This is a genomic window from Rhodococcus sp. IEGM1428, from assembly GCF_050321865.1.
Taxonomy (GTDB): Bacteria; Actinomycetota; Actinomycetes; order Mycobacteriales; family Mycobacteriaceae; genus Rhodococcoides.
The window spans coordinates 695,676-751,319 of record NZ_JBNQFW010000001.1 but is presented as its reverse complement, the minus strand read 5'-3'; the positions used below and the strand labels follow the sequence as shown (position 1 = coordinate 751,319).

General features: G+C 64.2%; 64 protein-coding genes (2 of these 64 running past the window's edge). 26 read left to right on the top strand and 38 right to left on the bottom strand.

What is annotated here, in order from left to right:
- The 7 genes from ACQR3T_RS03460 to ACQR3T_RS03430 form a co-directional block, all read left to right on the top strand.
- Positions 1–312 carry the final stretch of a dynamin family protein gene (locus tag ACQR3T_RS03460; RefSeq protein WP_428692536.1) on the top strand. It extends 1,134 nt beyond the left edge of the window, so 312 of the gene's 1,446 nt are visible here — the last part of the coding sequence; its start codon lies off the left edge, out of view; its stop codon occupies positions 310–312.
- Positions 309–2,003, top strand: coding sequence for an Hsp70 family protein (locus ACQR3T_RS03455; protein WP_052070113.1), 1,695 nt, complete (start codon positions 309–311; stop codon positions 2,001–2,003). Before ACQR3T_RS03460 ends, ACQR3T_RS03455 begins: the two co-directional genes overlap by 4 nt.
- Before the next feature lie 49 nt (positions 2,004–2,052).
- Complete coding sequence (locus tag ACQR3T_RS03450; protein WP_428692535.1) at positions 2,053–3,801, top strand: Hsp70 family protein; 1,749 nt, start codon at positions 2,053–2,055, stop codon at positions 3,799–3,801.
- Positions 3,802–3,907: 106 nt separating this feature from the next.
- Positions 3,908–4,594, top strand: a complete 687-nt coding sequence (locus ACQR3T_RS03445) for a hypothetical protein (RefSeq protein WP_052070111.1) — start codon at positions 3,908–3,910, stop codon at positions 4,592–4,594.
- A 40-nt stretch (positions 4,595–4,634) separates the two neighbouring features.
- A complete protein-coding gene (locus ACQR3T_RS03440) occupies positions 4,635–5,657 on the top strand; it encodes a C39 family peptidase (RefSeq protein ID WP_052070110.1) in 1,023 nt (340 codons plus the stop codon).
- 47 nt (positions 5,658–5,704) lie between these two features.
- A complete protein-coding gene (locus tag ACQR3T_RS03435) occupies positions 5,705–6,106 on the top strand; it encodes a hypothetical protein (RefSeq protein WP_052070108.1) in 402 nt (133 codons plus the stop codon).
- A 110-nt stretch (positions 6,107–6,216) separates the two neighbouring features.
- Positions 6,217–6,744 (top strand): RNA polymerase sigma factor, encoded by a 528-nt coding sequence (locus tag ACQR3T_RS03430; RefSeq protein WP_032376729.1) that lies wholly within the window; start codon positions 6,217–6,219, stop codon positions 6,742–6,744.
- On the opposite strand, the gene tsaE is transcribed toward ACQR3T_RS03430, so the two are convergent.
- The 4 genes from tsaE to ACQR3T_RS03410 all read right to left on the bottom strand — a co-directional run bounded on the left by tsaE (position 6,725) and on the right by ACQR3T_RS03410 (position 10,955).
- On the bottom strand, positions 6,725–7,234 hold the full coding sequence (tsaE, locus tag ACQR3T_RS03425; protein ID WP_032376728.1) for a tRNA (adenosine(37)-N6)-threonylcarbamoyltransferase complex ATPase subunit type 1 TsaE: 510 nt from the start codon (positions 7,232–7,234) through the stop codon (positions 6,725–6,727). The two genes, ACQR3T_RS03430 and tsaE, sit on opposite strands and share 20 nt — an antisense overlap.
- A complete protein-coding gene (locus ACQR3T_RS03420; protein WP_032376727.1) occupies positions 7,227–8,246 on the bottom strand; it encodes an alpha/beta fold hydrolase in 1,020 nt (339 codons plus the stop codon). Before ACQR3T_RS03420 ends, tsaE begins: the two co-directional genes overlap by 8 nt.
- A 3-nt stretch (positions 8,247–8,249) precedes the next feature.
- Positions 8,250–9,440 carry an alanine racemase gene (gene alr, locus ACQR3T_RS03415; protein ID WP_052070106.1) on the bottom strand — a complete coding sequence of 397 codons (1,191 nt, stop codon included), beginning with the start codon at positions 9,438–9,440 and terminating at the stop codon, positions 8,250–8,252.
- A gap of 72 nt (positions 9,441–9,512) precedes the next feature.
- On the bottom strand, positions 9,513–10,955 hold the full coding sequence (locus tag ACQR3T_RS03410; RefSeq protein WP_428692534.1) for an NAD(P)H-hydrate dehydratase: 1,443 nt from the start codon (positions 10,953–10,955) through the stop codon (positions 9,513–9,515).
- 89 nt (positions 10,956–11,044) lie between these two features.
- On the opposite strand from ACQR3T_RS03410, the gene ACQR3T_RS03405 reads away from it, so the two are divergent.
- The gene (locus ACQR3T_RS03405; RefSeq protein WP_052070105.1) at positions 11,045–11,419 is read left to right on the top strand and encodes a plastocyanin/azurin family copper-binding protein; all 375 of its coding nucleotides are present in this window, start codon (positions 11,045–11,047) and stop codon (positions 11,417–11,419) included.
- Between the two features lie 7 nt (positions 11,420–11,426).
- Here the strand turns inward: ACQR3T_RS03405 and glmS are convergent, their stop codons facing one another.
- Positions 11,427–13,289, bottom strand: a complete 1,863-nt coding sequence (glmS, locus tag ACQR3T_RS03400; RefSeq protein WP_032376725.1) for a glutamine--fructose-6-phosphate transaminase (isomerizing) — start codon at positions 13,287–13,289, stop codon at positions 11,427–11,429.
- A 98-nt stretch (positions 13,290–13,387) separates the two neighbouring features.
- Between glmS and ACQR3T_RS03395 the strand changes: the two genes are divergently transcribed.
- Positions 13,388–14,248, top strand: a complete 861-nt coding sequence (locus ACQR3T_RS03395) for a dienelactone hydrolase family protein (protein WP_094616500.1) — start codon at positions 13,388–13,390, stop codon at positions 14,246–14,248.
- A 288-nt stretch (positions 14,249–14,536) separates the two neighbouring features.
- Here ACQR3T_RS03395 and ACQR3T_RS03390 read toward each other — a convergent pair whose 3' ends face one another.
- Together ACQR3T_RS03390 and ACQR3T_RS03385 are read right to left on the bottom strand one after the other, a co-directional pair.
- Positions 14,537–16,441: a hypothetical protein gene (locus ACQR3T_RS03390; RefSeq protein WP_428692533.1), complete on the bottom strand. Its 1,905-nt coding sequence runs from the start codon at positions 16,439–16,441 to the stop codon at positions 14,537–14,539.
- Complete coding sequence (locus tag ACQR3T_RS03385; RefSeq protein WP_428692532.1) at positions 16,438–16,743, bottom strand: type VII secretion target; 306 nt, start codon at positions 16,741–16,743, stop codon at positions 16,438–16,440. The genes ACQR3T_RS03390 and ACQR3T_RS03385 overlap by 4 nt, the downstream gene beginning before the upstream one ends.
- Positions 16,744–16,895: 152 nt before the next feature.
- Between ACQR3T_RS03385 and ACQR3T_RS03380 the strand changes: the two genes are divergently transcribed.
- On the top strand, positions 16,896–17,936 hold the full coding sequence (locus tag ACQR3T_RS03380; RefSeq protein ID WP_032404679.1) for an LLM class F420-dependent oxidoreductase: 1,041 nt from the start codon (positions 16,896–16,898) through the stop codon (positions 17,934–17,936).
- A 4-nt stretch (positions 17,937–17,940) separates the two neighbouring features.
- On the opposite strand, the gene glmM is transcribed toward ACQR3T_RS03380, so the two are convergent.
- From glmM to eccCa, 8 genes are all read right to left on the bottom strand, one after another.
- A complete protein-coding gene (glmM, locus tag ACQR3T_RS03375; protein ID WP_428692531.1) occupies positions 17,941–19,296 on the bottom strand; it encodes a phosphoglucosamine mutase in 1,356 nt (451 codons plus the stop codon).
- 106 nt (positions 19,297–19,402) lie between these two features.
- Positions 19,403–19,930 (bottom strand): 30S ribosomal protein S9, encoded by a 528-nt coding sequence (gene rpsI, locus ACQR3T_RS03370; protein ID WP_032376665.1) that lies wholly within the window; start codon positions 19,928–19,930, stop codon positions 19,403–19,405.
- The gene (gene rplM, locus ACQR3T_RS03365) at positions 19,927–20,370 is read right to left on the bottom strand and encodes a 50S ribosomal protein L13 (protein ID WP_027496344.1); all 444 of its coding nucleotides are present in this window, start codon (positions 20,368–20,370) and stop codon (positions 19,927–19,929) included. Before rplM ends, rpsI begins: the two co-directional genes overlap by 4 nt.
- Before the next feature lie 167 nt (positions 20,371–20,537).
- Positions 20,538–20,879, bottom strand: a complete 342-nt coding sequence (locus tag ACQR3T_RS03360) for a TraR/DksA C4-type zinc finger protein (RefSeq protein ID WP_428692530.1) — start codon at positions 20,877–20,879, stop codon at positions 20,538–20,540.
- A gap of 117 nt (positions 20,880–20,996) precedes the next feature.
- Positions 20,997–21,278, bottom strand: a complete 282-nt coding sequence (locus ACQR3T_RS03355; RefSeq protein ID WP_428692529.1) for a WXG100 family type VII secretion target — start codon at positions 21,276–21,278, stop codon at positions 20,997–20,999.
- Between the two features lie 66 nt (positions 21,279–21,344).
- Positions 21,345–21,710: a WXG100 family type VII secretion target gene (locus tag ACQR3T_RS03350; RefSeq protein WP_428692528.1), complete on the bottom strand. Its 366-nt coding sequence runs from the start codon at positions 21,708–21,710 to the stop codon at positions 21,345–21,347.
- Positions 21,711–21,869: 159 nt separating this feature from the next.
- On the bottom strand, positions 21,870–23,327 hold the full coding sequence (locus ACQR3T_RS03345; RefSeq protein ID WP_428692527.1) for a type VII secretion-associated protein: 1,458 nt from the start codon (positions 23,325–23,327) through the stop codon (positions 21,870–21,872).
- Positions 23,324–27,322, bottom strand: coding sequence for a type VII secretion protein EccCa (gene eccCa, locus ACQR3T_RS03340; RefSeq protein WP_428692526.1), 3,999 nt, complete (start codon positions 27,320–27,322; stop codon positions 23,324–23,326). The genes ACQR3T_RS03345 and eccCa overlap by 4 nt, the downstream gene beginning before the upstream one ends.
- Positions 27,323–27,569: 247 nt before the next feature.
- Here eccCa and ACQR3T_RS03335 point away from each other — a divergent pair, with 247 nt between their 5' ends.
- The 3 genes from ACQR3T_RS03335 (at position 27,570) to mycP (ending at position 31,703) form a co-directional block, all read left to right on the top strand.
- Positions 27,570–28,559 (top strand): LLM class flavin-dependent oxidoreductase, encoded by a 990-nt coding sequence (locus ACQR3T_RS03335; RefSeq protein ID WP_037147832.1) that lies wholly within the window; start codon positions 27,570–27,572, stop codon positions 28,557–28,559.
- A gap of 124 nt (positions 28,560–28,683) precedes the next feature.
- Complete coding sequence (gene eccD / locus ACQR3T_RS03330) at positions 28,684–30,318, top strand: type VII secretion integral membrane protein EccD (RefSeq protein ID WP_428692525.1); 1,635 nt, start codon at positions 28,684–28,686, stop codon at positions 30,316–30,318.
- Positions 30,318–31,703, top strand: a complete 1,386-nt coding sequence (mycP, locus tag ACQR3T_RS03325; protein WP_428693042.1) for a type VII secretion-associated serine protease mycosin — start codon at positions 30,318–30,320, stop codon at positions 31,701–31,703. The genes eccD and mycP overlap by 1 nt, the downstream gene beginning before the upstream one ends.
- A 9-nt stretch (positions 31,704–31,712) precedes the next feature.
- On the opposite strand, the gene eccB is transcribed toward mycP, so the two are convergent.
- The gene (gene eccB / locus ACQR3T_RS03320) at positions 31,713–33,167 is read right to left on the bottom strand and encodes a type VII secretion protein EccB (RefSeq protein WP_428692524.1); all 1,455 of its coding nucleotides are present in this window, start codon (positions 33,165–33,167) and stop codon (positions 31,713–31,715) included.
- A 132-nt stretch (positions 33,168–33,299) separates the two neighbouring features.
- Here eccB and eccE point away from each other — a divergent pair, with 132 nt between their 5' ends.
- Positions 33,300–34,994: a type VII secretion protein EccE gene (eccE, locus tag ACQR3T_RS03315; RefSeq protein ID WP_428692523.1), complete on the top strand. Its 1,695-nt coding sequence runs from the start codon at positions 33,300–33,302 to the stop codon at positions 34,992–34,994.
- Between the two features lie 7 nt (positions 34,995–35,001).
- Here eccE and ACQR3T_RS03310 read toward each other — a convergent pair whose 3' ends face one another.
- The 9 genes from ACQR3T_RS03310 to infA all read right to left on the bottom strand — a co-directional run bounded on the left by ACQR3T_RS03310 (position 35,002) and on the right by infA (position 40,321).
- Positions 35,002–35,559: an NADPH-dependent FMN reductase gene (locus ACQR3T_RS03310; protein WP_428692522.1), complete on the bottom strand. Its 558-nt coding sequence runs from the start codon at positions 35,557–35,559 to the stop codon at positions 35,002–35,004.
- A gap of 30 nt (positions 35,560–35,589) precedes the next feature.
- Positions 35,590–36,486, bottom strand: coding sequence for a tRNA pseudouridine(38-40) synthase TruA (gene truA / locus ACQR3T_RS03305; RefSeq protein ID WP_428692521.1), 897 nt, complete (start codon positions 36,484–36,486; stop codon positions 35,590–35,592).
- A 5-nt stretch (positions 36,487–36,491) separates the two neighbouring features.
- Complete coding sequence (gene rplQ / locus ACQR3T_RS03300) at positions 36,492–37,079, bottom strand: 50S ribosomal protein L17 (RefSeq protein ID WP_037147824.1); 588 nt, start codon at positions 37,077–37,079, stop codon at positions 36,492–36,494.
- 34 nt (positions 37,080–37,113) lie between these two features.
- Entirely contained in the window at positions 37,114–38,178 is a 1,065-nt protein-coding gene (locus ACQR3T_RS03295; protein WP_032376654.1) for a DNA-directed RNA polymerase subunit alpha, read from the bottom strand.
- Between the two features lie 99 nt (positions 38,179–38,277).
- Complete coding sequence (rpsD, locus tag ACQR3T_RS03290) at positions 38,278–38,883, bottom strand: 30S ribosomal protein S4 (RefSeq protein ID WP_008718223.1); 606 nt, start codon at positions 38,881–38,883, stop codon at positions 38,278–38,280.
- A 21-nt stretch (positions 38,884–38,904) separates the two neighbouring features.
- Positions 38,905–39,318: a 30S ribosomal protein S11 gene (rpsK, locus tag ACQR3T_RS03285; RefSeq protein ID WP_027496331.1), complete on the bottom strand. Its 414-nt coding sequence runs from the start codon at positions 39,316–39,318 to the stop codon at positions 38,905–38,907.
- On the bottom strand, positions 39,318–39,692 hold the full coding sequence (gene rpsM / locus ACQR3T_RS03280) for a 30S ribosomal protein S13 (protein WP_008718227.1): 375 nt from the start codon (positions 39,690–39,692) through the stop codon (positions 39,318–39,320). The genes rpsK and rpsM overlap by 1 nt, the downstream gene beginning before the upstream one ends.
- Positions 39,693–39,896: 204 nt before the next feature.
- The gene (gene rpmJ, locus ACQR3T_RS03275; protein WP_025347279.1) at positions 39,897–40,010 is read right to left on the bottom strand and encodes a 50S ribosomal protein L36; all 114 of its coding nucleotides are present in this window, start codon (positions 40,008–40,010) and stop codon (positions 39,897–39,899) included.
- Between the two features lie 89 nt (positions 40,011–40,099).
- Positions 40,100–40,321, bottom strand: coding sequence for a translation initiation factor IF-1 (infA, locus tag ACQR3T_RS03270; RefSeq protein WP_005140011.1), 222 nt, complete (start codon positions 40,319–40,321; stop codon positions 40,100–40,102).
- Between the two features lie 298 nt (positions 40,322–40,619).
- On the opposite strand from infA, the gene ACQR3T_RS03265 reads away from it, so the two are divergent.
- Complete coding sequence (locus tag ACQR3T_RS03265; RefSeq protein WP_428692520.1) at positions 40,620–41,513, top strand: glycosyltransferase; 894 nt, start codon at positions 40,620–40,622, stop codon at positions 41,511–41,513.
- 2 nt (positions 41,514–41,515) lie between these two features.
- On the opposite strand, the gene map is transcribed toward ACQR3T_RS03265, so the two are convergent.
- From map to rpsH, 9 genes are all read right to left on the bottom strand, one after another.
- Positions 41,516–42,313, bottom strand: a complete 798-nt coding sequence (gene map, locus ACQR3T_RS03260) for a type I methionyl aminopeptidase (RefSeq protein ID WP_032376653.1) — start codon at positions 42,311–42,313, stop codon at positions 41,516–41,518.
- Entirely contained in the window at positions 42,313–42,867 is a 555-nt protein-coding gene (locus tag ACQR3T_RS03255) for an adenylate kinase (RefSeq protein WP_037176583.1), read from the bottom strand. Before ACQR3T_RS03255 ends, map begins: the two co-directional genes overlap by 1 nt.
- Positions 42,864–44,186: a preprotein translocase subunit SecY gene (gene secY / locus ACQR3T_RS03250; RefSeq protein ID WP_032376651.1), complete on the bottom strand. Its 1,323-nt coding sequence runs from the start codon at positions 44,184–44,186 to the stop codon at positions 42,864–42,866. The genes ACQR3T_RS03255 and secY overlap by 4 nt, the downstream gene beginning before the upstream one ends.
- A gap of 314 nt (positions 44,187–44,500) precedes the next feature.
- Positions 44,501–44,944, bottom strand: a complete 444-nt coding sequence (rplO, locus tag ACQR3T_RS03245; RefSeq protein WP_027496326.1) for a 50S ribosomal protein L15 — start codon at positions 44,942–44,944, stop codon at positions 44,501–44,503.
- Between the two features lie 2 nt (positions 44,945–44,946).
- Positions 44,947–45,126 (bottom strand): 50S ribosomal protein L30, encoded by a 180-nt coding sequence (rpmD, locus tag ACQR3T_RS03240; protein ID WP_428692519.1) that lies wholly within the window; start codon positions 45,124–45,126, stop codon positions 44,947–44,949.
- Positions 45,126–45,800 (bottom strand): 30S ribosomal protein S5, encoded by a 675-nt coding sequence (gene rpsE, locus ACQR3T_RS03235; protein ID WP_032365630.1) that lies wholly within the window; start codon positions 45,798–45,800, stop codon positions 45,126–45,128. Before rpsE ends, rpmD begins: the two co-directional genes overlap by 1 nt.
- A 34-nt stretch (positions 45,801–45,834) precedes the next feature.
- Positions 45,835–46,251: a 50S ribosomal protein L18 gene (gene rplR, locus ACQR3T_RS03230; RefSeq protein WP_032365631.1), complete on the bottom strand. Its 417-nt coding sequence runs from the start codon at positions 46,249–46,251 to the stop codon at positions 45,835–45,837.
- Between the two features lies 1 nt (position 46,252).
- On the bottom strand, positions 46,253–46,792 hold the full coding sequence (gene rplF / locus ACQR3T_RS03225; protein ID WP_032376650.1) for a 50S ribosomal protein L6: 540 nt from the start codon (positions 46,790–46,792) through the stop codon (positions 46,253–46,255).
- A 14-nt stretch (positions 46,793–46,806) separates the two neighbouring features.
- Positions 46,807–47,205, bottom strand: coding sequence for a 30S ribosomal protein S8 (gene rpsH / locus ACQR3T_RS03220; RefSeq protein WP_008718266.1), 399 nt, complete (start codon positions 47,203–47,205; stop codon positions 46,807–46,809).
- Between the two features lie 506 nt (positions 47,206–47,711).
- Between rpsH and ACQR3T_RS03215 the strand changes: the two genes are divergently transcribed.
- The 10 genes from ACQR3T_RS03215 (at position 47,712) to ACQR3T_RS03170 (ending at position 53,738) form a co-directional block, all read left to right on the top strand.
- Positions 47,712–48,017, top strand: a complete 306-nt coding sequence (locus ACQR3T_RS03215; protein ID WP_428692518.1) for a WXG100 family type VII secretion target — start codon at positions 47,712–47,714, stop codon at positions 48,015–48,017.
- Entirely contained in the window at positions 48,017–48,304 is a 288-nt protein-coding gene (locus tag ACQR3T_RS03210) for a WXG100 family type VII secretion target (protein ID WP_428692517.1), read from the top strand. The genes ACQR3T_RS03215 and ACQR3T_RS03210 overlap by 1 nt, the downstream gene beginning before the upstream one ends.
- On the top strand, positions 48,304–49,506 hold the full coding sequence (locus ACQR3T_RS03205) for a colicin E3/pyocin S6 family cytotoxin (RefSeq protein ID WP_428692516.1): 1,203 nt from the start codon (positions 48,304–48,306) through the stop codon (positions 49,504–49,506). Before ACQR3T_RS03210 ends, ACQR3T_RS03205 begins: the two co-directional genes overlap by 1 nt.
- A 37-nt stretch (positions 49,507–49,543) precedes the next feature.
- Positions 49,544–49,858 carry a hypothetical protein gene (locus tag ACQR3T_RS03200; protein ID WP_428692515.1) on the top strand — a complete coding sequence of 105 codons (315 nt, stop codon included), beginning with the start codon at positions 49,544–49,546 and terminating at the stop codon, positions 49,856–49,858.
- A 73-nt stretch (positions 49,859–49,931) separates the two neighbouring features.
- Entirely contained in the window at positions 49,932–50,183 is a 252-nt protein-coding gene (locus ACQR3T_RS03195) for a DUF7683 domain-containing protein (RefSeq protein ID WP_155293013.1), read from the top strand.
- 19 nt (positions 50,184–50,202) lie between these two features.
- On the top strand, positions 50,203–50,514 hold the full coding sequence (locus ACQR3T_RS03190) for a DUF7683 domain-containing protein (RefSeq protein WP_428692514.1): 312 nt from the start codon (positions 50,203–50,205) through the stop codon (positions 50,512–50,514).
- Between the two features lie 134 nt (positions 50,515–50,648).
- Entirely contained in the window at positions 50,649–50,894 is a 246-nt protein-coding gene (locus tag ACQR3T_RS03185; RefSeq protein WP_428692513.1) for a DUF7683 domain-containing protein, read from the top strand.
- Between the two features lie 270 nt (positions 50,895–51,164).
- Positions 51,165–51,404 carry a DUF7683 domain-containing protein gene (locus tag ACQR3T_RS03180; RefSeq protein ID WP_032376642.1) on the top strand — a complete coding sequence of 80 codons (240 nt, stop codon included), beginning with the start codon at positions 51,165–51,167 and terminating at the stop codon, positions 51,402–51,404.
- A gap of 266 nt (positions 51,405–51,670) precedes the next feature.
- On the top strand, positions 51,671–53,038 hold the full coding sequence (locus tag ACQR3T_RS03175) for a glutamine synthetase (protein WP_428692512.1): 1,368 nt from the start codon (positions 51,671–51,673) through the stop codon (positions 53,036–53,038).
- A 1-nt stretch (position 53,039) separates the two neighbouring features.
- Entirely contained in the window at positions 53,040–53,738 is a 699-nt protein-coding gene (locus ACQR3T_RS03170; protein WP_428692511.1) for a DUF6885 family protein, read from the top strand.
- A gap of 91 nt (positions 53,739–53,829) precedes the next feature.
- Here the strand turns inward: ACQR3T_RS03170 and ACQR3T_RS03165 are convergent, their stop codons facing one another.
- From ACQR3T_RS03165 to rplN, 4 genes are read right to left on the bottom strand one after another with little or no spacing between them, the layout of a single operon-like run.
- Positions 53,830–54,015, bottom strand: coding sequence for a type Z 30S ribosomal protein S14 (locus ACQR3T_RS03165; RefSeq protein ID WP_008718273.1), 186 nt, complete (start codon positions 54,013–54,015; stop codon positions 53,830–53,832).
- 4 nt (positions 54,016–54,019) lie between these two features.
- Positions 54,020–54,592 (bottom strand): 50S ribosomal protein L5, encoded by a 573-nt coding sequence (gene rplE, locus ACQR3T_RS03160; protein ID WP_008718275.1) that lies wholly within the window; start codon positions 54,590–54,592, stop codon positions 54,020–54,022.
- Between the two features lies 1 nt (position 54,593).
- Positions 54,594–54,911, bottom strand: a complete 318-nt coding sequence (gene rplX, locus ACQR3T_RS03155; RefSeq protein WP_008718278.1) for a 50S ribosomal protein L24 — start codon at positions 54,909–54,911, stop codon at positions 54,594–54,596.
- Entirely contained in the window at positions 54,912–55,280 is a 369-nt protein-coding gene (gene rplN, locus ACQR3T_RS03150; protein ID WP_008718280.1) for a 50S ribosomal protein L14, read from the bottom strand. It lies immediately after the preceding gene.
- 243 nt (positions 55,281–55,523) lie between these two features.
- Between rplN and ACQR3T_RS03145 the strand changes: the two genes are divergently transcribed.
- Positions 55,524–55,644, top strand: partial view of a DUF559 domain-containing protein gene (locus ACQR3T_RS03145; protein ID WP_428692510.1) — the beginning only. Its footprint extends 956 nt past the window's final position; only the first 121 of its 1,077 coding nucleotides appear in the window; its start codon is at positions 55,524–55,526; its stop codon lies off the right edge, out of view.

The following is a 55,644-nucleotide window of genomic DNA, read 5'->3' as shown; positions in this document are numbered from 1 at the left end:
AGGGCGATCACCGACACCGTTCGACGCGATCCGGCCCTGCAGCCGGTACTGCTGTTCCAAGCACTGCGCGGCATGCTTCTCGCCGACGACTCCTCACCGGTGGTGGGCGAGTTGATGCGGGTGCTCACCGGACGGAACAACTCCGAGCGCCTCGGACTGGACGTCCACGCCCAGCGCGCACAGGTCGTGGCCGTGGCCAGCGAGCGAATCGATTGGGCAGCAGGGCGCTCGATCTCGGCCGGAACCGCCGCCGAGGATGCTGCTCTGGGAGAACTGCTACGTCTCTACACCACGATTCGGAGCACGGCATGAACGACCCGACACACCCCGAACCCACTCCGAGTTGGACTCTGTCGATCGACTTCGGCACATCGAACACCGCTGCGGCCCAACGCTCTACACGACGCTCCGGGGTCGAGGCGGTGGCGCTGACCCACCAGGGAAACCTGATGCCCTCATCGGTGTTCGTCGACGGTCCGGATCGAATCGACGTAGGCGATGTAGCGCTCAACAGGGCGCAGACGGCCCCGGCTTCCTTCATCGCCTCCCCCAAGAGACTGGTCGCGCAGGGCAGCGTTCGAGCTGCAGGCCTCGATCTGCCGATCGCGGTTCCGATCGCCGCCGTTCTGCGGTCGGTGATCGATCGGGCAACTACGTACCGTCGGGGACAACCTCCAGCGGGCTTGATCCTGACCCACCCAGAGGCGTGGTCTCCTCGCGAAGTCGCGGTACTGGAAGAAGCGGCGAACCGGGCCGGCTACGGCCCGGGTTCGGTGTCCACACTGTCGGAGCCGCGAGCGGCGGCCCATTTCTACAGTCGCAGTGAGTATCTCGAGCCGGGTACGTCGATCGCCGTGTTCGACTTCGGCGGTGGAACCGTCGATGTCGCCGTCTTGTCTGCCACTGCTCGCGGCACCTTCGACGTCGTCGCCGCCCGCGGCGACAACGGTTTGGGTGGCAAGAACCTCGATGCGTCCGTTCGCCGGTGGGTCGATCGTCGACTCGACGACGAGAATCCGGAATTGTCGCGCTTCCTCCGCACGGACGCGGCACTGCACACGCTCCGAACCCTTGACGACTCCATCCGCCGCGCAAAAGAGCTGCTGTCGTCCACCGAGTCGGCCACCATCGCCATCGGCGACAGTCGAACCGATCGCCAGCACATACTGACTCTCGAGCGCGGAGAGTTCGAGACGATCATCGCGAACGAGATCGAACGTGCGGTCGCTCTGACGCACGCCACCCTCGCGGAGGCACATGCACTGACGGGCAGTGCGGTGCACGCGCTCTACCTCACCGGGGGATCGTCCCGAATACCTCTGGTACACCGTGCCCTCCACTCCCTCGGTCACCCGATCGCGACGCTCGACGATCCGAAAACGGTGGTGGCTCAAGGAGCGTTGCTCGCACTACCCGACCGGCTCGGCGCCGCACCGGTGGCGGGATCCCACGCCTTTTCCGGTGCGCCGAGCACCCAACCGGCACCCGTCGTCGGTGGTGGGCCCGATCTGCCGATCTCTCCTGCACCACCTGCGCGCGGTCGTGGGCGGCTGGTGGCCGCGGCAGCGGGCACGGTCGCCGTGGCCGGTGCCGTTATTGCCGCAGTGGTACTCGCACCGTGGGATTCGACCGACCCGGTGCCCAGCACGGCGAGCGGGCAAGACGACACCGCGGCACTCGAATCGGTGACCAACGACTACCTCGATGCCGTGGCCGACCACGACGATGCAGCGATGACCTCGTTCTGGTGCGCAGCGAACAGGGAGAAGCGGGCGAGCACGACACCCTCCCCCGCCCCGGCCTCCTCGACGGGCGACCTCGAACTGACGGCTGCCGAATTCATCGGTACATCGATCTACGGGGACAAGGCCAGCACCAGAATCCGCCTGAAGGCGACGGTCGACGGTGAGCCGAGCACAGAAGAAGGGGACGGCGAGATCCTGGCGTTCGATTTCGGTCGAGAAGAGGGCCAGTGGCGCATCTGCCGACAGACGATCCAATGACTTCCACCGGTGCAGCCGCATCGACCCCTGACGATATCGAGGTAAGCACATGATGGCCGGTTGGATGCTCAGCGTCGACTTCGGTACGTCCAATACCGCTGCCGCACATGCCGACAACGGCTCGGACGCGGCGGAGGTAGTGCCCCTGACGCACCAGGGAAACCTGATGCCGTCGGCGGTGTTCGTCGAGTCCCCGCACTCGATCGAAGTCGGCGACGTGGCGATCAACCGAGCACAGACCAACCCCGCGGCCTTCGTTCCGTCGCCCAAGCGCGTCATCGGCCAAGAGGTGCTCAACGTCAACGGCTACGACATTCCGTCGGCACTGCCCGCAGCCGCAGTACTGCACGCCGTCATCACGGCCGCGACAGCAATCCGGCGCGGAGTTCCACCGAACCGATTGATACTCACACATCCGGAAGCGTGGTCTCCCCGCGAGATCGACATACTTCTCGACGCGGCCGCCCGAGTCGGCTACCCGCGCGACAGGGTAGCGACCGTATCCGAGCCCCGAGCAGCGGCGCACTATTACTCGAGATCGAGCGCGATGCCGCCAGGAACCGAGATCGCAGTGTTCGACTTCGGGGGCGGCACACTCGATGTCGCCGTCCTGCGAGCCACCGAGCACTCGTTCGAGGTGATCGCCGCGCGGGGTGACAACACCTTGGGCGGGAAGTCCTTGGACTCGAGGCTGCGCCGTTGGGTGGACGAACAACTACTCGACCGCAACCCCGAATTGCTCGACTTCATTCGACGCAGTGCGCCCATGCACGTGGCCCGCAGCCTCGAGGACTCCATTCGGCGGGCCAAGGAGCTGCTGTCGTCGACCCCATCGGCGTCGGTGACCGTTGCAGGCAACGGGCAGCAGGAAACGCTGTACATCACCCGCGACGAGTTCGACGAACTCATCGCCGACGATGTGGAGCGGGCAGTGCAGCTGACTCGTCAGACCTTGGTCGACGCCGGGATTGCCGTCGGGAACCGCCTCTCTGCGCTGTACCTCACCGGCGGGTCGTCACGGGTGCCGATAGTGCACGACCGGCTCGCTGCGCTCGGCCCTATCGCCACTCTCGACGACCCCAAAACCGTTGTCGCGCAGGGCGCATTGATCGCCACCGCGCATCGGTCCGCAGCCCAGGACACTTCACCGACCCCGACGCCGACCCCCGCCACCACGCCGGTCGCCGACACTGCATCGTCCTCGGGTGCACGGAGAAAGCCCGCAGCCCGCACCGTCGTCGCCTCGACAATCGCAGCGGTGGTGGTCATCGCAGCGCTGATCGCCGGGTTCATCGTCTTCGGCAGCGATCGAGACAGCTCGAGTACAGCGGATACCGGCGGAACCACGACCGCGAGCGGGGCCGCCGCATTCGCGTCGGATGTCGATGCCATCCGCTCGGCACTACCGAGCGCACTGAACAGTGCGGTCGAGAAGTGCGTCAACTCCGACTTCACCGATACCGGCGGACTGATCGCATCCTGCACGCTGGTTTCACCGAGCACGTTCGACCCGTTGTTCGAGTCCACCTACGGACCCGCACACACCTTCACCTCGTATGTCGACATCAAGCAGGTCAAGCGCCAACTCGCAGGCATTCGCGACTATCCCCTGGCCCCCGGCGACACGGTAATCGACGGCGCAGCAAGCAGTTCCAAGATCGTCTACGGCAAGGGGTACAGCGCCTCCACGAGTACGGCAGAGTACTTCGACCCCGGCACCGGCCTGTCCGCACGGTTCTCGAACTTCACCACCGACGACAACGCGCTCGAATTTCTGCGGGCAATCGGTCTGCTCTGAAAAGCCGGAGTCGCGAACGAATATCGCACGCGGCGGGAACATTGCGATCAATCGGCGCATCTCACTACCGATTGCCCGCGAGACACACACAAAAAAGGAGCAAGCCATGCCTCCCCAGGAACCCACCTCGAGCGAACCCACCGCACCCGCCTCCACTAACCCTCAGGTGACCGGTAACCCGGACGACGCCAAGTTCGTCGAACCAGGCACGGTGCCGGCACCGACGACCACCGACGACTCGGCCGCCTCCGTCCCCGAGCCCGCCGCCCCGACTCCTGCGGCACCGGCGACTGCCCCGGAGCCCGCGAGCTCGGCCCCCGAACCAGCCGACACGAATTCGTATGTCTCGCATCGCGATCTCGACGGCGACGGCGTCGTCGACACCACGCAGATCGACCTCGACGGCAACGGAACCGTCGATCAGATCCTGCACGACTACGACGGAGACGGAGTGGCCGACGTCGTCGAGACGTCCAGTGCAGGCGACGGTCGCTTCGACATCGTCGATACCGACCTCGACGGTGACGGTGTCACCGACGAGACCCGCATGGACACCGACGGCAACGGCAACGCCGACACGGCCATCTTCGATCTGGACGGCGACGGCACGGCGGACGAGGTGGATCTCGACACCGACGGGGACGGAGTGATCGATACCGTCCTCCTCGACACCAACGGCGACGGCACACTCGATTACCTCGGAGTCGACACCGACGGCGACGGATACGCGGACGAGGTCTACATCGACACCGATCAGTCCGGCGATTTCAACCCCACGCCGGACCTGGCCTGATCCCCGCGTTCGTTCCTGATCCCAGACGAAAGAGACCGAGATGAACGAGCACTTCGATTTCACCGACACCTCCGCGGACCACGACGCGGCATCGGGCACGGACACCGACGACTACTCGGACAGCGTCGACCATTCGCTCGGCGACACCCTCGCAGCACCGTCGATGCCCACGATGCCCTCGATGGACTACGTCGAATCGCCGAGCGCGGTGTCGGCACCCGACATGCCCGACATGCCGTCGATGACCCCGGATTCCGCGCCAGGAGTTCCCGACCCTTCGGTACCGGACCTGAGCGACCCGCCGACCGAATCACCCTCGCCTGCAGTGGTTCCCGAGCCGAACACCGATCCCGAGCCGGCACTCGTGCCCGAGCCGGCCGACGTCCCGCCTCCTGCCCCCGAGCCCGTGGATGTTCCGCCGCCTGCGGACGGCGCTCCGGTGCCCGAGGACGGCTCCTACGGCACCCCGACGGCATGGACGGCAGATTGGTTCTATCAGGAGGTCGACGGTTACTGCGGGCCGTCGTCGATTGCGCAGGTGGTCTCCGAGTACACCGGACTGAACATCACCGACCCCCAGCAGTTGGTCGATCGAGCCCTAGAGCTCGGCCTGTTTCCCAACAACGATCCGTCCATGGGTATGACGTCCGCCGACATGGAGATCCTGATGGAAGATCAAGGAGTTCCGTGCCATCTCGAGAGCAGTTCGATGCAGGACCTCGAGGCGAAGCTGTCCGAAGGGTACGGCGTCATCGCCATGGTCGACTCGGGTGAAATCTGGTACCCCGGTACCGAGACCTACGAGGACGACACTCCCGATCACGCATTGGTCGTCGCCGGCATCGACGAGGATCGCGGCGTGGTGATCTTGTCCGACCCCGGCAATCCGGACGGCAACCAGTTCGAGATCTCCATCGACGAGTTCGACAACGCCTGGGCAGACTCCGATCACGAGATGCTGGTGGCGGACGACACCGATCCGGATCTCGCCGACACCACTTCGGTCGATCCCGGCCTCGCTGCCCTGGCCCCCAAACTGTGGGCCCTCATCCCGCTGACCTGATTGTCTGAATATGAGTGCATACTCGTGAAGGACGAGAGGATTGTGAAGTGAGCAGCGACGGCGACAGCGTCTTCGACATTCTCGGCCTCGACCGATCGGTCGTGCTACCGGCACCACCTGCCGATGTCTGGTCGGCAGCGCTCTCCCACGCGCTCGATCCCGACTCTCCCCCCGTCGACGACGTGATGGTCCCGATCATGGACGACACGGATACCGTTTTCGATGCGCAGGACGTGCTGTTGCCCGACCCGGACGACGACAACGATTCCGACACCGCCGGGGGCTACGATCCTTCCCACGACGGTCTACTGGATCACGGATCGTCGCACCTGGACGGCAATGATCATCACACCGACGAGCACGATCATCACAGCCACGAGCAGGATGACGGCGGGCACTGGGGTGCGGACGACATCGACCTGGGCGACGGATCCGACTTCGGACCGTAGTCGAACGAGTCCATCCGCCTCAGGGGGCGGCGAGACGATGTCTCCGCTGAGCGATATCATTACCTCAGGAACAGAAACAGACCGACTAGTCCTGTGTTGGGGGAGCATGTATGAACGACAGTGCTTTGTTGGCCTTGTGCCGGGAGGGCGACAGTGCTGCGTTCGGCGAGCTGGTCGGTCGACATCGCACTCACGCCTGGGCAGTCTGCCTGCAGATCACCGGAAATCGGCACGACGCCGAGGACGCCCTACAGGACACTCTCACCTCGGCTTGGCAGAATCTCCACCGATTCCGCGGTGATGCCAAATTCAGCACGTGGCTGCATCGCATCGCTGCCAACGCATCGCTCTCGTTGATCCGTCGACGCAAGGAAGTCCTCGACTACTCGCCTGAGGGGATCGAACTGCCCGACCTGTCGTCCCCCACGGCCGACCGGGTAGCAGACGTGGACGCAGTTCGATCTGCCCTGGCTCAGCTCCCGGAGGACTTCCGCGAGGCAATCGTGCTTCGAGAGTTCGCCGATCTGTCGTATTCGGAGATAGCCGCCCACCAGCGGGTCGGGATTCAGACGGTCAAGAGCCGGATCAGCAGGGGGCGAGCACAGTTGGTGGCTCTACTCACGCCGGCAGCGGGCTGACCGGCACATCGCCGACACGGCGAGCGCTCACGCGTCGAACATCCGACTCCGGATCGCGCGTCAACCGAATCGAGACGTGTCCGTCCGTCAGTTTTTCGACCAAACCCTCGCCCCACTCGACCACGACCACCGCATCGGTGAGGTCGGTATCGAGGTCCAGAGCGTCGAGTTCGTCGAGTGCCGATTGTCCGGTCATCCCGAGCCGGTAGGCATCGACGTGCACGAGCGCAACCGGCGGTAAACCATGCGGCCGCGGCCCGGGCCGATGCTCACGGGCAATGACGAAGGTCGGTGACGTCACCCGCCCCTGCACGCCGAGACCTGCGGCAATACCTTTGGTCATCGCGGTCTTCCCTGCGCCCAACGGACCGTCGAGAATCACCAGATCACCCGCCACCAGTACGTTCGCCAACCGTGCGCCGAACTCGGCAGTGTCTGCAGCAGTGAGCAACTCGGCATCCACCGGCAGTGTCAACAGCACGTCAGACAACGCCCCACCGCCGCTTCTTGCCTGCGGCTTCCGACGCTCGCGCCACGAGGCGCAGAATCGCGCCGTTGACCTGTTCCGGAAATTCGAGCTGAACCAGATGTCCGCCCTGTCGGACGCGTACCGTCTCCGAACACGGCAGGGCCTGCGCCAGCGCCTCGGAACTGGCGAGCGGGATGATCCAATCCTCGTCGCCACACACCACCGATACCGGAATGTTCTCGAATTCCACGAGAGCCTCGGACTCGTCGTGCAACTCGAGTGTTTCGAGAAAGTTGACGATCGTGACAACCGAGGTGTCGTCGATCATCGATTGAGAGAATGCCACCAGACGCGGGGACACCCTGGTTCCGTAGGACGCCGCACGCAATATCGGTGAGATGAGTGCGCGCACGGCACCACGGCCGAACTGCACGACGCCGGGCGAGGTCCGTACCGCGAGGCGAAACGCGTCGACCGCCGGATTCTGCAGACTACGACCGACTCCAGATTGCGCGAGACCGGCAGCGGTCGTCGAGATCAGCACCGCGCCTATGACTCGCTGGCGCAGCACGTCCGACCGTTGCCGTGCCATGGACAGGATCGACATACCGCCCATCGAGTGACCGACCAGGACGATGCGCCCCTTGGGCACGACCGAGCGAATCACCGCGTCCAGATCCAGGCCAAGCTGGCCGATGGTGCAGCTGTCCGGGCTCGGCACGCCCGAGCGACCGTGGCCGCGCTGGTCGTAGAAGACCATGCGAACCGTCGAACCCCATTGCTGTTCGAGTGCACGACGTTGGAAATGCCAGGACGACGTACGCAGACAGTAGCCGTGCACGAAGATCACGGTCAGCTCGGCATCGCTCGGGCCGACTTCGCGCACCGCCAGTGGCACACCGTCGTCCGCGGTGACGATACTGCCGCGGTCCGCGTCCATGAGATCGAGATTTTCGGTGGCCAGCGGGTCCTTGTTCGATCGGAACGCCGTCTCGCGCACCACAATTGCAATACTCTCCAGCAATCCGAGCATGATCTATTCCGTCGCCTCCCCTGAGCGCGCGCCGACGAACCGTCGTCGAACACGTCCACGAATGCCGGTGACGACCTCGTAGCTGATCGTTTCGAGCGCGTCTGCCCAATCCTGGGCGTGCGCCTCTCCCCTGTCCCCTGGCCCGAAGAGTAGCGCCTCGTCGCCGACCGCGACACCCGAGCCGTCGTCGCCGAGGTCGACGACGAATTGGTCCATGCACACTCGTCCCACCGAAGGGAAACGCCGACCTGCGATCGTCACCTCGAACCGCCCACTGAGTCTGCGGACGACGCCGTCGGCATATCCGAGAGCGATGAGCGCGACCACGGTGTCGGTTTGAGCGGTCCAGGTGTATCCGTACGACACCGATTCACCTTTGCTCACCTTCTTGATGTTCGCCACCTGCGCCGACAGGGTCATCACCGGCCGCAAACCGAAATTTCCCAACTGCGGCACGGGCGACAAACCGTAGAGAGCAATACCCGGACGGACCATGTCGAAACAGAGATCGGGCCTGGTCAACGTCGCCGCCGAGTTGGACAGATGTACGACGGCGGGAGGCGTTCCGCGCCGGGTGGCGCGACTCACTGCGTCGCGAAGCCGCTGAGCTTGGGTGTCGTTGGCCGGGTGCTCGGGTTCGTCGGAGCACGCGAGGTGCGAGAACATGCCGACCAAGTGCACGGCTCCCTCCGCGACGGCGGCCGCCGTCGCATCGAGGACGACATCGAGATCTGCCTCCGCGACCCCGTTGCGATTGAGCCCGGTATCGATCTTGAGCGAGAGGTCTGCGGCGCGGCCGACTCTGCGCGCTGCTGCCACCACGGCGTCGAGCTGGGCTGCCGTGGACACCCCGATCCCCACCTGCGCGGTGATCGCGGCATCGTAATCGGAATCCGTTCGATGCAGCCATGCCAGCACAGGTACGCCGATTCCCGCTGCGCGGAGTTCGAGAGCCTCGCCGATCGTGGTGACGCCGATCTCCTGCACGCCTGCTGCCACCGCGGCGTGTGCGACCTCGACGGCACCGTGGTTGTACCCGTCGGCCTTGAGCACCGCCATCACGGCAGCGTCGCCGGCGAACTGTTGCAAGACGCGTACGTTGTGGGCCACTGCGTCGAGGTCGACGGACGCCACCGCGCCCGAACCTGTCCTCTCGTCACCGCAGCCGATACTCACAACATTCGATAGTGCCATCCGGGCCGGGCAAACGACGGATCAGGGTGGCACAACTCGTGACACACCCGGTGCCCGGAGTGGGACCTGAAACTATCTCGATCCGTCTGTGAGCGAGCGCACGGTACGGATCGCGTCCGAGATGGACGCGCACAGTGGGCTCGCCGATACGGGCGCCGCGAACTCCCCGCCCGATCCATGTGCCGCGCGGGCTGCGGCGAGAGCGTGGACCTTTGCCCCGCAGGCCGCAGCGGTGGAGGGCGACATTCCCGAGGCGAGCAAGGCCCCGAGGATGCCGGAGAGAACGTCGCCGGATCCGGCGGTCGATGCGGCCGATCCCCCGGCGTCGCTGACGAAGGTGGTCCCGTCGGCATCGGCGATGATCGTTGCGCGTCCCTTGAGCAGCACGGTCACACCCCAACGTGCGGCAAGATCGCGCACCGCTCCCACGCGGTCGGGGCCCGGGTCCGACCCGGTCAGGCGTGCGAATTCTCCGGCGTGCGGGGTCAACAGGGTCGGTGCGGTGCGCCCGGTCACCCACTGTGCGTTGCCTGCGAGGATCGTCAGCGCATCCGCATCGACGACGACCGGCAGATCCGATTCCAGCACCCGGCGCACTGTCTCCGCCGAGGGCTCGTCGGTACCGAAGCCCGGACCGACCACCCACGCCTGAACTCTGCCGGCCACGTCGAGATCTGGGGCGGCCACCACCTCCGGATGATGCGAAACGACCTCTGCGCCCGCGCTTCCCACGTAGCGGACCATTCCGGAGGTGGCCGCGACGGCCGCACCGACACAGAGCAGTGCGGCACCAGGGAATGTCGCGCTGCCGGCCAGGATTCCGACCACGCCCTGCGAATATTTGTCGTCCGAGGCGGTGGGTATCGGCCAGACGTTCCCGACGTCGGCCGGCTCGAACGACGCCATCACCGGAGCCGGAAGCGTCAGCCCGATGTCGACCAGTTCGACTCGGCCACAACGAGGTACGGCAAGAACGTGGACGGGCTTGCGCGCGCCGAACGTCACCGTCACATCGGCCGTCACCGCCGGACCCGGCGCAGCACCGGTCTCGGCGTCCACACCACTGGGTACGTCCACCGACACGATCGGTGCGGTGATCTGCGCGACGACCGCAGCCGCGTCGGGTCGCAGTGGACCTCTACCGGAAATCCCCACGATGGCGTCGATCACGACGTCGGCCGGTCCGCACTGCGTCACCACCCGTCCGCCCGACGAGCGCAGGGCCTCGAGCCCTTCGGCATGCGCACGTGCCGGATCGAGAAGCAGCGCGGACACCGAGACGCCCCGTCGACGCAGATAGGCCCCGGCCCACAGACCGTCGCCACCGTTGTCACCCGTGCCCACCAGAATCGTCACGCGCCGACCCGCGACGCCGCCCGTGCGCGCCGCGAGCTCGGCTGCCACCACAGTGGCCAAGCCATAGGCGGCGCGACGCATGAGAACGCCGTTCGGCAAGGAATTCAGCAGCGGCGCTTCCGCATTCCGTATCTGCTCGGGTGTGTAATAGGCGCGCATGCCGAGGTCCTCTCGTTACCCGCTGGCGTGAACCTCGAGCCTACGTGCGCCCGATCAGGCACCGTGACGTAGGCGGTTAGCCTCGAAAGATGACATCTCGCGGCGGTGGAACGGCAGCGTTCACGCTCACGGTCCTGCTACCGATCGTTGTCGGGGCGACCGGCTGCACCGAGGACCCGTCGACGCTGACGGTGGACGAATCGATCGCCGACGTCACCGTGCAGGTGGCCGGAATGGCCTACTCCCCTACGTCTGTCACGATCGACGTCGGCCAGAGTGTGGCGTGGCATTTCGCCGATCGCGGCGTCGGACACAACGTGGTCGGTGTCGGAGCGGCCTCGACCCTCCTGCACAGCCCCATGCTCGGATACGGCGACTACGTGCAGACTTTCGACGAGCCCGGCACCTACCGCTACTACTGCACCCTCCATCCGCAGATGAAGGGTGCAGTGGTCGTCAGATGATCGGGCTCTACTCGACGGTGACGGACTTGGCCAGATTGCGCGGCTTGTCCACGTCGTAGCCCCGCGCCTGGGCGACCTCGGCAGCGAACACCTGCAGTGGGATGGTCGACAGCAACGGCTGCAACAGCGTCGAAGCGGCCGGTATCTCGATCAGGTTGTCGGCGAACGGCCGCACTGCCTCGTCGCCTTCCTCGGCGATGACGACGGTCCGCGCACCACGCGCCTGGATCTCCCGAATGTTGCTCAACATCTTCGAGTGCAGCACCGCGCGGCCCTTGGGCGAGGGCATCACGATGATCACCGGGACACCGTCCTCGATCAGCGCGATCGGTCCGTGCTTGAGCTCGCCCGCCGCGAAGCCTTCCGCGTGCATGTACGCGAGCTCCTTGAGCTTGAGCGCGCCTTCGAGCGCAACCGGGTACCCGACGTGTCGACCGAGGAAGAGAATCGTCGTCGCGGTCGACAGCTCTCGGGCGAGCGCCCGGACCGGCTCGACCGTCTCGAGAACTCGCTGCACCAACTCGGGCATGGCTTCGAGTTCGGCGAATTCGCGGGCGACCTCGTCGGGGTACTTGGTGCCGCGCGCCTGTGCCAGAGCGAGGCCGACCAGGTAGTTCGCGGTCACCTGAGCGAGGAATGCCTTGGTCGACGCGACGCCGATCTCCGGGCCAGCCCGGGTGTAGAGGACGGCGTCGGCCTCGCGAGGAATCTGTGACCCATTGGTGTTGCAGACGGCGAGGACACGCGCCTTCTGATCCTTTGCGTGCCGCACGGCTTCGAGGGTGTCCGCGGTCTCTCCCGACTGCGAGATGGCCACGACCAGGGTCGATCGATCCAGGACCGGGTCGCGGTAGCGGAACTCGCTGGCCAGTTCCACCTCGACCGGCAGCCTGGTCCAGTGCTCGATCGCGTACTTGGCGAGCAGACCCGAGTGGTACGCGCTGCCGCAGGCCACGACGAACACCTTGTCGACGTCGCGCAGCTCCTGATCGGACAACCGCTGTTCGTCGAGCACGATCCGACCGTTGTCGAAGTGGCCGAGCAACGTATCCGCCACGGCGGCCGGCTGCTCCTGGATCTCCTTGAGCATGAAGTAGTCGTGACCGCCCTTCTCGGCGGCCGCCAGATCCCAGTCGATTCGGAACGGGCGCCCCTGCGCCTCGTTGCCCTCGAAATCACTGATGTCGTATCCGTCTGCAGTGATCACGACAACCTGATCCTGGCCGAGTTCGACGGCGTCGCGCGTGTGCTCGATGAACGCCGCGACATCGGAACCGAGGAACATCTCGCCGTCGCCCACGCCCAACACCAGCGGCGTGGACCGGCGTGCCGCAACGATCGTGTCGGCGTGATCGGAATGGGTGAACACCAGGGTGAACGCACCCTCGAGTCGACGCAGGACAGCTTTGGCGCTGGCCACGAAGTTGCCCGCGGTCGGACCGTCTGCGTAGGCCCGCGACACGAGGTGCACTGCGACCTCGGTGTCGGTATCGGACAAGAACTCGACCCCGACAGCCTCCAACTCGGCCCGAAGCGGGCCGAAGTTCTCGATGATGCCGTTGTGCACCACGGCGACGGTGCCCGACGCATCACGGTGGGGGTGGGCGTTGCGGTCGGTGGGACGGCCGTGCGTCGCCCACCGGGTGTGTCCCATCCCGGTGGTACCGACGAACGTATCGGTACCGATGTCGTCCAATTCGGCTTCGAGATTCGCCAACCGACCCGCTTTGCGCTCGACGGCGGTGGCTCCCGCTCCGTCGAGAATTGCGATACCCGCAGAGTCGTAGCCCCGATATTCCATACGCCGAAGCGCTTCGACCACCACACCCAGAGCTGGGCGGTGGCCGACATAACCCACGATTCCGCACATGGTGGTTCAGGGTACTCGGCACGGCGCGCACGACCCATTCGCTCGGGTCGACGTGTCCCCGTCCCCTCACCGGCCCGCGTTCGGTAGCGTCATCTCTCGTGGCGAAACCGAAGAAGCTGGCATCTGCTCTCTCCAAGCGCGGCCCGCACAAGGTGCTGCGAGGCAACCTTGCCCTCGCCGGACAACCCGGCGTCGTCTACACCCCAGCCGAGGGCTTCGGCCTGCCCGGCGTGGCCTTCGCACACGGCTGGATGCTCCGACCCAGCCACTACACCGACACACTGAAGCACTTGGCGTCCTGGGGCATCGTCGTGGCGGCACCGGACACCGAGCGCGGCCTCGTGCCCTCGCACCGCGGACTCGCCACCGACCTGGGCACTGTGCTCGACATCATGACCGGCGTGCGATTGGGTCCAGGCAACATCAGCGTGCATCCGGAGAAGCTCGCCACCGCCGGCCATGCGATGGGTGCCGGGACTGCCGTTCTCGCAGCCTCTCGGCGATCGGACATCAAGGCCGTCGCTGCACTGTTCCCGGCACCGACGGCACCGTCGTCCGAGGACGCCGCCGCCGGCCTTACCGTCCCTGGGCTCGTCGTCGGCGACAACTCGAACGCCGATTCGCTCAACGACAATTCACTCGCTCTCGCCCAGGCCTGGCACGGACCATCCGTCCTCCGCCGAATCGACGGCTCGACGGCAGACGGATTCGTCGAAGGCCGGCGAATGCTCCGCTCACTGGGAATCAACAGCTCCGACCGCAAGACCCAGCAGCGCACCCGGGCTGTGCTGACCGCATTTCTGCTGTTCCACCTCACGGGCGACTCCGACTACGAGGAGCTGGCCGGATCGGCAGGTGAGATCGACGGAACCAGAGCGGTCGATCCGCACGCGCCGCTCGACGCCCAGCCCAAGCCCAAGGCCTCCGCGTCGATCAAGGCTCTTCTCGGCCGAGGCTGATTCGGATCGACCTCGCCCCACGTCAGACCAGCCAGGATCGCGGCCGTTCTTCGGGCTCGGTCTCGACATGCGGTACGGACTTTCGCCGATCCAGGTGAGCCGGCTGCAACACCGAGCCACGAGTCGGCTCCGTTTCCGGATCCACGGGGGAATCGGTGTGCGAGTCGTGTCGGCCTGACACTGCTGTGGGGGTCTGAGCCCGCCTGAGCGCCTCGGCCGCGCGCGCCATCGCGTCACGGTGCTCGTCGCGTATTCGATGCAGCTCACGCCGCCACCCGCCTGCGGCGCTCACAGTGTTCCCGCTTCACTCAGGCCGGCACCGGTGCTCGAATCGTGTGATTCGGCCGGAGGACGCGGGAGATCTGCCGACACCGGATGCTGCGCGGCCGACGGATCATTCCCGGACTCGTCTGCATCCTGCTGGACGGTCTCGTCCGTGGGCGATTCCGGCAGGCACTGCGCCTGCGCATCCGTCGACATGGGATCGGACCCCTGGCTCGGCACCGAATCGGCCGGTGCCGGCTCGACAGGACCGGACTCGGTCGGTGTCGTTTCGGCAGGACCGGAGTCGGTCGACGGCACAGGTTCTGAGGGCGGCACAGGTTCCGAGGGCGGCACAGGTTCCGACGGCGGCGTGGCTGCCGGTATCGATGGCTGGTTCGCGTCCACCTTGTCCGCAGCACCGGGTATCTCGACGATCTCGGGCAGGCCGAACGGGCCGATTCTCAACTCGAACGAGCGAACCCCCAGCCCCGGGGTTTCGAGTCGGAGCGTCACAGCACCGTCCTCTGACAGTGCGATGCGAGCGCGATGCCCATCGAGCTCGGCCTCGAGATGGCCGCGCTCGTCGGTGGCCCCGGGCGAGCGCGAGTCGATCGGGAACGACTGCTCCGGCAGCGACGATGGCACCGACTCCGTCCGCGGGCCGGCAGGATCGTCCTGCACCGCTGATCCGCTATCCGGTTCTGCAGTGGACGGAGCCGTGACGTCGCCGGAGCTGCGGTCATCGGAGCTCGCGTCATCAGCACTGCCGTCATCCGCGCTGCGGTCATCTGGGATCGCAGTGCTCAACGCTTCGTCGACGCGATCCACGATCTCGGCGACCACCCGATCCACGAGTCCGTCCAAGGATTCGCCGGCTCCGGCAGCGGACCCATCTTCGGATGTTCGTGGACCGAACGAGTCGGTACCTCCCGCGACCACGGATGGACCGGCGTTCGGAGCCGTGACTGCCGGTGCTGCGACTGTCGGACCCGCGATCGACTGTGCCGCACTGGCTGCCGGTGTCGCAGGAGCAGATGCAGTCGCCGGGGGCGTTGCCGACGAGTCGTCGGCTGCCTGCCACGGTTCGGCAGACGTTGTTCCGGGTGCAATTGCCCAACTCCGCTCGTCGAGATCGCCGAACGGCGGGTCGTGCACGTCGCCCAGAACATCGACCAGCAACGCCAGACTGTCTCGAACGGCGGTGTTCGTCGAGGTGCATGCGTCGAGCACAGCATCACAGGTGGTCTTCATCCTCGGGACGAACTCCTCGTGGATCCACTCCCTACTGCGTTCACCCACCTCGGCTGCGAACTCGTCCGATACGTCCGCACTTCGAGCTCGCTCGGCCAGTTCCTCGAATGCCGCCGCCAACCGAGGAAACACCGACTCTCGATCGAACGGAACGCATTCGATTCCCGAAGCAAGCAGGATCGCGTCGATCTCGTCCACAGTTCGACCGTCCACCGCATCGATGTCGAGTCCTCCGAACAGTTCGGCCTTGTCGGTGACTGCGTCGCGAAGAACTTCGACGGCGGCGGACATCGTCTGGTGTGAGTCCTCGATCAATTTCAGGAACTCGGTCGCTGTCTGTTGTTCGGCCGAGAGATAGATCTGCACGGCGTCGCCTGCCTCGCCGTGCCATCGCATCTGGAGAACCCGGCGCAATCGAACGTGTTCCTCGAGCTGATCGCCGAGTACCGCAGACATAGCTTCGACCGCGTCGGCATCGTTGCCGAGCGCGCCGAGATTCAAGCCACGTTGTTCGTCGTACCTCGCGCATATTTGCTTGTACTTCGGAAACTCTTCGCTGCTCGATACCCGGGCGACGAGTGGCAGGAAGCGCTCGAAGTGCAGCAGCCCTATCGCATTCGCATCGAGAATCTCGTCTATCGACGAGTGCTGCTCCGGAGAGACGGGAGGTGACGTCATCGAGGCGACTCGATCGTGTCTGCCGTCGTCTCGTCCTGGCCTTCGTAGTCGTTCATGGCAGTGACGATGGCGTTGGCGACGTCCTCGACCGAGGATCTCCACGAGTCGACGGCCCGGCCGAGGCCGTGGTGAGCTTGGGTGTACGCAGCGCCGAGGTCGCCGTAGTTCTGTCCGGCACCGGCCGCCCCGAAGCCCGCGTCGGCCACCGAATCCGCCGCACTGCCGAGTGCGTCTGCCGATAGCGCCAAGGCTTCTGCAACTCCGCGAACGCGGACCGCGTCCACCGAGAATCCCTCACTCATACGTCCCCGTCTCGCCCTCGATGTGCCCCTTTCTCACTATGACGTGCGCCGACGCACATCGGTTCCCCAGCGAGCGGTAACGTCCCGATGTGAAATGTCAGTAACAGGTACCTGAAGTAGCTGCCCGAGCTGCTCACCGAACGAGGAGTCCCATGCACATCGGAACGATGCTGAACTACAGCGGTGGTTTCAACGAGACGGTTGCCGAGGTAGCCGAGCTCGAGAAGGCAGGTCTCGACATCATCTTCGTGCCCGAGGCCTACTCGTTCGACGCCGTCAGTCAACTCGGATTCCTCGCCGCCAAGACGAGCACGATCAAGATCGCGTCCGGCATCTTCCAGATCTACACCAGGACACCGTCACTGACCGCCATGACCGCCGCCGGTCTCGACTACGTATCGGAGGGCCGCTTCGTACTCGGACTCGGCGCATCCGGGCCGCAGGTCGTCGAAGGCTTCCACGGCGTCAAGTACGACGCACCGATCGCACGAACCCGCGAGGTCATCGAGATCTGCCGCCAGGTCTGGCGTCGCGAGAAGGTGCAGTATCAGGGCAAGCACTACCAGATTCCACTGCCTGCCGACCAGGGCACCGGCCTGGGCAAACCCCTCAAGCTCATCAATCACCCTGTCCGCGATCGCATTCCAGTCGTCATTGCCGCTCTCGGACCCAAGAACGTCGAGCTCACCGCCGAGATCGCCGAGGGTTGGCAACCCATCTTCTACTTCCCCGAGAAGGCAGCCGACGTCTGGGGAGATTCGCTCGCTGCGGGCAAGGCCAAGCGTGACCCGTCGCTCGGCGAACTCCAGGTATTCGCAAGTCCCACCCTGGCCATCGGCGAGGACGCAGAAAAGTACCTGCCCTGGGTCAAGCCACACCTCGCGCTCTACATCGGCGGCATGGGTGCCAAGGGCAAGAACTTCTACAACTCGCTGGCCCAGCGCTACGGATACGAGGCCGAGGCCGAGAAGATCCAGGATCTGTATCTCGCCGGCAAGAAGGAAGAGGCGGCCGCTGCGGTCCCCGACGAGCTTGCTCGCGCAGTGAACCTCATCGGCCCGGAAAGCTACGTCAAGGAGCGGGTCGCTGCCTTCGCCGAAGCAGGTGTCACCACCCTCAACGTCGCGCCGCTGGCCGAGAACACCGCCGGACGCGTCGCGCAGTTGACAGCGCTGCGCGAACTCACCGCCTGAGACGTCAGACCGACGCGACCCGGTCCGCCAGCTCTTCGGCGAGCCGGGTCGCGACGTCGAGCTCGGAGGCCTCGACCATCACTCGCACCAGCTGCTCGGTACCGCTGGGGCGCAACAGAACTCGGCCCGATTCGCCGAGTTCGCGCTCGGCTACGGCCACCGCGTCCGATACCGACGGTGCCGACGCCACGGCCGCTTTGTCCGTCACTCGCACATTGATGAGCACCTGCGGCAGTGTCCGCATCACCGCCGCCAGGTCCGCGAGACTGCTGCCGGTCCGAGCCATTCGTTCCATCAGTCGCAGCGCAGTCGCGATGCCGTCGCCCGTCGTGCCGACGGCGGGAAGCACCACGTGACCGCTCTGCTCGCCGCCCAGCGCGAATCCGCCACGGCGCAATTCCTCGAGCACGTAGCGATCCCCGACTGCTGTGGTGCGCAACGTGATTCCCGCGTCACGCATCGCAATGTGCAGACCGAGATTACTCATGACCGTGGCAACCAACGTGTTGTCGGTCAGCTGATTCGCGTCACGCATGGCAATGGCCAGAACGGCCATGATCGCGTCACCGTCCACCACGGAGCCCGATGCGTCCACGGCCAGGCAGCGGTCGGCGTCTCCGTCGTGGGCGATACCGAGGTCGGCACCGTGCTCCACGACGGCCTTCTGCAACCCCTCGAGGTGCGTCGATCCGCACCCGTCGTTGATGTTGATACCGTCGGGTTCCGCGTTGATCGCCACCACCGTTGCGCCGGCCCGTCGGTAGATCTCGGGCCCGACGACCGAGGCGGCACCGTGCGAGCAGTCGACAACGACACGGACACCGTCGAGTCGATGCGAGACCGACGCAGCGAGGTGCTCGATGTACCGGGTGGCCGCGTCCTGGGCGACATCGATTCGACCGATCGCAGCACCGGTCGCGTCGAACAAAGGTCCGTCGTCCTCGGAGCGCGCGTCGGGATCGAGGGCGGCTTCGATGCGGTCTTCCACGTCGTCGTCGAGCTTGTGTCCGCCGGCAGCAAAGATCTTGATTCCGTTGTCGGGCATCGCATTATGGGATGCCGAGATCATCACACCGAGCGCCGCGCCGTATTCGGCGGTCAAATAGGCAAGCGCCGGTGTGGGAAGCACCCCGACGTCGATCACGTCGACACCCGAGGCGGTCAGTCCGGCCGACACGGCGGCACCCAGCATCGCTCCACTGACGCGCGGGTCACGGCCTACGAGTGCCACGCGTCTGCCGCCGTCGACGTTCGGTGCCAATACGGAGGCCGCTGCTCTCGCGATCTGCAACGCCAGCTCTGCGGTCAGAAGCCCGCCTGCCAGTCCGCGAACCCCGTCGGTACCGAACAATCGCGCCATGAACCAAGAACTCCTTCGAGCGGAGAGTGTGTCGTGAGAAATGCCTCGAGGGCAGGCATCCGATACTGATGGAGCCTGCCCTCGAGGATGGAACGGGTAAGACGCGTCAGCGCTTGGAGTACTGCGACGCCTTACGGGCCTTCTTCAGGCCGTACTTCTTGCGCTCGACTGCACGGGCGTCACGGGTGAGGAAGCCGGCTGCCTTGAGCGGCGGGCGATCATCGGGGGTGAGCTCGATCAGCGCACGCGAGATGGCAAGACGCAATGCGCCTGCCTGTCCCGACGGTCCGCCGCCGTGCAGCAGGGCAACGATGTCGAAGGACTCCGCGCGATCGACGAGCACGAGAGGAGCCTTGATCAGCTGCTGGTGCACCTTGTTGGGGAAGTAATCCTCCAGGGTGCGGCCGTTGAGCTTGAATCCACCGGTACCGGACGACATCCGAACACGAGCGACGGCTTCCTTACGGCGACCGACGGTCTGGATCGGACGATCGAACACGATCGGGGCCGGAGCGGCAGCAGCGGCCTCGATGTCCGCGGTCACCTCCGGCTCTTCGACGGCCACGAACTCGTCGGCGGCGATCTCTTCGATGTTCTCCTGCGACGTCACGTCATTTCCCTCCGGCGCCGTCACTGGGACACCTGCTTGATCTCGAACGGAACGGGCTGCTGGGCGGCATGCGGGTGGTTGGGGCCCGCGTAGACCTTCAGCTTGCTCGCGATGGCATTACCGAGCTTGTTCTTGGGGATCATGCCGACAACGGCCTTCTCCACCAGACGATCGGGGTTGTTCTCGAGCACCTGGCGGGTGGAGCGCGACTTCAGACCGCCCGGGTGGCCGGAGTGGTGGTGGTGGAACTTGCCGTCGAGCTTGTTGCCGCTGATGGCAACCTTCTCGGCGTTGATGATGACGACGAAGTCGCCACCGTCGACGTTGGGTGCGTAGGTGGGCTTGTGCTTGCCGCGGAGCAGAGTCGCAGCCTGGACGGCGAGGCGTCCGAGCACGACGTCCGTGGCGTCGATCACATGCCACGTCCGGGTGGTGTCCCCGGCCTTCGGGGCGTAAGTAGACACAGAAAATTCCTGTCTTCATGATGTCGCTGCTGGCCAAGACGTGTGGATGCCCTCGGCGGCCAGTTGAGACCCGAAGACAAGAGCTCTGAGCGCACATTAATGCGCGGCGAGCCCATACACGCCAACGGGGAACGATACCGGCAGTGGTCCCCCAGGTCAAAAACGTCTCAGCGCAGGCGCACGCACTGCACGCACCGGCGGGCGGCCGGTAGTGCCTCGAGCCTGATCGCCGGGATCTCGGTCCCACACCTGTCGCAGATACCGTACGTCCCGGCGGCGAGCCGCGAATCCGCCGCGTCGATCTCTCGCATCTCGGACTCGGTGTCGTCTATCAGTGCCGCGATCTTCGCTCGCTCGAACGCGATCGTCGACCCTTCCGGATCGTGTTCGTCATCGTCGGTGGTCCACCGCGATCCTTCGATCACCGACGCCAGTTCGTCTCGCAGGGACTCGAGTCGATGCTCGGCACGAGACCGCTCGACCGCGAGTGCTGCTCCGAAATCCGTCACCACACCAGTAGACCCCCGGGGTGGGCTCGGATGCCGAGAAACGGCATCTGCCCCGACCGAATTTCTCGGTCGGGGCAGATACCTTTCGTCGTACGTCTCTCCCGCAAGCCGAGAAAGTCAGCGAGCCATTCGCGCCTTGTTGGCCATCTCGACGCCGTGCATGGTCTCGCCACCGGTGCGGGCAGCCGCGACGAGGCTCGACAGAATGAGATTGAGCTCGTCGGATGCGGAATTCCACTGGCGCTGAAGCTCGTAGTAGGACGCCATCGCGTCGCCCTCCCACGATTCGTAGAGCCGCTTCGCAGTACTGTCCACGTCCCCGAGGAGGTCCTTGGTCACGTTCGCCTGCTTGTTCATCGCCTCGGTCAACGCCGCGATCTGCGCGAAGTCGTATTTCATGTCGAATCAGTCTCCTTGGTCGAGCTCGGTCGTGTGGTTTGTCTCGTGGTCACCGGATGCGAGGAGTTAGTTGAAGGAGGACAGGCCCGAGTTCAGGGACCCGGCCACCTGATTGACGGCCGACACGTTGTCGTCGTCGGCGTCGGAGTAGCCGTGGCCGTTGGTCTTGATGTCCGCGGAGATCTGTTCCAGCGCGCTGCGCATCTTCTGTGCGCTGGTGTCCCACTGCGCCATCACGTCCTGAAAAGACTTGCCTGCCTTGCCGACCCAGGCCTCGGCGGTCTGTTCGACGATGGAGCGGACTGCTGAATTGGAAGCGTTGATCGAGACGCTCAGCCCCTCGATCGTGGCTCCGGCAGCGACGAGCTCCTGCGGTGTGACTGTGACGCCGTTCGACGAACCCGTAGATTCCGGTCCCCCTGGATATCCCACTTCGACTCCTAGTACTCGTTACTCGAATCACGTGCACCCGCGGCACACGTGCTGTTCGACCGAGAGGCCTTGTCCGGCCTGCTCACTCCCCTACATCTCCTTGGACGCAGCAACCCCTCGATTCGGTTCCGGCTGCACTCGAAAAACTGTGGTCGGTTCTCACGCCGTCGGGACGATCTCCAGACTCTGGGTGGCCAGGTCGCATTCGGCGTCGATCACGGCCGAGTCGTCGCCCTCGAACTGGCAACCGATACTGACCTGCAGATCTGCTTCGACGAACACCCGCCAGAGCACCGTCGAATCGTCGAGGGGCGTCTCCGTGTAGGCGATCCCGACCCGACCACCGAAATCACGGACGGGTTCGAGCGACCCGACTGTGGAGTCCGGGCCACGGGCATCGACAGCCGATCGGAGCTCGGCCGCCACCTGATCCTGCGTCGAACCCGGCGTCAGGTCGGCCACCGTGACGACGATGCGTCGGTCCGGAGGTGTCGGCGGAATCAACACCATGCGGTCCGGGTCGTCCAGCCTCGTCCAGGTGGCCGGCAGACGCATCGAGGCCCGTCCCGATACGAACGTCACCGTTCGGACCGGCAGAGGTACATCGGTCGACGTGGTCGATGGTGCCGTATCGACGGTAGACACCGACGTACTGCTATTCGGTGCCACGATCGGCGAGAATGGCTGTGCTCCTGCGGTTTCGACCCTCCCGGGCGAACTGGAGACGAAATACACCGCGGCACATGTCGATACGACGGCGACCGCGATTCCGACCGCGACTGCGATTCGAGAGGACACCGGATTTCGCCGAGGGGACGGCACGGTGACGTCGTCGAGCCACGCTGCCGTCCGAGTCGTCGCGGCACGGACGGACGGTGCCGGTTCGAGATCCGCGCCGGCCCGCCGATACAGCGACCTGGCGATATCGAGTCCGGTCAGCCACCTGTTGGTGCGATCGACGACGAGGTCGGCTCCAGCGTTCGCCGATGCCACCACGAATACCTCGTCCGGGCAGTGCGAGACCGACGAACGAACGTGGTCACCGACCGCGTGCCGCCAGGCATCGTCGTCGCCTGCACCGAAGGGGACGACGGCACCGGTTTCACCGCCGTGCGCCCCCGACGGGTCGATGACGAGCACGGTCGTATCGAGAGCACCCACTTCTACGACGACCGCGGCGGACGGCGCACGTTCACCCGACGACTCGATCGCGGCCGCGGCCGTCTCCACGAGCACCACCTCGTTCGCCGACGCCGCGAACGTGGCGCGAAGGAAACCCGTGCGCTCGTCGCCCCAGATCGACGGATACGCGATCTCGAGTACATCGAGTCGGTCGTGCACCCCGGCGTTCTGCAGTGCCGACCACACGATCCCGTGCAGCACTTCGCCTCGGTTCCACACCGAGGTTCCCACCGCGATGTACGGGTCGTCGATACACAGCAGGGGCGGTATCTCCCCTGCCGCGTCGGCACGACCGAACACGAGGCGGCCACCTTCGACCGTGGCGAATGCCGAGCCGACGCTCTCTCGCGGTCCCTCGAGCGGGCCGCTCGTCGCGACGACCGAGACCTCGGCATACCCCAGATGCACTGCCGCATAGCGCCACGAGTCGGTCAACTGGAATGCCCGAGCTGGACGAGAGCCTGACCGGAGCGATCGACGAAGACGCCGCGTCCGGGCGGCATGGCACTGGGCCGTACCGTCCCGAGCAGGTTCCCCTCGTCGCGGCTTCCGCTCATGACCAGGCCCGGTGTCACCAGATCGCGTAGCCGCCCGATGACCGGGTCGAACAATGCCCGGCCTGCGCCGCCCGAGCGGCGCGCCACGATGACGTGAAGCCCGATGTCTCGTGCGTGCGGAAGATGTTCCACCAACGGAGCCAGAGGGTTTCCCGACGACGTGGCCACCAGGTCGTAGTCGTCGACGACGACGAACACCTCGGGACCATCCCACCAGGACCGGTCGCGAAGCTGTTGTTGGGTCACATCGGAACCCGGCATGCGGTCGCTCATACGACCGGCGAGGTCGACGATCATGCTCGTCAGAGTCGCCTGCGAGGCCGCGTAGCCCGCCAGATGATCGGAATCGACTGTACCGAGCAGAGTTCGGCGGTAGTCCGCGACGATGATCTTGACCCGATCGGATGAATTGGCCAGGGTGAGCGATCGACAGATCCCGCGCAGCAGAGACGTCTTGCCGCACTCGCTGTCGCCGAACACCACGAAGTGCGGATTCTCCGCGAAATCGACTACCACCGGTGCCAACTCGGCCTCGTCGATGCCGATGGGAACTCCGAGTTCGGGAGTGCCACCTCGTGTTCGAGGCCACGCATCGCCGAGCTGAGCAAGGATCGCGGAGCGTTCGAGCAACTCCGGCAGCATCCGAACCGGCGGCGCAGGGGTTCCCGTGGATGCCGCGGAGATCGCCGCGACCGATTCACCGACAGCGCGAGACAGATCGTCGACGGAACTCCGCTGGTCCACCCGAGGAAGCGCAATCGACATGTGCAGTCCTTCCCTGGTCATACCCCGTCCGGGCCGACCTTCCGGAACACTCGCTGCCTTCGCACGGCCCATGTCCGAATCCGACGGATCGCCGAGGCGCAATTCCAATCGGGTACCGATCAGATCTTTTGTCGCAGGACGAACTTCGGCCCATCGCGACGCTGTGAGGATCAGATGCAGACCGAAAGCAAGGCCCTGGGTGGCCAAGGTGGCGATCGACTGTTCGAGGCTCTCGAAGTCGGATCTGATGGACGGCCACCCGTCGATGACGAGAAAGACGTCCCCGAACCGATCGTCGGGATCGACGGGCTGCGTCGCACGTCGACGCCGGAACTCCGCCATCGAGTCGATTCCGCGATCACGGAAGGTCTTTTCCCGCTGCCGCACGACACCCGCAACCTCGGCCACGGTCCGCCGAACCCGATCGACGTCGAGCCTGTTGGCAACCGATCCCACGTGCGGAAGATCGGCCAGACCGGCCAACGTTCCGCCGCCGAAATCCAAGCAGTAGAACTGGATCTGCGCGGGTGAATGCGTCATGGCCAGCGCCAGAATCAGCGCCCGAAGAGCCGTCGACTTCCCCGATTGCGGGGCCCCGACGATAGCGACGTGACCTGCTGCACCGGAGAGATCGACTGTCAGCAGATCGCGGCGCTGATCGAACGGTCGATCGATGATGCCGATCGGAGCACGTAGACCCGAACGTGGATCGATGCGCTCGGTCAGGACCGACTCGGGCAGCAGCTGTATCAACGTGGGTGCGGTATCCAGCGGTGGCAACCACACTTCGTGAGCCGGCATCCCACGCCCGCGAATTCGTCCGACGACCACATCGAGCACCGTTGCACCGGTGGTCTCGGACTCGGCCGGCTCCGGTTCGTCCGCGGGAGCCTGTGCGGCCTCGATACGGCCGACATCGATGGAATCGAGTGGCACCGCGTAGGCAGTGAAGGGCCTCGGCCTGACGTCGGCTCCCAGCACAGCTCGCGCACCGATACTCGACCGTGGCGGCTCGTAGGGGCCGGAGACGTACGCTGCAGCAAACCTGACGATTTCCGCAGAATCGCACTTGAGGTAGCCCGCACCGGGTTGCGCGGGAAGGTGGTAAGCGTCGGGAACGCCGAGCACCGAGCGAGACTCGTTCGCGGAGAACGTCTTCAAGCCGATTCGGTACGAAAGGTGACTGTCCAACCCGCGCAGTTTTCCCTCTTCGAGGCGCTGACTGGCCAGGAGCAAATGCATATGCAGTGAACGCCCGAGCCTGCCGATCGCCACGAACAACTCGGCGAATTCCGGCTGCTGACTGAGCAGCTCCGAGAATTCGTCGACCACCACGAACAGAGCGGGCATCGGTGCCAGATTCGCTCCCGCGGCGCGCGCCTTCTCGTAGTCCGAGACGTTCGCGAAGTTTCCGGCCGAGCGCAACAACTCTTGGCGACGGTTCATCTCGCCGGCCAACGCGTCGCGCATTCGATCCACCAACGCCAGATCCTCCGAGAGGTTGGTGATCACCGCGGCGACGTGCGGTGCGGACTCGAGGCCTGCGAACGTCGCGCCGCCCTTGAAGTCGACGAGCACCAAGTTCAGTTGTTCGGGCGAGTGCGTCGCCACCAATCCGAGCACCAGCGTGCGGAGGAACTCCGATTTCCCGGAACCCGTTGCACCGATGCACAATCCGTGCGGTCCCATCCCGTTCTCGGCCGACTCCTTCAGATCGATCTCCACCGGACTCCCGTCGGGTGCCACACCTATCGGCACCCGCAGTCTGTCGCGGCCGCGACGCATCGTCCAGGCCCGGTCGGTATCGAGGGCACCGACATCGGCGATCCCGACCAGACTGTTCCATCCCGAGACTCGCACTCCGTCGTCGCCGGTGGCATCGACCACCGACGACGCGGATGGAGCGCGAAACGGCGACAGGCGTCGGGCAACGGCGTGCGCCTGGGTGGTACTCATCGAATCCGCGACGGCGAAAACCTCGACCGCGGTCCCGCTCACGGCACCGATCGATCCGTTCTCGGCGAACAACTGGAGACCGCGCGATGCAGCGAGTCTGGGACAGAGACCGGACAAGTCGATGATCGTGACGGAATCGAGGCCCGTGTCGGTGAGGTCGGTCGACCTGTTGTCGAGAAGTCCGCCGTCCACCACGATCACCAGCTGAACTACACCGGGGACCGGAACTGCCCCGCGTGCGAACCGATTTCGTGAGGCGAGCACATCGCCGAGTGCGCTTTCGAGTTCGAGAAAGCTCCCGAAGATCATCCGAGCCGACCCTGCGACGTCACGCACAGCGTCGTGCTGCGTGTGCGGAAGCCACTTGGTCCACTCCCATTGCTCCACGGTGTCCGGACCGCAGACGATCGCGACTGCAACGTGGTCGGGGCCGTGAAAGCTGCACAGCGAGGCCAACATCGAGCGCACCATCGCTCGCGCACAGTCGCGATCGCCCGCTATCGACAGCGCCGCGAACCCCCTCAGCGACACCGCCGTCGGCAGCGCGGACACCACCGAATGCGCACGCACGAAACGGCGCAGCGACACCGCAGACACTGGCTCGAGCTCCTCCACCGGCCCTGTCTCGGGTGGTACCAAGCGGGTGGCCAGCCTTTGATCACCGAGACCGACCCGCACATGAGCGAAATCTGGGTCCGACTGTCGTCGCTCCCACATTCGTTCCGTTCCGGCGACCGACCACAGGGTCTCGGGTGACGGGTGGCTCCATTCGAGGGCCCTGCGCTGTGCACGCTCGGTCTCGGCGACGTCGCGGCGCAGCTGATCGAGGTAGCGCAGGTAGTCCTTTCGGTCCTCGTTCGCCTCGGCCGTACGTGCTCCACCGGACTTGCCGCCGCCCGCGAGCATTCCCACCATGGACATCAACATCATGGCCGGAAACATCAACATCATCGGGTTGGCCGCCGCACCGGAGGTGAACATCAGTGCGACCATCCCGACCATGGCCGCGACCATCACCAACGGCATCAATTTCATCAGCAGATTGCCGGGAACTGCGCGCGGAATCTCGGGTGGTGGCTGCAGATCGACCTCACCGCCCGGCGACCGGGGCACTGCCCTGCGCGCGCCGCGAACGAAGCGCACGGTACTCATCGATCCGCCCCCACGGCTGCGCCCCCACAACTGCCTCGCTGCGACCTCCCCCCGAGGCCGCGTGGACGACAGGCTAACGCATCGCAGACCGGGCGGTCCACGCACACATCGAGCGCCTGCCCGACTCGGTGCCGCCGCCGGGGTCGTACTGCGCGGGGATGCGAGAAATAGAACGCCGCCCGACGCCGTTACACATGAATGCGGCTCCCTTGCCGTGCGCTCGACGAACGAAAGGCTGGCTCCCACCGTGTCCGTACCCCTGTCAATCCTCGATCTCGCACATGTGGGCGAGGGCGAATCAGTCCGCGACAGCTTCGACGCCAGCGTCACGCTCGCTCAGCACGCCGAGAACTGGGGATATCGACGCATCTGGTACGCCGAGCACCACAACATGAAGTCGATCGCGTCGTCCGCTACGTCGGTGCTCATCGGCCACGTCGCTGCCCATACCGAGCGGATCCGGCTCGGGTCCGGCGGAATCATGCTCCCCAATCACGCGCCGCTGACCATCGCCGAGCAGTTCGGCACGTTGGCGACCCTGCATCCCGGCCGGATCGACCTCGGCCTGGGTCGCGCCCCTGGGAGTGACCAGGTGACGATGCGCGCGATGCGCCGCGATCCAGAGTCCGCAGATCGATTTCCCCAGGACGTCCAGGAATTGCAGGGGTACCTGTCGACGGAGTCGTTGATCCCCGGGGTGAACGCAACGCCCGGTGCCGGTACCGAAGTGCCGCTCTACATTCTGGGCTCGTCGCTGTTCGGTGCTCAACTCGCCGCAGCACTCGGACTGCCCTACGCCTTCGCCTCGCACTTCGCACCCGATGCGCTCGAACAGGCCGTCGCGATCTATCGCCGTGACTTCCGGCCGTCGGCACAGCTGGCCGAGCCGCACCTGATCGTGGGTGTCAACGTGATCGCGGCGGATTCACTCGCCGACGCGCAGGCTCAGTTCCTCCGCACCAAGCGCAGCCGCGTCAGCCTGCTGCTGGGCCGAGGCCGGACCTTCACCGACGAAGAAGCCGACATGGTTCTCGAAGCGCCGGCAGGACAACAGATCGCGAAGATGACCAAGTATTCGGCCGTCGGTACGCCGGACATGGTCAAGGATTACCTCGATCGATTCGCCGAGCGCACGGGTGCCGATGAGCTGATCGTCGCCTCCGGCGTGTCCGATCGAGCATCGTGGCTTCGCTCCTTCGAGTTGCTTGCACAGGTGAGCGACCTCGTCGCAGCCTGAGCGCGAGTCTCCGCCAGCGGTGTGAAGGACGATTGCGAGTCGTCTTGATGTCGTAAGGTGTGCACGCAGATGCCCAGTGGGGCGGGCATCTGCACACGAACAGTACGCATCCGGGGGGATCTTCATGACACGCGCCGACAGCCGTCCATCGGTCGGCCCAGTGCCGTCGACCACCGCACCAGAAGCACACCGTCGGCCATCGGGAACGCATTCCGTATTCGCGCAGGACGTCTGCCGGGTGACGGTATTGGCCAGGTCCACCCAGGTGGATATGGCGCTGCCGGTGGACGTTCCGGTCTCGCTGCTCGTTCCGGGGATCATCGACATGATCGCAGGAGTGCAGCCTGCGGAACGACCCGGAATTGCAGGTGTGCAGCCTGCGGAACGACCCGGAATTGCAGGAGTGCAGCCCGCGGGACGCCCTGGGGTGGCGGGAGTGGAGCCTGCGGAACGACCCGGGTTGGCGGGGTACCACGTCGATCCTGAGTCCGAGGGCGTCCCCGTGGCGTGGACGCTTGCTCGAATCGGGTTGCCTCCGCTGTCGCCGACGGCGACCTTCGCCGAACTGTCGGTTCGCGACGGCGAGTTGCTCGTCTTGGGCGTCGCCGAGCGGCCTGCACCGGTTCCACTCTTCGACGACCTCATGTATTCCGTTGCGAGAGCGGGTAGCGACGACGTCCCACACTGGACGGCACGCACTGCGCGAACCGTGGGCTCGGTCGTCACCGCATCGTTGGTGTTGTTGGCGTGCGCGACGGTGTTGCGTGGGCCGATTCGCGCCGGAGCCGAGAATGTGGGCGATATCGTGGGGGGAGTCGCTGCGGTGATTGCCTCGATCCTCTTCGCGATCGCGGGGGTGATTCTGGGGCGACTGTATCGGCAGGACGCGGTCGCGGTGCTGTTCGGCGGGTGTGCCGTCACGCTGATGTTCACCGGCGGAACTCTCTTGGTGCCAGGACAATTCGGTGCGGCGCAGCTGATGTTGGGCTCGGCCATGGCCGGCGCGACGGCCCTGTTGACCCTGCGGATCGGTGGAACCGGCTTCGCGTTGTTCACCGCCGCGATCGTGCTGGCGTTGCTCACGTTCCTCGCGGCTGTGTGCACGCTGTTCACCACGATGTCGCAACCGGCGATCGGAACTGCTGCGGCTCTGGCGGGTCTCACGGGAATTGCTCTCTCCGCGCGCGTGTCGATGATGCAGGCCAAGTTGCCGCTTCCGCCGGTTCCCACGGCAGGCGCACCGCTGGATACGGTCGAGGAAGCCGAACTCGACGCGATGTCGTTCGAGGATCTGCAGGGAGCCGCAGCACGAGCGCGGAGTTACCTGACCGGTCTGCTGCTGGCGTTCACGGTCGCCGTGGTGGCAGGAGTTCTCGCTGCGGCGGCCGACGATACCGGGGGCGGCGTCGAGTGGCCTGCGGTAGCGCTCGCGGCGCTGTGCGCTCTCGTTCTCCTACTGCGAGGTCGTACCTATGCCGTTGTTATACATGCTGTTCCGCTTGTCGCAGGCGGGACGACGATTGTGTTGTCTCTCCTCGTCGGCGCCGTGATCGCGTTGCCCGAATACTCCCTCGCTTTGTTCGGCGTGGCAGTGGCCGGAGCCGTGACGGCATCGATCTTCGGCGCATTCGTGCCGACACGCACGTACTCGCCGGTGATGCGACGATCGGCCGAGCTCCTCGAGTATGCCGTCATTGCCCTGGTCATCCCGGTCGCCGTGTGGGTGTGCGGGTTGTACAGCGTCGTCCGCGGGCTGTGATGCCGCGCAGGCGGCACACAATCGTCGTTGCGGTGCTCACTGCTCTCGCCGTGTTGTCGAATGCCGTTCTCGGGGTCTCTCCCGCTCGTGCCGAACGTCCCCTGATCGATCCCACCCAGCTACCCGCACCGAGTCCCCCGGCCCCTCTCGAGCCCACGGAACAGAAGAATGCATGCGCTCTTCCGTCCGAGACACCCGACCCGCAGGAGGTTCCGACCGCGCAGAAAGCGCTGGACTTCGCGTCGGTCTGGCCCATCACTCGCGGAGCCGGTCAGGTGGTCGCTGTCATCGATACCGGTGTCACCACTCATCCGCGTTTGTCGGGTCTGAGCCCGGGCGGCGATTACGTCAGTGCAGGTGACGGATTGTTCGATTGCGATGCGCACGGCACCATGGTCGCCGGTTTGATCGCCGCGAACACCGCTCCGGGCAGTGGATTCGCCGGCGGTGCCCCGGATGCACGCATACTCTCGATCCGCCAGTCCAGCAATGTTTTTCAGATTGTCGACAACCGACCCGAGGAGGACAAGGCCGCCGAGCCGGAGAACGCCGCGGGGTACGGGAACGTGCGCACGATGGCCATGGCCATCAGGACCGCGGTCGACTCCGGCGCGTCGGTCATCAACATCTCGGAGGTGGCCTGCGTACCCGCGGGAGGCGGTGTGCCGGACGGCCCCCTCGGTGCCGCGGTGCACTACGCCGTCCGTGAGAGAAATGTCGTCGTCGTTGCCGCAGCGGGAAATTTGGGCAGCACGGCCTGCCAGGCGCAGAATCCGCACGCGGATCCGCTTCGGCCCGATGCGGATCCGTGGGACGGCTTCGCGACCATCGCAACCCCGGCCTGGTTCGACGACGTGTTGACCGTCGGTTCGGTCGAGTCGGATGGCACGCCGTCCTCGTTCAGTCTTGCGGGTCCGTGGGTCGACGTCGCCGCGCCGGGCTCGAACATGACCTCGCTGTCGCCTTCGGGCAGCGGACTGGCGAACGGCACTCGGGGCAACGACGGTGTGAACCCCATGACGGGAACCAGTTTCGCGGCACCGCTGGTGGCTGCTGTCGCAGCGCTGGTGCGCGCCCACCGGCCCGAGCTGACGGCGCTGGAAGTGGTGGACCGAATCGAGAGAACGGCGCACGCACCGGCCGAGGGATGGAACCCGTTCGTCGGTCACGGCGTCGTCGATCCACTCGCCGCGGTGACCGATCTCCTGACGCCTGCACCTCGTGCCGCGCTTGCGGACAGCGTCGCGATGCGCGCTCCGCTTCCACCGCCTGCACCGGATCATCGTCCGCGAAATGCAGCGGTGACAGGTTCGGTACTGGTCGCGGTGATTCTGGCGCTCGGTCTCGCGCTGTCGATACCTTTGCGTCGGCGGGGCCGGCCGTAACGAGTTGCGCTACTTCGTCGGTAGCGCGGCGGCCTGTGGGTCGGGAGCAACCCCGTCGTGCATCGTCAGGGCCTGACCGCGCCCGAGAGTGGGACCGCTGCCGAGCAAGTGCAGGATCGCCCACGGCGCCGGTGCGGGTGGCCCGAACCCCAGCGCCGACGCGGCTTCACTGCCCTCGACGCCGTAGCGAACCCCGGTGTCGGCCACGAAGAAGACGCTGTCCTGACGGGTACTCGACGTCGAGATTCCTGTGCCGCGGACGAACCCGCCACTGCCGGGTGCCAGATAGACCTGATCCACGGCGTCACCTCCGCCATCGGCCTGAGCCAGCGTGACCGGTTGCGCGCCGGACTCGAGCGGTAACCCGCGACCGGCGGACTCCACGAGCCGAGCCGTCGGCCCGCCGTCGGCCACCTCGAGCGGTTCCCAGGTGAGACAGTTGACAGGTTGCTCACCGGCGTCGACGATCACGGGGGTCGTCTCCGGAAACGTCGAGACCGAAAGCCCCACCGAGGTTTTCGGCGCATCTCGGAGAACGTCGGGGTTGACCGCTGCGATGTCTGGACTGCCTTGCGAGTCGGTGAACTTGATGAGCAGTGCAGCCGTTTCGCTGATCGCTTGAATACCGTCCTCGAGTACGACGTAGTACTGGACGTCGCGACCGGCCACCTTGACGACCGAACCGATCGGTCGACCGTCGAACGGAAACTGCGGAGACTCTCCCGCGCGGGGAATGAACGGTGCCGCGACAGCCGGCGACTGCGGCACCGAATTGAGTAGACCGGCACTCACCGGTGACGGTGTGGCATCCTCCAGCCCGAGTGCACGGATCACTGCCCGGTCGGCCAGATCGACCGGCGACTTCGTTCCGTCGTGCACGAGGTACGCCGTGCCGTTCGAGCTCCACAGGAATGCCTCGGTATCGGCAAGTGGCGCGGCGCTGTCGTCGTACCGGAGATCACCCGCGACGACCGTGGTCGAGGTGACCCCTGCGATCGGATCGAGTGTGTCGCACACAGTCCATGCTTCGGCGCGACCATCGGCGTCGTGCGGCAGTGCCGATGGAGCGCCAGGAATCCCCACCAGCGCTCCGCGAGGCCTCGAGGCAAGTTCGGATTCCTTGACCGTCAACGGGTCGTCGGGCTTGCCGACCACCAGTCGGGCCGACGCGAGATTGAGCACCGGGTGGAACACGTCGTTCACTTTCACGAACATGGCGGCCGAATCCTTACCGACCACGATCGACGCATCGCCGATCTTGTCCTGCGGCCGAAACAGTGCCAGCGCAGCGCATCCCGCCAAACCGATACAGGCGATCACGACGCCCACCAGCAGTGCCCGGGACTGCGACTTCATCGGATCGTGCAACATTCGGGCATCACGCCTGATCAGCGCGTGTTCCATTCGGCGAACGAGAAAGCGGTAGCCGCCAACCTGCCACTTCGTTGTGGGCGTCGACGCCACAGTTCCTCCCCAGGATTCGATCTGACCCGATCCCCATTCGAGTCACGCGACACAGTACAGTTCGTGCGCACACCTCGGCGACCGCTTCGGCGGCGATCGATGGGTACGGCAACCTTCGGGGGGAGGGTTCGGATGGCACGTACGGGTTCGATCGGGCTCGGGCGAACCGCGATGCCTTTCGCCGCGCCTACGCTCCGACGCGTGATCACGGCCGAGATCGCTGCAGTGGCAACGAGTCTTGCGTTGCTCGCAAGCCAGGTGCGGCCGTTATGGGCACTGGTCGCCGCCGCGGCGGTGGCACTCGTTCCGTTCGTGACCATTCGCCGCAGACCGATCGTCGAATGGTTCCGGGTCCTCTGGCGGTTCCTCGCGAACCGTTTTCCCGAGGTGGGTGTGACCACCGACCATCACGACACGACGGGCCAGGCTGTCGGTGTCCACTGGCAGCGCAACACGGTCAGCTGCATCATCGAGATCCTCCCGCCCGCGCACACGAAGACGGTTCTCGGCAGGGCGAGCGCGGATACGCGGTACACCCTCCCCATCGAGACGCTGGCGTCGTGTCTTCGGCAACACGACATCGCCGTCTCGTCGATCGACATCGCCGCACTCGGATTTCGCAGCTCACCCGGTTCTGCTGCCACCGAGGTGTACGAGGGACTCATCGGTCCGCTACCCGCTGTGGCGATTCGGACGGTATGGGTAGCTGTCACTCTCGACGTCCGGTCCAATGCTCGGGCTATCGAGGTCAGAGGCGGAAGCCGGGCCGGGGCAGCACGCACCGCCGTCGTGGCGACCACGCGCGTCCTGCGTGCTCTCCAGGCCGATGGCCTGCCCTCGCGCCTGCTCACGAGCGCACAACTTCGATCGGCTGTGTTGCACCTCTGTCGGGGAGTGAGTACCGACGATCTGACACAGACGTGGTCGACGGCACCCTTGCCGGGAGTGTCCAGCGTCGGCTTCGGAATGGACTGCAGCGCAATCACTGCCGAAGACATTGCCACTCTGTGGTCGACACCGTCCCTGGGGACGACGATGACCTTCCACCTGCAGCCGACCCGCGAAAGCGGAAAGCTTCGCATCCGTGGATCGTGCAGATTCGCCGCCCGCGCCCGAGTCGCGAAACCTTCGGTCCGCGGATTGACCTCGATGAGCGGAAGTCAACGAGACGGTATCTTCGCACAGCTACCGCTGGCAGTACCCGGGCTGAAGTCCTTGTCCCCCAATAGAACTCTCGAGGTATCGAGCCTCGACGACCTGGACCTTCCGGTGAGCGGTTGCGGCCAGCTCCTGGGTTCCGACGCCGCCGGACACGGTGTCGCGGTGCGATTGTTCGGGCCGGGCCTGGCCCGAGTGCGGATCGCCGGGGAACTCTACCTCGCTCAGCAACTGCTGTTCCGCGCCGTCGCTACGGGAGCCAGAGTTCTCGTTCGGAGCGACCGCCCGCATGCATGGCGATCACTCCTCGACGCGATAGGTGCCCCCGACCGCCTGTCTGTCGACGGCCACACGATCCGATCTCGGACGTCGTACGACGTGATCCTGAACGACTTCGCGGACGGATCCGAACCGACCGATCAGCAACGACTTTCGGGTGTGACCGTGATGTCGTTGACCGAGCATGTACCGCGCGACGACGGCGCGGAGCACGCGCGCGGACTGCCGCGGCGGGAGTGGGACGTGTCGATAGTTCAACCGCACGCCTCGGGCGACCGGATCAGGGTGCTCTCGGGCCCTCTCGACATCGAACTGACACTGGTGACGATCCCTCAGGAGACGGCGTTCATCGGTCGGCCACGAAGTCTGCGCTCAGCCGTGCGTGCTTGACGAATTCTCAGCCGGGATAGTCGATTCGCTCCCGTCCGCCGGCCACCGCACCGGCCCACCACTCGACTTGATCGAGCAGTCGACCCAGGGCATCGACGGCAGCGGCATCGTCGATACCACCCTCGTCGTCGAACCGCTTGCGCACACGGTGCACCGATACGGCGTCTCGAACGGACACCATGTGCAGTTCCGCAGTGATCTGTCGTAGTTGTTCGGTAGCTCTGATTCCGCCGCCGAGGCCTCCGTAGGACACAAATCCCACCGGCTTGGCGCGCCACTCGTACTTCACGGTGTCGAGCGCCGTCTTCAACGATCCGGGAACGCCGTGGTTGTACTCGGGCGTGACGAACACGAACGCGTCGCATGCCCCGATCGTCGAGGTGAAACGCTCGGTATCGTCGTTCGGGACCAAATTGCCGGGCAAGTCGAAGTCGGCCAGATCCACGTCGACCACCTCGATGCTCGCGCGCTCGGCGGCAACGCTGCGGACCCAGGCCGCGACCGTGGGTCCTACGCGCCCGGCGCGGACACTACCGACGACGATGGCTAGTTGTATCGGCTGCATCGTTCCGACAGTAGCCCCGGCGGCGGTTCGTCAGCCCTCTCCCCCACAGCATCCGTCGGCCGAGATCGCAGTTCGCACCTCTCGGGTGGCCGCGTTTCGTGCAGCGAGCATGTCGGACGGCGGATAGTCGACGCGCACCAACGAGAGTCCATGTGCCGGAGCCACTGTCACCTCGCTGGACCGTTCGCGACGCGTCAGCAGCGACCGCGCCCAATCCGGAGTGCGACGTCCTTCCCCCACAGCCTGCATTGCACCGACGAGGCTACGCACCATCGACCAGCAGAACGCGTCGGCGCTGACGTACGCGGTGAGCCGATCACCGTTGCGTTCCCAGTCGAAGCGCTGCAGTTCTCGCACCGTGGTGGCACCGTCTCGCCTCTTGCAGAACGCTGCGAAATCGTGCAGTCCGATCAATGCCCGCGACGCTTCGCGTACTGCGTCCAGATCGATGGGCCGTGGCCAGGACACGACGCCGGCGACGTCGAGCGGGTCGACTCCATAGAGCGCGGTGCTGAATCGGTACTCGTAATGTCTGCGATAGGCCGAGAATCGGGCGTCGAAATCGCGAGAGACGGTGCTGATTGCTCGCACCCGAACATCGGTGGGCAGAAACCGGGCCATACGCCGGACCAGTCGGTCGTGATCATCCGGAACGTCGACGGCATCGAAGTGGGCCACCTGACCGGTCGCGTGTACTCCAGCGTCGGTTCGGCCGGCGACGGTCAGCTCGATCGGTTGCCGCAGCACGGTGGAGAAGGCTTGTTCGAGCACGCCGCACACGGTGCGGATACCCGGTTGACGCGCCCATCCAGAGAAGTTCGTGCCGTCGTAGGAGATGTCGAGCCGAATTCTGGTGGGTACCGACAAAGCGGGCCCGCCTTCCCCTGGGGGAATGGCGGGCCCGCTTCGATCGTGCGCGGAGCTCAAAAGGACTAGTCCTTCTTTGCTTCCTCGGCTTCGGGGGCGTCCGACGCGTGAGCGTCGTTGTCCTCGATGCCTTCGATGACTGCGTCGGCGTTCGCTACCTCGGAGTCCGTTGCGTCGGCTTCGACAGCCTCGACGACGTTCTCTTCGGTCGCTTCCTCGGCCGGAGCCTCGGTTGCGGCGGGAGCAGCCTTCGATGCCTTCACGCGGCGTGCGCGGTCGGCTTCGTTGGACACCGTCTGCTCGTTGACGAGCTCGATGATGGCCATCGGCGAGTTGTCACCCTTGCGGGGGACGGTCTTGATGATGCGCGTGTAGCCACCGTCGCGATCGGCGAAGAAAGGCCCGATCTCGGCGAACAGCTTGTGCACGACATCTTTGTTGTTGATCGTCTTGAGAACCTCACGACGATGGGCCAGATCACCCTTCTTGGCATGGGTGACGAGCTTCTCGGCGTGGGGACGAAGGCGCTTGGCCTTCGACTCGGTGGTGGTGATGCGGCCGTGCTCGAAGAGTGACGTCGCCAGGTTGGCCAGGATGGCCTTCTGGTGCGACGCCGACCCGCCGAGACGGCGGCCCTTGGTGGGCTTGGGCATGATGAATCTCCTAGTAAGAGCTCCAGCGAGCTGATTACAGCTGTTCTGTCTCGGCGTAGTCCTGCTCGGCACCTTCGGTGTCGCTGAAGGAGCCGGCGTCGGTGTCACTCCACGTACCCGTGGTGGCGTCGTAGCCAGGCACGGTGGTCGGATCGAACGACGCGGGGCTGTCCTTGAGGGAGAGGCCGAGCGAATGCAGCTTGACCTTCACCTCGTCGATGGACTTCTGCCCGAAGTTACGGATGTCGAGCAGATCGGACTCGGTACGACCAACCAACTCACCGACGGTGTGAACACCTTCGCGCTTGAGGCAGTTGTAGGAACGGACGGTGAGGTCCAGATCCTCGATGGGGAGTCCGAAGGAAGCGATGTGATCGGCCTCGGCGGGCGAGGGTCCGATCTCGATGCCTTCTGCTTCGACGTTCAGCTCACGGGCGAGGCCGAAGAGCTCAACCAGGGTCTTGCCCGCCGAAGCGAGCGCGTCCCGCGCGGTGATGGAATTCTTGGTTTCCACGTCGAGAACGAGCCGATCGAAGTCGGTGCGCTGTTCGACGCGGGTGGCCTCCACCTTGTAGGTGACCTTGAGCACGGGCGAGTAGATCGAGTCGACCGGAATACGGCCGATCTCGGCACCCGATGCCTTGTTCTGAACGGCGGGGACATAGCCGCGACCGCGCTCGACGACGAGCTCGATCTCCAACTTGCCCTTGTCGTTCAGGGTCGCAATGTGCAGATCAGGGTTGTTCACCGTCACGCCGGCCGGGGGAACGATGTCGCCTGCGGTGACAGCGCCGGGGCCCTGCTTGCGGACGTACATGGTGACCGGTTCGTCTTCTTCGGAGCTCACCACGAGACCCTTGAGGTTCAGGATGATGTCGGTGACATCTTCCTTCACACCGGGGACCGTGGTGAATTCGTGGAGAACACCGTCGATACGGATGCTGGTGACAGCAGCGCCGGGGATCGACGAGAGCAGGGTGCGGCGGAGCGAGTTGCCGAGTGTGTAACCGAAGCCGGGCTCGAGCGGCTCGATGACGAATTTCGAGCGGTTGTCGGCGATGACCTCTTCGGTCAGCGTCGGGCGCTGTGAAATGAGCATTGTGTGTTCCTCCTGTACGGGCGTCCGCTATTTGACGCCCACGTGTGGAGGCGAAGACGCATGTGAGCCTCGCGAGGAGACTCACATGCGTGCTGCGCCTTACTTCGAGTAGTACTCGACGATGAGCTGCTCCTGGAGCGGCACGTCGATCTGTGCGCGCTCCGGCACCCGGTGAACCAGGATGCGAAGACGGTTGGGAACGACCTGCAGCCACGGTGCGACCGGACGATCGCCGTAGCTTTCGCGGGCGATCTGGATCGGCAGTGTCTGTGCGGACTTCTCGCGGACATCGATGATGTCGTACTGCGAGACGCGGTAGCTGGGGATGTCCACTCGCTTGTTGTTCACGAGGAAGTGGCCGTGGGTGACCAGCTGGCGTGCCTGACGACGCGTGCGTGCGAGACCCGCACGGTAGACGACGTTGTCGAGACGAGTCTCGAGGATGGTCAGCAGGTTCTCACCGGTCTTGCCGGCGGCCCTGTTGGCTTCCTTGTAGTACAGACGGAACTGCTTCTCCATGACGCCGTAGGTGAAGCGAGCCTTCTGCTTCTCCTGCAGCTGGAGCAGGTACTCACTCTCCTTGATCCGCGCGCGGCCGTGCTGGCCCGGCGGGTAGGGACGACGCTCGAAAGCCTGGTCGCCTCCGACGAGGTCGACGCGCAGACGACGCGACTTGCGGGTGATAGGACCGGTATAACGTGCCATTTTCTAAACCTTTCCTTCCCGCTAGACCCGACGCCGCTTGGGCGGACGGCAGCCGTTGTGCGGCTGAGGGGTGACATCGGAGATGGTGCCGACTTCGAGGCCAGCGGCCTGAAGCGAGCGGATAGCGGTCTCACGGCCGGAGCCGGGACCCTTGACGAACACGTCGACCTTCTTGACGCCGTGCTCCTGTGCCTTGCGCGCAGCGTTCTCGGCTGCGAGCTGTGCGGCGAACGGAGTCGACTTGCGCGAGCCCTTGAAGCCCACGTGTCCCGAGGACGCCCATGAGATGACGTTTCCGGCGGGGTCGGTGATCGACACGATCGTGTTGTTGAACGTGCTCTTGATGTGCGCAGATCCGTGCGGGACGTTCTTCTTGTCCCTGCGACGCGTCTTCTGCGCCTTCTTCGGACCGGTACCGCGTGCTTTGGGGGGCATTACTTCGCCTTCTTCTTGCCGGCAATGGTGCGCTTGGGTCCCTTACGGGTACGCGCATTGGTCTTGGTGCGCTGTCCACGGACGGGCAGACCACGACGGTGGCGAAGACCCTGGTAGCAGCCGATTTCGATCTTGCGACGGATGTCGGCCTGAACCTCGCGGCGCAGGTCGCCCTCGACCTTGAGGGACTCGTTGATGTAATCGCTGAGCTTGCGCAGATCGTCGTCGCCGAGATCCTTGCTTCGCAGGTCGGGGCTGACGCCCGTCGCTGTGAGGATCTCCTTGGAGCGGGTACGGCCGACGCCGTAGATGTAAGTCAGTGCGATCTCCATGCGCTTTTCGCGCGGCAGATCCACACCTGCGAGACGTGCCATGTGGCATTTCCTTTTCTTGTCCGGAGGTCTGCTCCCAGTCCGTCCCCTGTGTCCTTCTCACCGCTGGGGTGTGAAGCGTCTTTCAACCAACTCAGTGGGGCCCCGGCCTCCGTGCCGGGGGTATGCCGCAACGCGTGTGTCACGGTTGGTGCTGGGAGGTCATCTTCTAGCTGTTGCCAAGCCGACGTGCGAAAAGCTCGGTGGTTATCCCTGACGCTGCTTGTGACGCAGGTTGTCGCAGATCACCATGACTCGCCCGTTACGACGAATCACCTTGCACTTTTCGCAGATCTTCTTGACGCTCGGCTGAACCTTCACGTCGTTGATCTCCTGTGTGTAGCTCGGCCCCACTGCGGGCAGCGGCTCCGAGCATGGTTCCCCCCGACCGGACGTGGCCGGGGAAGCTCTTACTTGTAGCGGTAAACGATGCGTCCACGCGTGAGGTCGTAGGGCGAGAGCTCTACGACGACGCGATCCTCGGGAAGGATGCGAATGTAGTGCTGACGCATCTTTCCGCTGATGTGAGCGAGTACCTTGTGGCCGTTTTCGAGCTCAATGCGAAACATCGCATTGGGCAGTGGTTCGACTACTCGGCCCTCTACCTCGATAGCACCGTCTTTCTTGGCCATATCCTCCGCGATCCTGGCTCTCACACCTGGTTGATTGCATCTGTTTCCGTTACCGTGATGCGCACTGACCGACTCGATCGCTCGAGCCTGCGTGTCGCCGGAAACGCTCGCAGCCCATGCGGGCACGCGAACATCCGGTACGCAGGGCGCACCGTCGATCTATGTTACCGGCAAACACACATCTGGCCAAATGCGCGCGAAGCGGGCACGAAACACCTCGGCTGGCCACGCTCGTTCAAAGAAGCTAACGTTTCGTCCGCCCATAATCGTGCAGCGTCCGAGCCCGCAAGGTGCACTCTTGAGTTTCAACCCGTCCGGAGGCAGCCCAGCCGTCTCCGTGATCATTCCCGTACACAACGCCAAGGATTTACTCGACGAACAATTGAGCGCGCTCGCGCATCAGGATTACGACGGCTCGTTCGAAGTCATCGTCAGCGACAACGGCTCGACCGACGGCGTGTGTGAGTTCGTGAAGAACCACGAGCTACGGACCCGACTGAATCTGAAGTACCTCGATTCGTCCGGCACCGCAGGCGCATCCTTCGCGCGCAATCGCGGGGCGGAGGCAGCAGACGGCCCACTCCTGGCTTTCTGCGATGCCGACGACGTCGTGCACCCGACGTGGCTGCGGCGCATCACTGCCGAGCTCGAGCGCTACGACCTCGTGGGAACCGGCCTGAGCACCGAGGCACTGAACTCGGAATCCACGCGAGCCGCCGTTCCGTTCGCCCCACCTTCGAATCAGGGCAAGTCAGCATTTCGACCGTTCGTCATCGGAGCGAGTATGGCGTGCCACGCGTCGACCTACCGAGATCTCGGAGGGATGCTCGAATTCGTTCATGCCAGCGAGGACATGGAATTCTCTTGGCGCGCACAGCAATCGGGCGCTCGCCTGCACTTCATAGCCGAGCCACTGGTCGAATATCGTCTGCGTACGGGCTACCGAGACAATTGGGCACAAGCGGGGGCACTCGGATACGGCTCGGCCCACGTCCGCGGGATGTACCGGGCTAACGGATGCCCGCCGTTCCGAGTCCGTACAACGATCGTCGCGCTACTCGCGCTTGCACTGCGAAACCCACTGCTGCCGACCACACTGACCCGGATGCCGACGCGCCTGTGGCTACGTTTGACGGCTGCCCACCTCGGACTCATCCGAGGGGGCCGTCGTTACGGATCGTTGGCCTGGTAGTTCTAGCTGGGCCGAACCGTCAGGATGCGTGGCCCGTCCTCGGTCACGGCGACCGTGTGTTCCCAGTGCGCCGAGCGCGATCCGTCGGTCGTGACGACGGTCCACCCGTCCTCGAGGATGTCGGTGTCGTAGGTCCCGAGAGTCAGCATCGGTTCGATCGCGAGTGTCGATCCGACGACCAACTCCGGGCCCTTGCCCGGTGCACCCTCGTTCGCCAGGAATGGATCCATGTGCATCTCGCGGCCGATTCCGTGGCCGCCGTAGCCGTCGACGATTCCGTACTTTCGGCCGTGCGCTTTTTCCGCCGCATGTGTTCCGGACTCGATGGCATGCGAAACGTCGGTGAGTCGGTTACCAGGGAGCATTGCCGCGATACCGGCTTCCATCGACAGTCTCGTCGCCTCGCTCAGCATTGCATCGGCCTCGATGATGTCTCCGACGCCGAACGTCCATGCGGAGTCTCCGTGCCATCCGTCGAGGACCGCACCACAATCGATCGAGACCAGGTCGCCTGCAGCCAAAACCTCGTCTGCGGACGGAATGCCGTGTACCACACGATCGTTCACCGAGGAGCAGATGCTGCCGGTGAAGCCGTGATACCCGAGGAACGACGGAACGGCCCCGGCGTCACGAATCACCGCTTCGGCTACTCGATCGAGTTCGAGTGTCGAGACCCCGGGACCCGCCGCGTTTCTGACGGCAACCAGCGCAGCACCCACGACCGCACCGGCAGCCGCCATGGCGTCGAGCTCACCTGCGCTACGAAACGGTACGACTTTGCGTTTACGGCCGAACGCCATTACTTGCCGTGATCCTCGATGGACTTCAGCGCGCGAGCGTTGACCTCGTCCACTTCACCGATGGCGTCGACCGTGACGAGCTCGTCGGCGTAGTAGTCGAGCAGCGGTGCCGTTTCGTCTCGGTACACCTTGAGGCGGTTGCGGATGACGTCCTCCTTGTCGTCCTCGCGACCGCGCGCAAGCATCCGTTCGACAACGACGTCCTCGTCGACGACGAACGACAGTACGGCGTCGAGCTTTGCGTTCAGATCGGCCAGAATGCCCACGAGAGCCTCGGCCTGACCGACCGAACGTGGGAAGCCGTCGAGCAGGAAACCGTTGACGGCGTCGGGCTCGGCGAGACGGCTGCGGACCATGTCGACAGTCAGCTCACTGGGAACCAGATCGCCGGCGTCGAGGTACTTCTTCGCTTCGAGGCCGAGCGGCGTCTTCTCGCCGATGTTCGCGCGAAACAGATCTCCGGTGGAGATGTGCGGCACGCCCAGTTTCTCGGAGAGGAGAACGGCTTGAGTGCCCTTGCCGGCACCGGGGGGACCGAGCAGAACAAGTCTCACTTGAGGAACCCTTCGTAGTTGCGCTGCATGAGCTGGCTTTCGATCTGCTTCACGGTGTCCAGGCCGACGCTGACCATGATCAGCACGGCTGTTCCACCGAAGGGGAGGTTCCCGCCTCCACCGGAACTGCCGATGTCGAGGAACAGGTTCGGGAGCACAGCGATCGTGCCCAAGTAGATCGAGCCGGGCAGCGTGATGCGGCTGAGGACGTAGTTCAGGTAGTCCGCAGTCGGCTTGCCGGGGCGGATACCGGGAATGAACCCGCCGAACTTCTTCATTTCGTCGGCGCGCTCTTCGGGATTGAACGTGATCGCCACGTAGAAGTACGTGAAGAAGACGATGAGCCCGAAGAAGATCGCGATGTAGACGGGGTTGGCTGGGTTCACCAGGTACTCGTTGATGATGCGCTGCCACCAGCTGGGATCTGTTGCCGTGCTCGCAGACGTGAGCTGCGCGATCAGATTGGGCAGGTAGAGCAACGAGGACGCGAAGATCACCGGGATGACGCCGGCCTGGTTGACCTTGAGCGGAAGATAGGTCGACGAGCCGCCGTACATCTTTCGACCGACCATGCGCTTGGCGTACTGAACCGGAATACGACGCTGACCCTGCTCGACGAACACCACACCGGTGATGATGAGGAACGCTGCGAAGCAGACGAACCCGAACACCAGTCCGCCGCGGCTCTCGAGGATCGAGTTGCCCTCGGACGGGATGCGCGAGGCAATTCCGGCGAAGATCAGCAGCGACATTCCGTTACCGACACCGCGCTCGGTGATGACCTCGCCGAACCACATCACGACGGCTGCGCCTGCAGTCATGACGAGCACGATGATGACGAGCCCGAAGATGGACTGGTCGGCGATGATGTCCTGCTGACATCCCTGGAGTAGCTGGCCGCGCGAAGCGAGGGCCACCAGGCCGGTCGCCTGCAGGATGGCCAGTGCGATCGACAGGTAACGCGTGTACTGCGTCATCTTGGCCTGGCCCGACTGTCCCTCCTTGCGGAGTTCCTCGAACTTGGGGATGACGACGGTGAGCAGCTGCACGATGATGCTGGCGGTGATGTACGGCATGATGCCGATCGCGAACACCGAGAGCTGGAGCAGCGCTCCACCCGAGAACAGGTTGATCAACGAGTAGATGCCCGCCGAATCTCCACCGGAGACCTGGTCGATGCACGCTCGGACATTGGCGTAGTCGACCCCCGGCGACGGCAGCGTTGCACCGAAGCGATACAGGGCCACCAGACCGAGCGTGAAGAGGATCTTCCGTCTCAGGTCAGGAGTCCTGAGGGCCGACACGAAGGCGGAAAGCAAAGATCCTCCTGGCACGACTGCGTTGACGCCGCGAGTGCTTCGGCGGGAGCGACTGATGCTCCCGTGAGCCTCACGAGCATGGACTGCGGACGACGTACATCGACCGCATCGATACGAACTTCTCTGAACTCTAGAACTCTAACAGTGCGCATCGAACGTCCCGACGGTCAGTGTTGGACCCTGGCCGATCGGTCGACACACACGACATTGCGTGTAGGCGACGATGGCCGCAGCTCAGCTGCGAGAGCTGTGGCTGCGGCCATCGTCACGAACTGCTGCTCGAAGCGCTGCTAATCAGCACTTCGAGGCAATGCTCATACCTCGGTTGCAGAACCGCCGGCAGCGGCGATCTTTTCCTTGGCGGAGCCCGTGAACTTGTTGGCCGAGATATCGACCTTCACGGTGAGGTTTCCGTCTCCGAGAACCTTGACGAGCTCGTTCTTGCGAACGGCTCCCTTGGCGATCAGCTCGGGGATACCGATCTGACCACCCTCGGGGAACAGGCGCTCGATGTCGCGCAGGTTCACGACCTGGAACACGACACGGTTGCGGTTGGTGAAGCCCTTGAGCTTCGGGAGCCGCATGTGGAGGGGCATCTGGCCACCCTCGAAGCGTGCCGGCACGTTCTTACGCGCGCCGGTTCCCTTGGTACCGCGACCTGCGGTCTTGCCGCGCTTGCCACCTTCACCACGGCCGACGCGAATCTTCGTCGACTTGGATCCGGCTGCGGGGCGCAGGTGGTGCAGTTTGATGGTCATGGTTAGACCTCCTCAACAGTTACGAGGTGGCGCACCGTGTTGACCAGTCCGCAGTTCTGCGGGTTGTCCTCGCGGACGACCGTCTGGCGGATGCCCTTGAGCCCGAGAGTACGCAGGCTGTCACGCTGGTTCGCCTTCTGGCCGATGGTGCTCTTGATCTGAGTGACCTTCAGCTGAGCCATTACTTCACCGCTCCTGCCTGTGCGCGAGCGCGCAGCATTCCGGCGGGTGCAACCTCTTCGAGGGTCAGGCCGCGGCGAGCCGCAACTTCCTCGGGACGCTGCAGACCCTTGAGGGCCGCGACGGTCGCGTGCACGACGTTGATGGCGTTGTCGCTACCGAGCGACTTCGACAGCACATCGTGGACACCGGCGCACTCCAGCACTGCGCGCACAGCGCCACCGGCGATGACGCCGGTACCGGCGCTGGCCGGACGCAACATGACGACGCCGGCAGCGGCTTCGCCCTGGATGGGGTGCGTGATGGTGCCGGCGATCATCGGGACGCGGAAGAAGCTCTTGCGAGCTTCCTCGACACCCTTCTGGATGGCCGCGGGAACTTCCTTGGCCTTGCCGTAGCCGACGCCGACCAGTCCGTTGCCGTCACCGACGATGACGAGGGCGGTGAAGCTGAAGCGTCGACCACCCTTGACCACCTTGGAGACGCGGTTGATCGTGACGACCTTCTCGATGAAGTTCGACTTGTCCGCAGCGTTTCCGCCACGGCCGTTGTCACGACGGTCACGACCGCCACCACCGCGGTTGTCGCCGCGCTGGTTGTTGTCGCCACCTGCGTTGGGGCCACTGTTCTGTCCGGCGGGGCCGCTTCCGCCGTCACGCCGTTGACGTCCCGGCATCAGGCTGTCCTTCCGTTGTCAGTCATTGTCATCATCAGAACGTCAACCCGCCTTCGCGGGCAGCGTCTGCGAGTGCCGCGATGCGGCCGCTGTAGTTGTTGCCGCCGCGGTCGAACACGACTGCCTCGACGCCGGCTGCCTTCGCACGGCTGGCGATGAGCTCGCCGACCTTCGCGCTGACGGCCTTCTTGTCGCCCTCGAGTGCGCGCACATCGGCTTCGATGCTCGACGCGCTGGCCAGCGTGTGGCCCGCGAGGTCGTCGATCAACTGCACGTGGATGTGACGCGAGGACCGGTTGACGACCAAGCGCGGACGCTCGGGCGTTCCGGAGATCTTCTTGCGAAGGCGGAAGTGACGACGTGCCTTCGACAGGCGACGCTTCGTCGAGACGTCGGTGCCGCGCGGTGTGCGCTTGACGACGTTCGCCTTGTCTGCTGTTTGCTGGCTCATATCACTTACCCGTCTTTCCGACCTTGCGGCGGATCACTTCACCCTCGTAGCGGATGCCCTTGCCCTTGTACGGGTCCGGACGCCGCAGACGACGAATGTTGGCAGAGATCTGACCGACCTTCTGCTTGTCGATGCCGACAACGGTGAATCGCGTGGGCGACTCGACCGTGAACGTGATGCCCTCGGGTGCTTCGATCAGCACGGGATGGCTGTAACCGAGTGCGAACTCGAGGTCCTTGCCCTTGAGTACGACGCGGTAACCGACGCCGTGAATCTCCATCTTGGTGGTGTAACCGTTGGTGACACCGGTGATGAGGTTCGCAACGAGTGTGCGCGAGAGGCCATGCAGCGAGCGGCTCTTACGCTCGTCGTCCGGCCGGGTGACGGCGATGGTGCCGTCGTCGGCGCGGGCGATCTTGATGGGCTCGGCGACTGTCAGGCTCAGGGCACCCTTGGGGCCCTTGACCGCAACGTCCTGGCCGTCGATGGTGATATCGACGCCAGCGGGGACTGGGACCGGCAATTTTCCAATACGTGACATGGTGGTGGCCTCCCCTACCAGACGTAGGCGAGGACTTCTCCGCCCACACCCTGTTTGGCAGCCTGACGCTCCGTGAGCAGACCGGTGGACGTGGAGATGATCGCCACGCCCAGGCCGCCGAGAACCTTGGGCAGATTGGTGGATTTTGCGTACACCCGGAGACCGGGCTTGGAGACGCGTCGCACGCCGGCGAGGCTGCGCTCACGGCTCGGGCCGTACTTCAGATCGACGATGAGGGTCTTGCCCACCTCGGCGTCTTCCGTGCGGTAATCGGAGATGTAGCCCTCGCGCTTGAGGATCTCGGCGATGTTCGCCTTGAGCTTCGAGTGGGGAAGCTTCACCTCGTCGTGGTACGCCGAGTTGGCGTTGCGCAGACGAGTCAAGAAGTCTGCAATTGGATCGGTCATCGTCATGGTGTGACCTGTGCACCTTTCTCGCAGCGGTTCCCATGCAGCACGCGCGGGCTGGTGCCTGTGGGTTTCGGAAAACCGACGGGCCTGGCTCGTCACATCGTGGGCCTACAGCGAAGTGAACATGTCCTGACCGACTGTTGCCGGTCAGGGGTTGCGCTCCAAGCAATGCATCGCTGCACTGCCAGGTGTTACGAGCTTCCGCATGTTCAATGCTGACGTACGGAGAACTCGAGGTTGCGTTCTGTATTGCAAGGACTCGCGTGCAGGCACGACGAAGCCCGGGCAACCGCTCTAGTGTAGGGAACCGGGTGCCATTCTCAAAATCGATCGTGGTAGTGCTCGAGGGGCACCCTGCCGGTGCGAGGCGGCAGACACGACCGCGTTCGTCGGTTCGGTGCAGTAGCCTTCCGGCATCATTCCATCGCTCCGGGGGGTTCGATGCATTCAAATGGTCTTTTCGAAACGGTCGGCGTCCGGCCGTGGCCGGGTTCGTCCCGGAAGACGCTGTGAGAGCCGATCCGGACCGCATCCGTCGAGCCGCAGCCCGAATGTCCGGTCTCGCCGATGCGCTCTGGGACGACATCGACCTCATCCGCCGAGACGCCGAAGAGTTGATGGAGTCCTCCTGGACGGGCAATGCGGCCGATTCCCATGCAGTTCTGTGGGCGGAGTGGGTCGATTCGGCTCGGAAGATGTGTGGCGCGCTGACCGAGGACGCTGCGCTGCTCGATCGCGTTGCAATCGACTACGCCGCAGCGGACAAGAAGATCGACGCGCACCTGATGGATTCCGGCCTGCGGTTGGACCGTTGATGGCACGCTATGTCGCCGATGTCGAGCGGATTCTCGCTCTTGTCGATCGCGCGCATGTAGTTGGAGCCACGATCGAATCCGCTATCGCAGGTGTCGAGCGCGAGGTCAACGATCTCGGCATCGAATGGGAGGGCGAAGCGGCCGAGGCGCACCGCTCGAAGCACGTGCTACTCCGGCAGGAACTGAACGATATGCGAACCGCGCTCGCCCAACTCGGCTCGCTGGCACGAGGCGCCCATGATCGCTACCGCGCAGCCGTGGACCACAACAAGCGAATGTGGCCCTGATGGCCCCGATCAGCGTCGACCCGGACATCCTTGCCGATGCGGCTTCCCAGTACGGCAGCGCCAAGACCATATCCAGCGGCGCGATAGCGGCACTCGCCGCGGAACTCGACCGCAACTGGGGCTGCGCAGGCACCGACAACGCCGGAAAGTCTTGGGCAGACAGTTACGATTCCGCGGCATTCGACGCGGTTTCCACAGCAATCGACCTCACGAATGCGTTCGGCAAACTTCATGATCTGCTGGCGGCAACCGGCGTCAACCACGCCAACGCGGAGAATGCGAACACCGTTCCGCCGCCCCCACCGCTACCCGCTCCCCCACAACTTCCACATACGGATACACCGCGCTTCAACGGTTCCTACGGCGGCGACACCGACGCTCCGATGGGGTGGGGCCTGATCACGCGATGGCTACAGGGCCACATGTGGCCCAACGGCGATCCGCACAAGCTGCGGGGTCTCGGAAGCGCGTGGCGCACCGCCGCCGAGGAGCTACGCCGAGCGAGCGACGCCACGAACTCCGCATGGACCGACATCGAGGACCTTTCCTCCGACGAAATGCCGCAGGTCCTCGCCCAGATGGACGGCGTCTACATCGCTGCGCAGAATACCGCCGACCAATTCGACATTCTCGCGAGCGCTTGCGGCGAATGGGCCACCACCATTCAGGAGGCTCACCAGAGCGTCATCGATATCGTGGGGGCGGCCATCGTTGCCGGCACGATCGCCGGTGCAGTTGCCGGCTTCTTCACACTCGGCGTGGGAACGGTCGCGGTTACCGGCGCGACCGGCAGCGTCATCGCCGGAAGTGTCATCGCCGTCCTCACCGGAGTGGAAGCGGCGTCGGCAATTGCCGTCGGTGTCACCGTGGCAACCGGGGCGGCGGCCATTGGAATCGCATCGGACGTGCAACCGCTCCTACAAGCAAGTCCGACGACTTTCAACGCGAATACTGGTGGAGGTAGTTGGCATTACAATCCTCCGCCAACAAGGGATCTTCCAGGGATACCTAACGCAAAATTAGCAAAAAGAATGAACCGGCGGACGCGTTGGGTCGACGAGAAAGGAAACATCTACGAGTGGGATTATCAGCACGGCGCGGTCGAAAAGTACAGCAAGAGCGGTAAACATTTGGGGGAATACGACCCCAATACTGGCGTTCAGACGAAACCCCCAGATCCAACCAGAAGGCCAGGTCGATGACTAATCGGCTCCGACATCTGGATTGCTCGAACCTGACATGACGCTGGGTCACAACCGCTCCGAAATCAACCACAACAGTAGAATATACACTCGAAAGGAGAACGCCATGTGGTACCTGCAAGAATTCGATGACGAAACCGAATTGGAAACAGAGATCCACCCTCTGCACGGTATGACGGTCGACTTTGTCAAGAATACGCTGCAGATCGACGACAGTGACTTCGACCTACCCGTTGCAGTCGGCCAGAACGACGTTCCAGCGGAGAAGGTACCCGACTTTGCTCGGTTCATGCAAATACCGTTCGAAGCGAAGGAAGGACATTCGTACGAGGTTTCATTCCTCGCCGAGTGAAGACTTTGGAATTGTCCACCTTCGTTTACGCCAATCCATAACACTTAAGACTGTGGCATGAGAGGAAAATCCAGTGTGGTATCTGCAAGAATTCAATGATGAAACCGAATTGGCAACAGAGATATACCTCTTGCACGATATGACGGTCGAATTCGTCAAAAACACGCTACAGATCGACGACAGCGACTTCGACCTACCCGTTGCAGTCGGCCAGAACGACGTACCGGCGGAGAAGGTGCCGGCCTTTGCTCAGTTCATACAAATCCCGTTCCAAGCCAAAGAAGGACACTCGTACGAAGTCTCGTTCCGCGCCGAACCGAAATGAGCCTTCACACTCCGCGTCCATGGCCGAGCGTCTGCGGTCGAGGGAAGACGAAGACCTACCAGATCGATCGCATCAGGAGCCAAGAGACGGCATGTGGTATTTGGAATCGTACAATGACCGAACCGATTCGATCGCGGACAGCTATCTTCTGCTCGCTATTACGGGAGACAAAATCAGAGAGATAATGGACGTCGACGAAAGTGAACATCCGTTAGAGATGGGACCGTACCCCGTCACATTGGCCGACGTACCGAAATTCGCGAAGTACATAGATGGCAATTTGAGAATCAGCTCCGATCATGAATACTTCATCGGCCTGTTCACCGACTGAGGAATGGGCAATGCGATACGTGGGAGGCGGACTGCTCGAGAGTGGAGCACACGTGATACCAGAATCTATCGACTGATCGAGCGATTACCGGTCACACGGCACGCGCTTGTTCTCACTAACTTCAGAAAACTAAGATGTGGCACCTAGAGAAATTCGATAAGACTACCCATCTCCTTATGGGCGAATATGTCCTTCACGACATGTCAGCCACGGTAATCGGGAGGATTCTCGGAATAGCAGACGACGAGAACGAACTTCCCATTGGGATTCGTCAACACGACGTTCCGCTGTCCAAGGCGTCAGAGTTTGCAGCTTTCCTGAACGAAGCCTTCACTCTGGACGAGAAATGCGAGTACAAAGTTGGCTATTCTTCAGATTGACGATCACCAACAACACGTCCTGCAGCGTAGACCTCGGTATCGTCATCGCTCTGGTCGGATCTCAATCTCAGTGTCCGCACCTCAGCGATGAACGTCCACCGGACGATCGGCCACATCGGACAGGCAACAGAAGATATCTATTCGTATGCACTTACCGACATGGGGGTCCGAATGCACACGAGGAACGGGCACCGCCTCGACAAGTTCGACCCAGTCACCGGCGATATGACAAAAGCGCCGGTGCCCGGCCGAAAACCACGGAGATGACAAATGTGGTACCTGGACGCGTACGAGAAAAAATCCGAGCTTCTTACCAAGAGCTACCCGCTTCGGGGTGCTACCACCAGGATCATTAAAGAGTTGATCGAAGTAGACGAAGGATACGGACCAGTTGAAGCCGCAATGCATGAGGTCGCGCCCGCGGGCTTGGCAAAGTTCGCGCCATATATCGATGTCGAGTTCTTAATCGACTTCGACTGCATCTACTTCGTAGGCCTCTTCGCGGACTGATCCAAGGAGAACCCCCGCCACAACGCGGCCTGACGCGGCCCAAGAGGTTTGCGTACAGACCTTTTACGAAAATCACGTTCAAAACTCTGTACCGATGTCGCGCGCAATACTCCTCGCCGCGTTGACGCCGCTCTGGACTCCACCGCAGACACGGTCAAGCGAATTCAACGGCTCAGTTCGGCGCGGTACACGCGTAGCCCCGCCGTTTCGCAACCCGCAGACCCAGTTGGACACCCGGACTCCCACTTCTTCGCTAACGTCGGACCATGACGGACTCGAAGGCAGTCGACATCGACCACCTCACCCACACTCTGCGCGACCGCAACATCGCGGGGGTGACCATCGGCTGGGTCGACAACAATGGCATCGTCCGATCACGCACCGTGCCCACCGCAGGATTGACGGCAGTCGCACGGCGTGGAGTAGGAGTTACCGCGGTGTTCGCGGTGTTCGATTCCCACGACGGGATCACGTTCGCCCACGAGGGACTGTCGACGCCGTCCGGCGATGTGCGGTTGATTCCGGTGATCGACAACGCGTCGAGCGTGGTCGCCCTGTCCGGACAGCCAGGGCTTGCCTGGGTACACGGCAGGCAGCTGTCGGCGGACGGCTCTCCCTGGCCCTACGATCAACGTGCTGTTCTCGAGCGGCAGGTTCAGAGGGCGTCCGATGCGGGTTTCGAGGTGCGGGCCGGATTCGAGATCGAGTTCGCCCTGACTCGCGAATCGGACGGGCTGTCGGCTCATCGCGGACCTGCCTACTCGGCGAACGCACTCCGCGACGTCGACGAATTCGTAGTCCTGCTGCTCGAGGCGCTGACTGCGAACGGCCTCGACATCGGTCAGATTCATGCCGAGTACGGCGGCTCCCAGCTGGAGATCGCATTGAGTCCACTCGATCCACTTGCTGCAGCCGATGCGCAAGTTCTCGCGCGGCAGACCATCCACTCAGCGGCGAAAGCTCACGGCCTGCGGGCAAGCTTCGCTCCCCTGCCCTCATCGAGCAGTGCAGGTAACGGGTGGCACCTGCACACGTCACTGGTTCGTGATGGTCACAACGCATTGACCGGGGACGGAGAGTACGGACTGTCCGACACCGGGCGGGCGTACGTCGCGGGCCTCGTTCGAGAACTTTCGGGACTCACTGCCATCACGGCACCGAGTTCGGGTTCGCTGCTGCGTCGTCGACCGGGCTACTGGGCAGGTGCCTTCGGGTTCTGGGGCGTCGAAAACCGTGAGGCTGCAGTGCGACTCGTACCGGCCACACCCCTTCTCGGACCGGAACACACGAACGTCGAGTTGAAGGCATGCGACGCGTCCGCCAATCCGTATCTGGCACTGGCCGTCACGATCGCGGCCGGCCTGTCGGGAGTCGCGGATTCGGCGCAGTTGCCGTCACCGGTCCAGGAGGACGTGGGAGGTTGGGACGACGCGCGTCGCGAGACCGCGGGGATCTCCCCACTCGCGACCACCCACGCGCAGCAGCGCGACAACCTACTGTCGTCCGAACTGGTCGCGAACGTGTTGGGCAAGGATCTTCTGGGCGCGTTCGTTGCGTGCCGGGACGCCGATGCAGCGTGGGCGGACAGTCACACGGAGGACGAACTGCTCGAATCGTTGCGCTGGATCTACTGACATGCTGCGACGGTTCCCCGGCGCAGGTGCGATCGTCTCTGCACTCGATCGTGGTCTGCCGCAACCGGATCAACTCTGCGGACCGTTCTCGGCATCGGTTGCGCTGACGGCCGTCATGGGCGACGACGCACCGGGCGTGACGGCACTTGCGGTCGCATCAGGGTCCGCGATCTGGCCGGTCGAGGTCGAGTCGGCGCGCCCTCCCGGAACCCCTCGAATCACCGACGGGTGGGACGCACTGCCGAGGGCCGCATCGATCGACGCAGCCGGGACCACAGCGGCAGGTCTCGCAGAGGGCATCGAGACGGCAACCGACCACCGCGTTGCCGTCGTTCCGATCATGGGGCCCGGTGCCGATCGGCTACGCCTGCTACGTGTCCGCCTTGCCGACGCGCACTTCCGATTCGGCCTGGTGGCGAATGTTCACACCGCGGAACTGACCGAATTCGATTGGAATGTAGGACATTTCGTGACCGTCTTGGGATTCGACCCGGATGAGGACGCAGTAGCGATCGCCGACACCTATCGGGAACTCGGAGACCCGGATATGCCGCCCGGGTGTAGAACCGTCTCCACCGACGACTTTGCATTGGCGATGTCCGAGCGTGGCCTGTTGCTGATCATCGACAGCCAGGATCATCAAGCGGCGGTCGGTCTGGTCCGCTCGCTGGAGCTACGACACGGAATGTGGACTGTGTGAAAATCAGGATTCGAGCAACACAAAATGGGCGTGGGTTCCTGTCGGAACCCACGCCCATCAGCGTGGTGTGGTGAAGCCCGGAGGCCTCAGATCACCAGGAGCTCTTGCGAACTCCGGGAAGCTCTCCGGCGTGTGCCATTTCGCGCACGCAGATACGGCAGAGGCCGAACTTGCGGAACACGGAATGGGGACGGCCGCAGCGGTTGCAGCGAGTGTATGCACGCACCGCGAACTTCGGCTTCTTGTTGGCCTTGTTGACCAATGCCTTCTTCGCCATGGACTCAGTTCTCCTTGAACGGGAAGCCGAGGTGCTTGAGCAGCGCGCGGCCTTCTTCGTTGTTGGTTGCGGTGGTTACTACGGTGATGTCCATGCCGCGCGGACGGTCGATCTTGTCCACGTCGATCTCGTGGAACATCGACTGCTCGTTGAGGCCGAACGTGTAGTTTCCGTTGCCGTCGAACTGCGTGCCCGAGAGGCCGCGGAAGTCCCTGATTCGGGGAAGGGCAATGGAGACCAGACGGTCGAGGAACTCCCACATGCGGTCGCCACGGAGGGTGACGCGTGCGCCGATGGGCATTCCTTCGCGCAGCTTGAACTGTGCGATGGACTTGCGAGCCTTGCGGATCTCCGGCTTCTGGCCGGTGATGGCAGCGAGGTCGGCAACTGCACCGTTGATCAGCTTGGCGTCACGGGCGGCGTCGCCGACACCCATGTTGACGACGACCTTGACGATGCCGGGGATCTGCATGACGTTCTCGTATGCAAATTCGGTGTTCAGGGCGTCTTTGATCTCGGCGCGGTAGCGCGCCTTGAGGCGGGGCTGTTCGCCCGCGATGTTTTCGGTGGTAGTCATCTCAGATGTCCTTCCCGTTCTTCCGGGAAACTCGAACGCGCTTGCCGGATTCCTCGTCGGTCCGGTAGCCCACGCGAGTGGGGTTTCCGTCCGAGTCGACCACTGCAACGTTCGATACGTGGATCGGGGCTTCCTGAGTGACGATGCCACCCGAGGATGCGCCGCGCTGGTTGGCGGAGACCGCGGTGTGCTTCTTGATGCGGTTCACGCCCTCGACCAGAACCTTGGAGTCAGCGGGGTAGGCCTGAATGACCTTGCCCTTGGCGCCCTTGTCCTTGCCTGCGATCACGAGAACGGTGTCGCCCTTGTGCACCTTCATTTACAGCACCTCCGGGGCGAGCGAGACGATCTTCATGAACTTCTTCTCACGCAGCTCGCGGCCAACCGGGCCGAAGATACGGGTTCCACGGGGATCGTTGTCCGGCTTGATCAGCACAGCAGCGTTCTCGTCGAAGCGGATGTACGAGCCATCCGGACGACGGCGCTCCTTGACGGTGCGGACGATGACGGCCTTGACGACCTCACCCTTCTTGATGTTTCCACCGGGGATGGCGTCTTTCACCGTAGCTACGATGATGTCGCCGATTCCGGCGTAGCGACGTGACGAGCCACCGAGAACGCGGATGCAAAGGATTTCCTTTGCGCCCGTGTTATCAGCGACGCGTACTCGCGACTCCTGCTGAATCACTCACTTCTCCTTGACCTGGATGTACGTACGTGCCGGATTTCCGTCCCGACACGCGCGGTCGGCTGCCGGGTACGGGCGCACGAAGGCACACCGCTGCCACAGGCAACCGGTCAAGTGTAGGGGAACGGCCCCCGTGGATCCAAATCGTGCCAAGTAGGTAAGCAATCAGTCCGACACGCGCAAGAAACGAACCACAAGTATGGTTTCTACCGATACATCCCATTCTCCAACTGTGAAGGTGGCATGAACAACTCGCAGGTCGACGACTGGCCGCTTCCACTCGACCGAGCTGCGTGTCTCATCGGGGCACCCGGTGATGCGATTGCCGTTGCCCTCGACGACCAGTCCGCCACATGGCCCGCGG

What these genes read in the sequence shown, in the direction of transcription:
- ACQR3T_RS03455 (WP_052070113.1), top strand. Translation starts at nt 309, where the DNA reads ATGAACGACCCGACACACCCCGAACCCACTCCGAGTTGGACTCTGTCG.
- ACQR3T_RS03450 (WP_428692535.1), top strand. Translation starts at nt 2,053, where the DNA reads ATGATGGCCGGTTGGATGCTCAGCGTCGACTTCGGTACGTCCAATACC.
- ACQR3T_RS03445 (WP_052070111.1), top strand. Translation starts at nt 3,908, where the DNA reads ATGCCTCCCCAGGAACCCACCTCGAGCGAACCCACCGCACCCGCCTCC.
- ACQR3T_RS03440 (WP_052070110.1), top strand. Translation starts at nt 4,635, where the DNA reads ATGAACGAGCACTTCGATTTCACCGACACCTCCGCGGACCACGACGCG.
- ACQR3T_RS03430 (WP_032376729.1), top strand. Translation starts at nt 6,217, where the DNA reads ATGAACGACAGTGCTTTGTTGGCCTTGTGCCGGGAGGGCGACAGTGCT.
- ACQR3T_RS03420 (WP_032376727.1), bottom strand. Translation starts at nt 8,246, where the DNA reads ATGCTCGGATTGCTGGAGAGTATTGCAATTGTGGTGCGCGAGACGGCG.
- alr (WP_052070106.1), bottom strand. Translation starts at nt 9,440, where the DNA reads ATGGCACTATCGAATGTTGTGAGTATCGGCTGCGGTGACGAGAGGACA.
- ACQR3T_RS03410 (WP_428692534.1), bottom strand. Translation starts at nt 10,955, where the DNA reads ATGCGCGCCTATTACACACCCGAGCAGATACGGAATGCGGAAGCGCCG.
- ACQR3T_RS03405 (WP_052070105.1), top strand. Translation starts at nt 11,045, where the DNA reads ATGACATCTCGCGGCGGTGGAACGGCAGCGTTCACGCTCACGGTCCTG.
- glmS (WP_032376725.1), bottom strand. Translation starts at nt 13,289, where the DNA reads ATGTGCGGAATCGTGGGTTATGTCGGCCACCGCCCAGCTCTGGGTGTG.
- ACQR3T_RS03390 (WP_428692533.1), bottom strand. Translation starts at nt 16,441, where the DNA reads ATGACGTCACCTCCCGTCTCTCCGGAGCAGCACTCGTCGATAGACGAG.
- ACQR3T_RS03385 (WP_428692532.1), bottom strand. Translation starts at nt 16,743, where the DNA reads ATGAGTGAGGGATTCTCGGTGGACGCGGTCCGCGTTCGCGGAGTTGCA.
- ACQR3T_RS03380 (WP_032404679.1), top strand. Translation starts at nt 16,896, where the DNA reads ATGCACATCGGAACGATGCTGAACTACAGCGGTGGTTTCAACGAGACG.
- glmM (WP_428692531.1), bottom strand. Translation starts at nt 19,296, where the DNA reads ATGGCGCGATTGTTCGGTACCGACGGGGTTCGCGGACTGGCAGGCGGG.
- ACQR3T_RS03355 (WP_428692529.1), bottom strand. Translation starts at nt 21,278, where the DNA reads ATGAAATACGACTTCGCGCAGATCGCGGCGTTGACCGAGGCGATGAAC.
- eccCa (WP_428692526.1), bottom strand. Translation starts at nt 27,322, where the DNA reads ATGAGTACCGTGCGCTTCGTTCGCGGCGCGCGCAGGGCAGTGCCCCGG.
- eccD (WP_428692525.1), top strand. Translation starts at nt 28,684, where the DNA reads ATGACACGCGCCGACAGCCGTCCATCGGTCGGCCCAGTGCCGTCGACC.
- mycP (WP_428693042.1), top strand. Translation starts at nt 30,318, where the DNA reads ATGCCGCGCAGGCGGCACACAATCGTCGTTGCGGTGCTCACTGCTCTC.
- eccE (WP_428692523.1), top strand. Translation starts at nt 33,300, where the DNA reads ATGGCACGTACGGGTTCGATCGGGCTCGGGCGAACCGCGATGCCTTTC.
- ACQR3T_RS03310 (WP_428692522.1), bottom strand. Translation starts at nt 35,559, where the DNA reads ATGCAGCCGATACAACTAGCCATCGTCGTCGGTAGTGTCCGCGCCGGG.
- rplQ (WP_037147824.1), bottom strand. Translation starts at nt 37,079, where the DNA reads ATGCCCAAGCCCACCAAGGGCCGCCGTCTCGGCGGGTCGGCGTCGCAC.
- ACQR3T_RS03295 (WP_032376654.1), bottom strand. Translation starts at nt 38,178, where the DNA reads ATGCTCATTTCACAGCGCCCGACGCTGACCGAAGAGGTCATCGCCGAC.
- rpsD (WP_008718223.1), bottom strand. Translation starts at nt 38,883, where the DNA reads ATGGCACGTTATACCGGTCCTATCACCCGCAAGTCGCGTCGTCTGCGC.
- rpsK (WP_027496331.1), bottom strand. Translation starts at nt 39,318, where the DNA reads ATGCCCCCCAAAGCACGCGGTACCGGTCCGAAGAAGGCGCAGAAGACG.
- rpsM (WP_008718227.1), bottom strand. Translation starts at nt 39,692, where the DNA reads ATGGCACGTCTCGCAGGTGTGGATCTGCCGCGCGAAAAGCGCATGGAG.
- infA (WP_005140011.1), bottom strand. Translation starts at nt 40,321, where the DNA reads ATGGCCAAGAAAGACGGTGCTATCGAGGTAGAGGGCCGAGTAGTCGAA.
- map (WP_032376653.1), bottom strand. Translation starts at nt 42,313, where the DNA reads ATGGCGTTCGGCCGTAAACGCAAAGTCGTACCGTTTCGTAGCGCAGGT.
- rplO (WP_027496326.1), bottom strand. Translation starts at nt 44,944, where the DNA reads ATGACCATCAAACTGCACCACCTGCGCCCCGCAGCCGGATCCAAGTCG.
- rpmD (WP_428692519.1), bottom strand. Translation starts at nt 45,126, where the DNA reads ATGGCTCAGCTGAAGGTCACTCAGATCAAGAGCACCATCGGCCAGAAG.
- rpsE (WP_032365630.1), bottom strand. Translation starts at nt 45,800, where the DNA reads ATGCCGGGACGTCAACGGCGTGACGGCGGAAGCGGCCCCGCCGGACAG.
- rplR (WP_032365631.1), bottom strand. Translation starts at nt 46,251, where the DNA reads ATGAGCCAGCAAACAGCAGACAAGGCGAACGTCGTCAAGCGCACACCG.
- rplF (WP_032376650.1), bottom strand. Translation starts at nt 46,792, where the DNA reads ATGTCACGTATTGGAAAATTGCCGGTCCCAGTCCCCGCTGGCGTCGAT.
- rpsH (WP_008718266.1), bottom strand. Translation starts at nt 47,205, where the DNA reads ATGACGATGACCGATCCAATTGCAGACTTCTTGACTCGTCTGCGCAAC.
- ACQR3T_RS03210 (WP_428692517.1), top strand. Translation starts at nt 48,017, where the DNA reads ATGGCACGCTATGTCGCCGATGTCGAGCGGATTCTCGCTCTTGTCGAT.
- ACQR3T_RS03205 (WP_428692516.1), top strand. Translation starts at nt 48,304, where the DNA reads ATGGCCCCGATCAGCGTCGACCCGGACATCCTTGCCGATGCGGCTTCC.
- ACQR3T_RS03200 (WP_428692515.1), top strand. Translation starts at nt 49,544, where the DNA reads ATGACGCTGGGTCACAACCGCTCCGAAATCAACCACAACAGTAGAATA.
- ACQR3T_RS03190 (WP_428692514.1), top strand. Translation starts at nt 50,203, where the DNA reads ATGGCCGAGCGTCTGCGGTCGAGGGAAGACGAAGACCTACCAGATCGA.
- ACQR3T_RS03185 (WP_428692513.1), top strand. Translation starts at nt 50,649, where the DNA reads ATGTGGCACCTAGAGAAATTCGATAAGACTACCCATCTCCTTATGGGC.
- ACQR3T_RS03180 (WP_032376642.1), top strand. Translation starts at nt 51,165, where the DNA reads ATGTGGTACCTGGACGCGTACGAGAAAAAATCCGAGCTTCTTACCAAG.
- ACQR3T_RS03175 (WP_428692512.1), top strand. Translation starts at nt 51,671, where the DNA reads ATGACGGACTCGAAGGCAGTCGACATCGACCACCTCACCCACACTCTG.
- ACQR3T_RS03170 (WP_428692511.1), top strand. Translation starts at nt 53,040, where the DNA reads ATGCTGCGACGGTTCCCCGGCGCAGGTGCGATCGTCTCTGCACTCGAT.
- ACQR3T_RS03165 (WP_008718273.1), bottom strand. Translation starts at nt 54,015, where the DNA reads ATGGCGAAGAAGGCATTGGTCAACAAGGCCAACAAGAAGCCGAAGTTC.
- rplE (WP_008718275.1), bottom strand. Translation starts at nt 54,592, where the DNA reads ATGACTACCACCGAAAACATCGCGGGCGAACAGCCCCGCCTCAAGGCG.
- rplX (WP_008718278.1), bottom strand. Translation starts at nt 54,911, where the DNA reads ATGAAGGTGCACAAGGGCGACACCGTTCTCGTGATCGCAGGCAAGGAC.